This window comes from Burkholderia sp. YHN3-13 (assembly GCF_055810675.1).
The window spans coordinates 115034-171918 of record NZ_JBVVNQ010000009.1 but is presented as its reverse complement, the minus strand read 5'-3'; the positions used below and the strand labels follow the sequence as shown (position 1 = coordinate 171918).

The following is a 56885-nucleotide window of genomic DNA, read 5'->3' as shown; positions in this document are numbered from 1 at the left end:
ACGACGCGACCGTCACGATCGAGAACATCGAGCGGCACCTGCATCTCGGCACCAACCTGCACGACGCGATCCTCGAAGGCGCGGGCGAGATCGCGGTGCCCGCGTTCGTGTCGACGCTGTGCATCTGCATCGTGTTCGTGCCGATGTTCTTCCTGACGGGCGTCGCGCGCTTCCTGTTCGTGCCGCTCGCCGAAGCCGTCGTGTTCGCGATGCTCGCGTCGTACGTGCTGTCGCGCACGCTGGTGCCGACGCTCGCGATGCTGCTGTTCCGCCCGCAGCAGGCGGGCACCGGCCCCGACCATTCGACGTCGCGCTTCGCGCGCATCCATCACGCGTTCAATCGCGCGTTCGAGCGGCTGCGTGCGTGGTACATCGTGCTGCTGAGCATCCTGCTGGTGCGCCGCCGCTTCTACGTGATGTGCTTCCTCGGCTTCTGCGTGCTGTCGACGGGCCTGGTTTTCGTGCTCGGGCGCGACTTCTTCCCGAACGCCGATTCCGGCAACATCCGCCTGCACATGCGCGCGCCGACCGGCTACCGGATCGAGGAAACCGCGCGCCTCGCCGACCAGGTCGAGCGCGTGATCCGCGAAACCGTGCCGGCCGACGAGCTCGGCGCGATCGTCGACAACCTCGGCCTGCCGGTGAGCGGCATCAACCTGTCGTACAGCAACGCCGGCACGATCGGTACGCTCGACGGCGAGCTGCTGATCGCGCTGAAACCGGGCCACCGCGCGACCCAGCACTACGTGCAGACGCTGCGCACGCTGCTGCCCCAGCGCTTCCCGGGCGTCGAGTTCTTCTTCCAGCCGTCGGACATCATCACGCAGATCCTCAACTTCGGTCAGCCGGCCGCGATCGACGTGCAGGTGCTCGGCAACGATCTCGCGAGTAACATGACCATCGCGAGCAGCCTGATGAAAAAGTTCAGGCAAATCCCCGGCGCCGTCGACGTGCACGTGCTGCAACGCAACGACGAACCGACCCTGCTGGCCGACATGGATCGTACGCGCATGCAGCAGCTCAACCTCTCCGCGCAGAACGTCGCGCAGAACATGCTGATCTCGTTGTCCGGCAGTTCGCAGACGACGCCGTCGTTCTGGATCAACCCGCGCACCGGCGTGCAGTACCCGCTGCAGATCCAGACCCCGCAATACAGCATCTCGTCGGTCGACGACCTGCTCGGCACGCCGATCTCGGCGAGCGGCCGCACGGGCACGCCGCTGCAGTTGCTCGGCAACCTCGTGCAGGTGCGCAGCACCGCGAACCCGGCCGTGATCACGCACTACAACATCCGCCCCGCGATCGACGTGTACGTGAGCGTCGAGGGCCGCGACCTCGGCGCGGTCGCGGGCGAGATCGACCGCATCGTGGCGGATGCGCGCGCGACGCTGCCGCGCGGCACCGACCTGACGATGCGCGGCCAGATCGAGACGATGCGCACGTCGTATCTCGGCCTCGGCGCGGGCGTCGCGATGGCGATCGTGCTCGTCTACCTGCTGATCGTCGTCAACTTCCAGTCGTGGCTCGACCCGCTGATCATCATCAGCGCGATGCCGGCCGCGCTCGCCGGCATCGCGTGGATGCTGTTCATCACCGGCACGCACCTGAGCGTGCCCGCGCTGACCGGCGCGATCATGACGGTCGGCGTCGCGACCGCGAACAGCATCCTGGTCGTGTCGTTCGCGCGCCAGCGCCTCGCGGCCGGCGCGCCGCCGCTCACGGCCGCGCTGGAGGCCGGCGCGACGCGGATCCGGCCGGTGCTGATGACGGCGCTCGCGATGATCATCGGGATGGTGCCGATGGCGCTCGGTCTCGGCGAAGGCGCCGAGCAGAACGCGCCGCTCGGCCGCGCGGTGATCGGCGGACTGCTGTTCGCGACCGTTTCGACGTTGCTGTTCGTGCCGCTCGTGTTCGGCGGCGTGCATGCGCGGCTGGCCCGCCGCCGTGCGCGTCAGGCCGGACACTGACTTTCGTCCCCCCTACCCGGTTGAATTGGTTGAATTCATGGAAGAGAAACATCACAGCGCCGTCGGCATCCAGGTGGACGAACACGGCATGCATCTGCCGACGCGCACGTCGGTGTCGCGGCGCGGGCGCATCGTCCTGATCGTGATCGGCGTGCTGCTGGCCGCCGGCGCCGCGCGGACGATCGTCGTCAACGTGCTGAACGGCCACCGGCTCGACGCTGTCGCCGAGCAGAACACGCGCCAGTACGTGACCGTCGTGCACCCGGTCGACGCGGCCACCGGCGGCAAGCTGACGCTGCCCGGCACGCTGCGCGGCTTCGTCGAGGCGCCGATCTATGCGCGGGCGAGCGGCTACGTGCTGCGCTGGCAGGCCGACATCGGCACGCACGTGAAGCAGGGGCAAACGCTCGCCGAACTCGACACGCCCGAGTTGAACCAGGAACTCGCGCAGGCCACCGCGCAACGCCAGCAGGCGCAGGCCGCGCTCGCGCTCGCGAAGACGTCGTTCGACCGCGCGCAGCAGCTGCGCCAGCGCGATGCCGTGTCGCAGCAGGAACTCGACGACCGGCAAGGCGCGTTCAACCAGGGCACCGCGAACCTCGCCGCGGCCGATGCGAACATGCGCCGGCTCACCGAGCTGAAGGGTTTCCAGCGGATCGCCGCGCCGATCGACGGGATCGTCACGCAGCGCAACGTCGACGTCGGCGATCTCGTCAGTTCCGGCAACGCGGGCCGTGCGCTGTTCACGGTCGTGCAGGCCGACCGGCTGCGCCTGTACGTCCAGGTGCCGCAGGCCTACGCGCAGCAGGTGAAGGTCGGCCAGCACGTGAGCGTCGCGCAGGCCGAGCTGCCGGGCCGGACCTTCGACGGCACGATCACGCGCACGTCCGAGGCGATCGACGTCGCGACGCGCTCGCTGCAGATCGAGATCACGCTGCCGAACCCCGACGGGCGGCTGCTGCCCGGCGCGTACGTGCAGGCCACGCTGCCGATGACGCCGATCGGCCGCCTGCAGGTGCCGGCCAATACGCTGCTGTTCCGCGGCGAAGGCCCGACGGTCGCGACCGTCGATGCGAACGGCCAGGTCCACCTGAAGCAGGTGACGGTCGTGCGCACGATCGGCCAGACGCTCGAAGTCGACGGCCCGCTCACGCCGAACGACCGCCTCGTCGCGAACCCGAGCGACGCGCTCGCGAACGGCGACAAGGTCGTCGTGCAGGCACCGGCCGCGCAGCCCGCTTCTTCCGTCGCGGGAGCAAAGTCGTGATCGCGTTGCGCGCACGCATGCGGCCCGCGGCGCTCGCCGCCGTCGCGGCGGCAACCGTCCTCGCCGGCTGCACGGTCGGCCCCGACTACCAGCGCCCGGCCGTCGACACGCCGGCCGCATGGCGGCTCGACCCGGCCGACGCGTACTGGCACCCGGCCGCGCCGGCCCGCGCGCCGCTCGACCCCGCGTGGTGGACCGCGTTCGGCGATCCGCAACTCGACGCACTCGAAACCGACGCGCTGCGCAACAACCAGAACCTGAAGGCCGTGGCCGCGCGCTACGACCAGGCGAAAGCGACGCTCGCGTCGGTCGCGTCCGCGCAATATCCGGCCGTCGGCCTGACCGCGAGCGGCCAGCGCTTCAAGATCTCCGGCGACCGCCCGCAGACCAATTACGCGACGCAAAGCATGTCGACCGTGCAGAACGACGTCCAGGTCGGCGCGGCCGTCAGCTACGAACTCGACCTGTTCGGCCGCGTGCGGCGCAGCGTCGAATCGGCGCAGGCAACCACCGAGCAGGCGCGCGACGATTTCGCGAACGCGCGCCTCGTGCTGAGCGCCGATCTCGCGTCGAGCTATTTCGCGCTGCGCGAGCTCGATACCGAGATCGACGTCGTCAAGCGGTCGATCGACCTGCAGCAGAAGGCGCTCGACTACGTGAGCGCGCGCCACGACCTCGGCGCGGTGTCGGGTCTCGATCTGCTGCAGCAGCGCGCGCAGCTCGACGCGACGCGCACGCAGGCGCAGTTGCTGATCCAGCAGCGCGCGCAGGTCGAAACCGCGATCGCGACGCTGGTCGGCACGCCGGCCCCCGCCTTCTCGCTGCCCCCGCGCGTGGTGCCGATCAACGCGCCCGCGCTGCCGACCGGCATGCCGAGCGACCTGCTGCAGCGGCGGCCCGACGTCGCGTCGGCCGAGCGCGCGATGGCCGCCGCGAACGCGCAGATCGGCGTCGCGCGCGCCGCGTATTTCCCGCGCATCACGCTGTCGCCGGACATCGGCTGGGACGCGACGCGGTTCGCGGGCCTGTTCACCGTGCCGGCGCTGCTGTGGTCGGTCGGCGGGTCGCTCAGCCAGCCGCTGTTCGAAGGCGGCAGGCTGAAGGCCGGCGTCGATTTCGCGCAGGCCGGCTACGTCGCCGCGCAGGCCAGCTACCGGCAAACCGTGCTCACCGCGTTCCAGGAGGTGCAAAATGCGGTCACGGGCCTGTCGGTGCTCGCCGACGCCGCGCAGCAGGCATCGGCGGCCGTCGACGACGCGCGCAAGCTCGTGTCGCTCGCGCAGGACCGCTACGCGGGCGGCCTGACGCCGTTCATCGACGTGCTGACGGCCCAGCAGCAACTCCTGACGAGCGAGCGCCAGGCCGTGCAGATCCAGGGCCAGCGCGCGGCGCTCGTCGTGTTTCTCGCGAAGGCGCTCGGCGGCGGCTGGGACGGCGCCGCGCCGTCCGACGTCGCGGCCGCGGCCCCGCCGCGCGCCGCGAGCGTCGGCCCTCAACCCGATTAGGCGGACAACCCTATGAAAGTCCTGATCGTCGAAGACGAACCGAAAGTCGTCGAATACCTGAAGAGCGGCCTGACCGAGGAAGGCTGGGTCGTCGATACCGCGCTCGACGGCGAGGACGGCGCATGGAAAGCCGTCGAATTCGACTACGACGTGGTCGTGCTCGACGTGATGCTGCCGAAGCTCGACGGCTTCGGCGTGCTGCGCGCGCTGCGCACGCAGAAGCAGACGCCGGTCATCATGCTGACCGCGCGCGACCGCGTCGACGATCGCGTGCGCGGGCTGCGCGGCGGCGCCGACGACTACCTGACCAAGCCCTTCTCGTTTCTCGAGCTGATCGAACGGCTGCGCGCGCTGACGCGCCGCGCGCGTGTGCAGGAGTCGACGCTGATCTCGATCGGCGACCTGCGCGTCGACCTGATCGGCCGCCGCGCGACGCGCGACGGCACGCGGCTCGACCTGACCGCGCAGGAATTCCAGCTGCTCGGCGTGCTGGCCCGGCGCAGCGGCGAGGTGCTGTCGAAGACGACGATCGCCGAACTGGTGTGGGACGTGAACTTCGACAGCAACGCGAACGTCGTCGAGACGGCGATCAAGCGGCTGCGCGCGAAGCTCGACGGCCCGTTCGCGGACAAGCTGCTGCACACGATCCGCGGGATGGGCTACGTGCTCGAGGCGCGCGAGGACGGCGACACGGAGCGGCGGGCATGAAGCGCTCGATCATCCTGCGGCTCTCGGCGATGTTCGGCATCGTGTCGCTGCTCGTGTTCACGCTGGTCGGCTGCGGGTTGTTCGTGATGATGGAGCGCCAGCTGTTCGCCGAGTTGCGCGCGACGCTCGACACGCGCGCCAAGGTCGCCGCGATGATCGTGTCGCACGCGACCACGGCCGCGCGCGGCCGCCTGATGCAGGAAAAACTCGCCGATCTCGAACCGCCCGACGGTTCGACGCATTATCAGGTGGTCAGCGACAACCCCGCGTTCCGCTTCGGCAGCCCCGTCGACGGCGTGCCGCTCGACCCGCCGTTCGGCGCGTTCCAGCGCTACCAGCTCAACGACAGCAGCTACGCGGTGATGACCAAGACCGTCACGCTGCCCGGCGCCGACGAGCGGCCGACGCTGCAGCTGGTCGTCGCGACCTCGTGCGAACGCACGCAGCGGATGCTGCGCCGCTTCGGCTGGACGCTGGCCGCGCTGATCGCGACAGCGACCGTCATCACGCTGCTGCTGAGCCGCGCGGTCGCGCGCTTCGGGCTCGCGCCGCTCGACCGGCTGTCGCAGGACGCGGCGAGCGTGAGCGCGACGAACCGCCGCCAGCGGCTGCAGACCGACGCGCTGCCCACCGAGCTGCGCGATCTCGCGACATCGTTCAACGGCGCGCTCGAACGGATCCAGCAAACCTACGCGCGACTCGAGGCGTTCAACGCGGATGTCGCACACGAGCTGCGCACGCCGATCAGCATCCTGATCGGCCAGACCCAGGTCGCGCTGACGAGCCGTGACCGCTCGGTCGACCGGATGCGCCAGACGCTGCAGTCGAACCTCGAGGAATTCGAGCGGCTGCGCGTGATCATCAACGACATGCTGTTCCTGTCGCGCAGCGACCGCGGCGAACGCGCGGCCGATCTGAAGGACGTGTCGCTCGCCGACGAGGTGCGGCGCATGCTCGATTTCCTCGAGATCCCGCTCGACGAGGCGCAATTGCACGCCGAACTGCACGGCGATGCGCGCGCGGCCGTCGATCCGTCGCTGTTCCGCCGCGCGATGACGAACCTGCTGATCAACGCGATCCAGCATTCCGCGCCCGGCGCGACGTTACAAGTGACGATCACGCGGCGCGACACGCTCGTCGAGATGGCCGTGTCGAACCCCGGCGAGCCGATCGATCCGGTGCAGCGCTCGCACGTGTTCGAGCGCTTCTACCGGCTCGAGGAAGCACGCGCGAACAGCAAGGAGAACCACGGGCTCGGACTGTCGATCGTCAAGGCCGTGGCCGAGATGCACGGCGGCGGCGTGTTCGTCGCGTGCGCGGGCGGCGTCAATACGTTCGGCTTCTCGGTGTCGACGGAACCCTGCGCGGGCGGACCGCTGCGCGCGGGCGACGCAACCGGTGCAACCGGCGTGGTCGACTCCGCCGATTCGCGGCCGGCGCACGCGCCGCGGGCGCTGCACTGAAGTCGGCCGAGCCTGTCGACGTCCGGCCGCCGCGATCGGCGCTGGCCGGCCACGAACGCGGCCCGGGACGCATTACGCGCGCGGCTTGCCGCCCTGCTCGCGCCACGCCCGCGGCGACATCGCGAACCGCTCGCGAAACACGCGGCTGAAATGCGACATGTCGTTGAAGCCCCAGCGCAACGCGACGTCGGACACGCGCAGCGCCGCGCACTGCGGATTCGCGAGATCCTGCGCGCACCGTTCGAGCCGCAGGTTCCACACGTAACGCATCAGCGACGTCTCCTCGGCCTCGAACAGCTTGTTGATGTACCGCGACGAAATCCCGATCGACTGCTCGATCAGCATCGGGTTCAGCTCCGGGTCGTGCAGGTGCTCGAGCACATGCCGCTTCACGCGCGTCAGCGTCAACGCCTTCATCCTCGACTGCGCGAGGTCGTTGCGCTGCATGCCCCCCAGCGTCATCGCGATCAGCGAGATCGCGGTATCCGACAACTGCCGCATCTCGTCCTCGGTCACGCTGCGGATCTGCGACGACATCTGCTCGAGAAACGCACGCATGACGCTGCCGACGCCGTCCCCGGTTTGCGTCGGGCACGCCGTACGGTGCTCCATCCCGACGACGAGCTGGTTCAGGGTCGCGCGGGGAATGCTGACGACGATCTCGCGCCACGACTGGCCGAACTGCAGGTGGTGAGGCCGTGTCGCGTCGTAGATCGCGAAATCCCCGGGGTGCAGCGTGACGATCTTGCCGTCCTGCTCGACCGACTGGCTGCCCTCGAGCATCAAGACCCCGAAATACTTGTCCTCGTACTCGCTGCGCGCCTGGCGATAACGCCGGATCACGGCCTGCTCGCTCGCGTGGATTTCCGAAATTCGCATCTTTTCGCACTTGCGCTGCCGCACCCGGCCGAAGAAATCGGCTTTCTGCACGGCGGCGATCTGCACGTCCGCGAACAGGCGCAGAATCGTCTCGCGCCAGAATTCGATACGCTGGCTAACCGAGCCGTCGATCGGCACCTCGATGGCCGCGTTCGTCCGTTCGTCCAGCGGGCTGCCGGACGCCGGACCGGGCGCGTCGCCGCTTGCGGCGCGCGGGAGAGGACGCATCGTCATGATCGTGCCCTACAGGGGTTGGCAAACACGCAACCGATAGCGTGCCCGTTCAAAAGCGCCTTGTCTAATCGATGACCGCGCACGCCGCGCTGCCGGTCGAACCGGCACGCGGCGCGGCGGCCGCGCGCTACCGCGCCGGGCATGTCATGCGTACGTCGTCCGACGCCAGTCGGACGACTGTTCATACGCATACGCCACGCGGTAGAGCGTCGCTTCGTCGAAACGGCGCCCGACCAGTTGCAGCCCGATCGGCAGGTCGTCGGCGACCCCGCACGGCAGCGACATCGCCGGATGCCCGGACACGTCGAACGGCGCGGTATTCGCGAGCATCTCGAACGCCCGCGTCAGCGACTCGGACATCGCGCAACCGGGCGCCGGCAGCTTCGACGCGCGCATCGGCACGGTCGGCATCAGCAATACGTCATACGACTGCAGCGCCGCGTCGTAAGCCGATCGCAAGCGCCGCGCGAGGTTCTGGCTCTTCGCGTAGTAGCGCCCGCGATACCGGCTCGTGAAATATTCGCCGAGCAGCATCGTCACCTTCACGGTATCCGGCAACTCGTCGGCGCGCTCGCGCCAGCCCGCGTGGTGATCGATCATGCCGGTCACGTACAGGCCGCCCCAGTTGAAACCGTGGCTGTTGCCCTTCATCATCTGCTGCGTCGCCCCCTCGGCCGCGATCGGCAGCCAGATCGCGGTGCCGGCCGCATGCAGCGGCACCGACACTTCGTCGACGCGCGCGCCGAGCTTGTGCAACCGGTACGCGGCGGCCCGCACGGCCTCGTCGACCACGTTCTCCGAATTCGCGAGCCCGAACGCCTCGCGCAGGATGCCGATCCGCAGTCCCGCGATGCCGTCGCGGATCGCGCCGAGATAATCGGCGCGCGGCGGCAGCGCCCGCTGGCGCGGATCGAGCCCGTCGTCGCCCGCGATCACGTCGAGCAGCAGCGCGTTGTCGAGCACGTTGCCCGTCATCGGTCCCAGATGATCGACGGTCGCCTCGATCGGCATCGCGCCGGTATACGGCACGAGCCCGTGCGTCGGCTTCATCCCGTAGATGCCGCAATAGGCGGACGGGATCCGGACCGAGCCGCCCTGGTCGCCGCCGAGCGCCATGTCGACCTCGCCGCTCGCAACGAGCGCGCCGCTGCCCGACGACGAGCCGCCGGACGAGTGCCCTGCCTTGCGCGGATTGTGCACCGGCCCCGACGCGCTCGTGTGCGAGCCGCCGGAAAAGCAGTAGTACTCGCAGGTCGACTTGCCGGCGATCGTGCCGCCGGCGTCGAGCACCCGCGTGACGACGGTCGCATCGACGTCGGGCACGTAGCCCTCGAACGTGGTCGAGCCATTGCGCATCGGCACGCCGGCGACGCAGATGTTGTCTTTCACGACCACCGTCTTGCCGCGCAGCTTGCCGTCGGCGGCGCCGTGGATCGTGCTCTTGCGCGCCCACGCGCCGTAACGGTTCTCGTCGCCTTCCGGGCGGTAGCCGGGCGTGCGCGGATACGCGACGACGGGCAGATAGTCGGGCAGCGCGTCGATCGCATCGTAGGCGTCGAAGTTCGCCTGCAGCGCATCGTCGTAGTCGGCGAGTTGGCGGGAATCGAGATGAAAGCCGAAGCCGGCTGCAATATCGGACAGTTGTTCGCGAGTCGGGCGTTTGATGGCCATCGACGTTCTCCAGTTCGGTAAGCGGCACCGCCGGCCCCGGCGGTGCCGGCGGGATTCAGCGGGCGATGGCGACGGCGTCGCGCATCATCCCGGTGCGCGGATGGCAGTTCACGTATTCGTAGACCTGATGCTTCGCGTCGAAGACGGAAACCTCGTGATACAGCCGCAGTTTCGACAACCCGGTGACGACGCGGAAGAAGGTGACGAAGATCCGCAGGTGCGTCGGATGGGATTCGGCCCATCGTTCGAGGCGGTCGAGCGAGCGCCAGTGGCCGATGTTGTAGCTCTCGTCGAGCACGTTGCCGTCGAGATCGATCGAGCGCACGTAGCGGTTGCTGTAGCAGCCGACGTCCGTGCCGTTGTCGCGCAGGAAGTCCATTCCGCTGCGCAGCGTCGGCTCGATCTCCTCGAGATACAGCCGGCGCTCGTCGCGCTCGGCCGCGCGCCAGTCCTGGCCGGAGCGAATCAGCGCGATGTTGTCGTGCGCCAGCACGACCACGCGGCCGCCGCGGGCCGGATCGCCCTCGACGATGCGCAACTCGCCGTCCGCGCGCATCCAGTCCGTCTGCGAGATCGGGAACCGGTCGCGCATCGATCCCCAGTAACCGTGCTCCTCGATCTCGCCGCTGACGCCATCCATGATCGCGCCGACGCCGGGGAAATCGTTCGTGAATGCGTAGAGCGTCTCGAACTGCTCGGCGCGCGGCGCGACGATTTCCCGGAAGTAGCCGATGCCGTCCGCGAGGCGCGCGTCGGAGGTCCACCATTCGACGAGTGCCGGCGACGCGATCCAGCGCGCATACGCGGCCGGATCGCGCCAGTAGCCGACGGCGATCAGGTTCTCGTAACCCTGGTCGTCGGTGTGTTGCGTCAGATCGAAGTTGTTCGGGCCGTCCTGCACGCCGAAATCGGCGACGATCCGGCGCAACGCGGCCAGCGCCGCCGCGCGCTTGTCGGCGCCGCTGTATTGCACGCCGAAATAGCCCATCACGACCTGGCTCAGGTCTTCGGCGGCCCGGGCGACGTACATCGGGAACGGCGGCTGGTAGTCATCGGCGACGCGGCGCGACAGCGTCCGCGGGCAGACCAGGTGTTTGTCGATGGCGGATTCCATGCATGACCTCTCTGGAAAGGGAATCGGGTGTCGAGGTATCGACGTTGGGGACACGGAGCGACATGCACCGGGCGTATCCCGGCGCATGCGGCCGGTCAGAAGATGTGCGCGTAGCGCAGGCCCGCGAGCACACTGTTCTTCGGGCCGTTGCGCACGCTCAGGTCGGTGCCGAGCTGGATTTGCACCTGATCGGACTTCGTCACGAATTTCGCCGCGGTGAGCCGCAGGCGCGTCGTGCGAAGCGCGTCGTTGTTGTCCGCACCGTCGACGCTCGTTTCACCGCCCCAGAGCTGGGTGATGCCGACCGCGAGCGACGTGCCCGGATCGGGCATGTAACGCACCATCGCCTGTGCGCTGTAGCTCATTCGCTGATGCAGCGTCGCGCCGCTCGCGCCGTACGACGTGTTGTTGCCGTACCAGATCGCGTCGCCGACGAGATCGAGCGCCCACTGCGGCGAAAAGTGCTTGATGTAGGCCGCCTGGAAATCGAGCGACCAGCGGTTGGCGCCGAGATTGAGACCGCGGTTCTGGTCGTAGCTCCCGGTCGGCGCGTAGACGTAGACCGTCGCGGCGACGACGTCCTTCGCGTCGTTGAGGCGGAATTTCAACGGCGCGGTCAGGATCACGTCGCCGACACCGTTCGTACTGCCAAGCGCGCCGGCGTTGCCGAAGCTGCTGATGTGACCGAACGGCAGCAACACCTGCGGATCGATCGTGAGCCTGTCGGTGAGCTGGAACACGTGCAGCAGGCGGGCGATGCCGACATTCGACTGCAGGTCGAAATCCGACGTCCGGTGGCCGTTCGCGTAGTACGCGTTCGTCGCGGAATAGTTGTAGTACAGCACGCCGATCGTCGCGCCGGCCGGATACTGCTCGTAGTCGCCGGGATCGACCTCGACCGCGCCCGCGTAATGCGATGCGACGGCGATCAGCGACAAACCGATCCAGCGCGCGATTCGCTTCAGTTTCATTCTGTTGACGTTGTCCATCATGCTCCTCACCTGGTGGCGCAGACACCGCCACGCTCGACGCACGACGAACGGGAACCGTCGCCGGATGGTGGAATCGCGGGGTGCTGGCTGACTGTTGTTCCGCCGGTCCATCGGGGATGCCGGCGATTCGCGACATCGAACGGCCGTCGCTTGAGGATGAGAATAGGAAGGCAAAATCCGCAGTTCTGTTTTCCGGCGGAACAAGAAATTGGCTGTGGCGGACCTGCGCTTCCGATGTCATGCAGCGGTCGCAAAACGTGCGCTGGCTGCCACGGTTTTCGTGTCGGGTGCCCCGCCCATTGCCGCCCATTGCCGCCCATCGCCGTGCATCCGTGCGCGCCGGCCCCACGCCGCGCCACGGGGCCGTCTCAGCATAGTTTCCGATCCGTGCCGGCAAAGAACCGTGCTTTTTCTCTTCTTACCCTGCTCGTCGAGCGTGACCGACACCACGCGGCCCCCGCCAGGGCCGTCCCGACGCCGTGGCGGCGGTCAACCCGAACCACCACAAGGAGCCCCCACGATGAGTACGACCCCTTCCGCGGAAACGGTCTCGACGCCCGGCGAACGTGCCTGGGCGCTGTTTCGCGTGATGAAAGAGAAGAACCTGATTCCCGACGGCTATATCGAAGGCCTGACCGAGCTGATGTCCACAACCTGGGATCCGGCCAACGGCGCGCGCATCGTCGCGCGTGCGTGGGTCGACCCGGCGTTTCGCGAACTGCTGCTGAAGGACGGCACGGCCGCATGCGCGCAATTCGGCTACACCGGCCCGCAGGGCGAATACATCGTCGCGCTCGAAGACACGCCCACGCTGAAGAACGTGATCGTCTGCAGCCTGTGCTCATGCACGAACTGGCCGGTCCTCGGGCTGCCGCCCGAGTGGTACAAGGGCTTCGAATATCGTGCGCGACTCGTCCGCGAGGGCCGCACTGTGCTGCGCGAACTCGGCACCGACCTGCCCGACGACGTCGTCGTGAAGGTCTGGGATACGACCGCCGAGACCCGCTATCTCGTGCTGCCCGCGCGGCCGGCCGGCAGCGAGCAGATGAGCGAGGAACAACTGCGCACGCTCGTCACGAAGGACGTGCTGATCGGCGTGGCGCTGCCGCGCGCGCACTGACTCGCCCCCCGTTTCGCTTTCGTCCTTCATCTCGGAGATCACATATGGACGGCTTTCACGACCTCGGCGGCTTCCAGGGTTTCGGCCCGGTGCCGCATACGATCAACAGTCTGGGCTACAAGCCGGTCTTCAAGGAAGACTGGGAACATCTCGCGTACAGCCTGATGTTCGTCGGCGTGGACCAACTGAAAAAATTCAGCGTCGACGAGGTACGTCACGCGGTAGAACGCATCGATGTACGCCAGCATGTCGGCACGCGCTACTACGAGCGCTACGTGATCGCGACGGCGACATTGCTCGTCGAAACCGGCGTGCTCACGCAGGATGAACTCGACCGCGCGCTCGGTTCGCATTTCCGGCTCGCGAACCCGCCGACATCCGGCGGCCGCGCGGCTCCGCCCGACTCGACGCGGTTCGAGGTCGGCGAGCGTGTCGTCGTTCGCGACGAATACGTCAGCGGACACATCCGCGCGCCGGGCTACGTTCGCGGCAAGGAAGGCGTCGTGCTGCACCGGACGACCGAATCGTGGCCCTTCCCGGACGCGATCGGCCACGGCGACACCGGCGCCGCGCATCAGCCGACCTACCATGTCGAGTTCCGCGTGAAGGATCTGTGGGGCGACGCCGCCGACGACGGCTACGTCGTGGTCGACCTGTTCGAAGGCTACCTGGATCGCGCGTCCGGGCCGAGCGCATGACGACGCCGGGGACGCCAGGCGCGCCGGCCGCCCCCGGCCCGAGGATTCCGGTCACCGTGCTGTCCGGCTTCCTCGGCGCCGGGAAGACGACGTTGCTGAACCACATCCTGCGCAATCGCGCAGGACTGAAGGTCGCCGTGATCGTCAACGACATGAGCGAAGTGAACATCGACGCCGACGACGTGCGGCGCAACGTCGAGCTGCATCGAGGCGAGGACGAACTGGTCGAGATGAGCAACGGCTGCATCTGCTGCACGCTGCGCGCCGACCTGCTCGAGCAGATCAGCACGCTCGCGCGGCAGCGCCGCTTCGATTATCTGCTGATCGAATCGACCGGCATCTCGGAGCCGATGCCGGTCGCGGAGACGTTTGCGTTTCTCGATCGGGACGGTTTCAGCCTGAGCGAGCTGGCACGGCTGGACACGCTCGTCACGGTGGTCGACGGCGAGACGTTCGAGGACATGATCGCGTCGGCCGAACCGGTCGCGCACGACGCGGCGCTCGCGAACGACGGCCATTCCGGCCCGCCGCGCAAGCTGTCGGACCTGCTGCTCGAGCAAGTCGAATACGCGAACGTGATCCTCGTGAGCCGTCTCGACCGGATCGGCCATGCGGGTTTCGACCGGCTGCGCGCGATGCTTGCGTCGCTGAATCCGGCTGCGCGAATCCTGCCGATGCAGCACGGCAAGGTCGATCCGTCGGACGTGCTGGATACCCGGCGCTTCGATCTGCCGGCGCTGGTCGAATCGCCGGGATGGATGCAGCGCATGCAGATCGACGAACGCCCGTCGGAATCGGATGCGTACGGGATCGCGTCGTGGACCTATCGCGAACGTGCGCCGTTTCATCCGGCGCGCCTGCTCGCCTGGCTGCGTCGTCCGTGGGACAACGGCCGGCTGCTGCGCTGCAAGGGTTATGTCTGGGCTGCGCACCGGTATACCGACATCGCCATGCTCGTGCAGACGGGCGGCGCGTTCCAGTGGGGTTACGTCGGGCGATGGTGGCGATTCATCCCGCAGTCGGACTGGCCGCTCGACGACTATCGCCGCGACGGCGTGCTGAAGAAATGGGAGGAGCCGGCAGGGGATTGTCGGCAGGAAATCGTGTTCATCGGGCAGTCGGTCGATCACGACCGGTTGCGTCGCGAACTCGATGCGTGCCTGCTGACGGTCGAGGAAATCGACGCGGGCCCGGAATCGTGGCTGCGGCTTCCGGAAGCCGACGTGTTCGACGCGCTCGCGGCGGCCGCCCGTCCGTGACGTGAGACGCGATGCCTTCGGTTGCAACGCCTGCGTCCAACGACTTTCGAGCGCCGGTGAGCGCTGTGCCCGGTTCGGCGTTACCCGAATCCCGGCAGCCGCGCCGAGGGCAGTTTTCTTCAATACCGGCACGCGCGGCTTCTTTAGTCTCGATGCGACTTTGACATTCGCATGGAGGCAATCAATGAGCATGCTGGTTTCGATGGCCGCGTTCGCGCTGGCGTCCTCGATCACGCCCGGTCCCGTCAACATCGTCGCGCTCAGCGCGGGCGCGCGCCACGGTCTCGGCGCAAGCCTGCGGTATGCGGCCGGCGCGACGCTCGGCTTCGTCGCGCTGTTCCTGCTGATCGGCCTCGGGCTGCACGCCGCGCTCGCGCGCTGGCCGATGCTGACGACGGCCACGCAGTGGTCGGGAATCGCGTTCCTGCTCTACCTGGCGCTGCGGCTCGCGCTCGACGACGGCCGGCTGTCGGCCGACCCGGACGTGGCCGGCCCGTCGGCGGCGGCCGGCGCCGCGATGCAGTGGCTCAATCCGAAGGCATGGCTCGCGTGCGTGGCCGCGATGGGCGCGTACGCGGCCGATGGCGACCGTGCACAGGTCTGGCAATTCGCCGCGCTGTATCTGGTGATCTGCTTCGCGTCGATCGCCTGCTGGGCGTACGCGGGCGCGTCGCTGCGGCACCGGCTCGCGAACGCGCGGCGCATGCGCGTGTTCAACCGGTTGATGGCGCTGCTGCTCGCGGGCAGCGCGCTGTTCCTGCTCGACGTGTAGCCGCGCCGCCGGTCAGCGCATCGCGCTGCGGTACTGTCCGGGCGTCGCGGCCGCGATGCGCCGGAACGCGCGCTGGAAATGGGCCTGGTCGGCAAAACCGGCGTCGAGCGCGACTTCGGCGATCGGCCGGCCGCGGCGCAGCTCGGTACGGCCGTACTGGACACGGCGATCGATCAGGAACGCGTGCGGCGTCATCCCGTAGCGCGCGTTGAACGCGCGGATCAGGTACGACGGCGACAGGTCGGCGGCCGCGCAGATCGCATCGAGCGTCACGCCCTCGCGGCAATGTGCCGCGATGTAGTCGGCCGCGCGCGCGAGCTTGGCGTTGTCGTCGCCCGGCCGCGGGTCGGGCGGCTCGCGATCGAGCGCGCCGTGCAGTTGCGTGAAGAATTCGACCGCCGCGCTTTCCTTGCCGAGCGGATCGCCGGAAGGCGACACGAGCGTGCGATAGAAACCGCCAAATTGCGCGAACAGGTCACTCCGTTCCGTCAATTTCGGCGAAAACCCGCGAAAGTCGCCATTCGGATCACGGCCCAGCGCATGCTGCAGCCGCGTGAGCCACGGCACGTCGACATAGACCATCCGGTACGCCCACGCGTCGGGGCCGTACGGGTTGCACGCATGCACCTGTTCCGGATCGATGATGACGAGCACGCCGCGCCCGACGTGCGCGCGCGTCGCGCCGTTCACGTAGGTACTCGTGCCGCCGACGATCGCGCCCACCGAAAACGTGTCGTGCGTATGTTTCGCGTAACAGATCTCGCGGCCGTCGTCGACGGTGCGCGCTTCGATGAACGGCAGCGCCGCATCGCGCCAGAACGGCGACGGATCGATGGATCGGTTGGCGGTACGGCTCACGCGGCGGGCTCCCGGTTCGGACGGCGAACGCTCACCGTACAAGACTGTGCGGCGCCGCGCAACCTGTGCCCGCCTGCAGGATTCGCGGCGGCAAACAAAAACGAACGGGCTGCCGTCAAACGTGCATTGTGCCCACGGAAATTCCCGTGGGCACAACCCTGCCTCAGCCGACGCCTCGACACTGACGAAGACACGGCTCCCACATGCCCGCGCTTCGCCCGGTGTCGACACGCATTTCCCGTTGCTCCCGCGCTCGAGTCGAGCGGATGAGATCAGGCCGGAACGTAGATCTTCGGATCCCACCAGTAGTAGCCGAACAGTTCCTGCTTCTGCCCGCCGACGAGCTTGTAAAGCGCGAAGCAAACGCCGAAATACTCGGTGCCGCTGTTCCTGACCGACGAGTCGAAGGTCGCGAACGTGAGCTGCTTCTGCTTGGCCGGGAGGCCATTTCGGGTATGCGATTCCGGATCGGGTTCCACCGCACCGTTGCGGACGACCGTGTTGCAGTTGAACTGGTTGAACACCTGATCACCCTTGTAGTGCTTGATGTCGTAGATGATCACGGCGTCGTCGGAGTTGTCGTAGATCGACACGCCGGTGAACATGATGCGGTCACGCGGGTAGGCGGTGATTTCCAGGTCGGCCGTACCCTGCCCCTTGATGCCGCGCGCGCCGGTGCAAATCATGAACTGGCCATTGTGAGCGATGCCCGTCGGACTGCCCGGGTTCTGGCTCGGAGTCGGGTACGTTCTCTTGACCCATTCCGTGTCGATAACCACGATGATGTTGATGTCCTGCGCGCTTGATGCAAGGGTGACTTCGGAAGCCATGGTTAACCTCCAATCATTCAACGTTGGTAATTGAAATCCGACGACACGTCATTAGTGCGTCACGATCAATATCCTTATTTTGACCGGAACAATCAATTACAACCAATTACACGATAACGATCATTGCAACCCACATTCAATAATCCAATTTCCGGTAGCAGGAAAATCACAAAAATCAATTACAGCCAATTACACAAGTCGAAGCGCACCCGCGCCCTGCTCACAAACAATATCGCGCGAACACGTAATTGAAGGATCACACCATCCCCGCCAGCACGTTGATTCCACGACCTCGCCAGAACCACCTCCCGCCCCTAAATAAATAAAATACGCGCCACTAAAATAGATCCCCCATCAAACCTGACAGGTACAAATATGAATATAAATTGACGATACTGAAAGAGCGCATCGCCGATGCGCCATTCGCACCAAACGGGCAATTGACCTACCACGGAGGCATTCCAATGAAAGTCGACCTGGACAGCATCAACCTGGAAAAGACCGCTCAATTCATTCACGTTCTTGCGGTTATCGACACGCATTATGTCAAGGCACATTATCCCAACCCGAGCAGGAACGCATCCGCCCCGACGGCCATCACCAGCAATGCCGCGTTCATGCTCAGCAGCCGCCTGCCGGGCGTGAGCAGTTCGGAAGGAACGGGCACGCTGGGCCTGAAGCTGCAGGTTCACGACAGCGTATCCCTGATGGGGACTTCGCTATCCGACAACTCGGGCGATGCGGCGGTGATCTACGACGTGCGGCACTTCTCGGGGGATCGGGTCTTCAGCCGGTTTGCCGTGCACAACATCGTCGAGGCCGACGCACCGAGCGCCGCGGAGACGCCCGACGTCATCGCGATCTCGGCGCAATCCCAGGCGTTTCAAAGCCTCAATGCCGTAGCAGGTTCTTCCGGATCCGAGAACCTCGGTGCGTGTTTCGCACTTTATACGCGGGATCAAAACAAGAAGACGTTGTTCGGCTACTTCTTCTGGACCTGGCAAGCCACCGCCAGTTGAGGCAAGCGCCCCGGCCACTCGCTCCGAAGCCGGACGGAGGCGATCCAGCCGGCAAGTCTTGCACGGCGCCTGACCGGGCGCCGCCCCTTTCCGCGACAGAACCCGAATGGAGCACCACGTATGACAGCCGATCTTGGAAGCATCAATCTCGACCCGACCGCGCAGCAAATCGACATCCTGGCCGTAATCGACACGGAATACATCAAGACGAGGTACCCGAATCCGAGCAAGCAGCCCGGGGCACCGACCGCCATCGACCATCGCGCCGTACGCCTGCTTTACACCGGGGCACGCGGTGGGGCGATCGGAAATGGCGCCGCTGAATCACGTCTGACGCTGTTACCGGGCGACACCGTTTCACTCAGGGCGGTGTCCCTCTATGGGAACGCGGACGAGGCCGTGCTCGTTTATCAGGTTTCGCACCTCTTCGGCCAGCAGGTTTTCAACCAGTTCACGCAGGACTTCCTTGAAGTGACGGCCGTGCAGCTGAACCCTGAAACGTCCGACGGCCTGCCGCCGCTGAAGAAGTCGCACACTTTCGTCAGCATCGGTGCCAAGGCACGAACGAGCGGGATAGAAACGCTTGGCGCCTGCTTCGGACTCTATACGCTGGAACGAAGTACACAGGAGCTGGTGGGATACTACTGGTGGGACTGGTTCGTCATGTGCTCGTGATATTTGCCTGCCATTGGCGTGCTTCGCAAAGGCTGCGAGCAAGGGGCACGAGACGGACCGGCGGCATCCGCGACATCCGCCAGCGTCGGCTGTGGCGCCGATCCATCCGCACCGGATGCACACATGCCGCCATCGCAGCCCGCAAACGCGTCATTGGCGGGGTTCCCCGCGGGCGAAGCACGCGCGCGATCCCGGTCTCGCGCTCAGCCAACCTGAGCCGACCGGGATCGCGCGCACCCGCGACTCACGAACGGGCAGCGCTTCACGTCCGCATCCGGAGTGTATGCGTCAACGCCGCCGCCCCACGGGCGGGATGGCCTGTTGCTCGAAATTCTCCTAAGCTTTGAGTTTCGTCCGCCGCGGCACACGCGGCGGTTCCCGTTCACTCCTCTCCCGTCACGCTCATGCACATCGATCTGAAAGGCAAGACCGCGGTCGTCACCGCTTCCACCGCCGGCATCGGGCTCGCGATCGCCGAAGGGCTCGCGCGCGCCGGTGCGCGCGTCGTCGTCAACGGCCGCAGCGACGCGTCGGTGCAATCGGCGCTCGCGCAACTGCGCGCGGCAGTGCCCGGCGCAAGCTTCGAGGGCGTCGCCGCCGACCTGTCCGACGCAGCCGGCGTCGCGCGCATCACGCAGCACACGCCCGAGGCCGACATCCTCGTCAACAATGCGGGCATCTACGGCCTGAAGGCGTTCTTCGAGATCGACGACGCCGAGTGGGAACATTACTTCCAGATGAACGTGATGTCCGGCGTGCGGCTCGCACGGCATTACCTGAAGGGGATGATCGAACGCAATGCCGGGCGCGTCGTGTTCATTTCGTCGGAATCGGGCCTGAACATCCCGGTCGACATGATTCATTACGGGTTCACGAAAACCGCGCAACTGTCGATCGCGCGCGGCCTCGCGAAGCTCGCGGCCGGCACCAGCGTCACCGTCAATTCGGTCCTGCCGGGGCCGACGATGTCGGACGGCGTGCGCGCGATGCTGAAGGAAACGGCCGACGCATCCGGCCGCAGCGTCGACGACGTGGCCGTGGAGTTCGTGCGCAATCACCGCTCGAGCTCGATCATCCAGCGGCCCGCGACGCCCGAGGAAGTCGCGAACCTGGTGGTCTACGTGTGCTCGCCGCAGGCTTCGGCGACGACCGGCGCCGCGCTGCGTGTCGATGGCGGCGTGGTCGATACGATTGCGTAACGGCCGGCGCCCGCGGGCCGCCGCGCACTAGCGCGAAGCGGCCTTGCCCGGCTGGAGCGCGCCCTTGCGATCGGCGTCCATGCAGGTGTCGAAGCCGTACTGCGTGACGACGCCGGCCTTGTCGAACACGACGAAGTACGTCCGGTGATCGTTGCCGTGCTCGATGAAGTAGTTGTAGCAGACGCCGCTGCCGTTGCGGACCATCCAGACGCTGCGCGGGTTGCCGGCCGCGCGGACGACATCGGCGCGCGTCGCGCCGTGCCGCGACGCGGCCCGCGCGAGCGGCGTGCGCGAATACGAGAACGGCAGCCACGCGTCGAACCAGGCGCAACCGTGCAACATCAGGCAGCCTGCGGCCAGAGACAGCATCGCTGCGGGACGGGACATCGGAATCAATCGCATGCTTGGGAAAATCTGCTGCGCCATGCCGGCGTGATCGAAAGCCCCATGCTACTCGACCTTTGGGTCCGGATCGAAAAGAAATGTAGAGATCTTTATACGAACCCCTGCAGGTCATGCCCGCGCGCAAGCCCGGTCGTTGCGGCCCGCGCATGCTTGTACGCGCATCGAACCCGCCGCGCCGATGCGTCAAATCGGCACAACGTCGCGCATCGTCACGCGATCCACTCGGCCCACAGCATCGTCAGCACCGTCATCAGCGCGGGGCCGACGAACAGCCCGATCAGGCCGAACGTCTCGGCGCCGCCGAGGATGCCGAACAGCACCAGCAGGAACGGCAGCCGCGTCGAGCCGCCGATCAGCACCGGCCGCACGAAATGCTCGGCGACGAACACGACGACGAAACCGAGCACGGCCACCACGACGGCCCACACCGTCGCACCCTGCACGAACAACCAGAGCGCCGCGCCGCAGAACACGATCGGCGCGCAGAACGGCAGCATCGCGGCAATCGCCGTGACGAGGCCGAGCAGCGCCGCGTGCGGGACGCCGGCCAACGCATACGCGATGCCGAGCAGCGCACCCTCGCCGAGCCCGACGACGACGAGCCCCGTCACGGTGCCGTACACGGCCTTGACCATTCGGTCGATCAGTTCCGCGCCGTTGTGCCCGAACGCGCGCCGCGCGCCCTGCAGCAATGCGCCCGACAGCTTGTGGCCCGCGCGCAGGATCACGAACAGCGTGACGAGCATGAAGCCGAATTCGAGCAGCACATGCGCGACCTTCGTGCCGAACTGCCGCCCGTACGCGAGGAATTTCTCGCTGCTGACGCCGTGCATCGCGCTGGCCGCATGCAGCGGATGGCCGAGATTGGCCTGCCACCATTCGGTGATCTGCGCCGAGCCGTAAGGCAGCCGGCTGACGACGTCCGGCAACGGAATGCCGCTGTCCTGGACCGACTTCAACCACTCGCGCAGGTCGTGCGCCTGCCCGATCGCCTGGATGGTCGCGACAGCGACCGGCAGCACGACGAGCAACGAGATCGCGGCCGTGATGACGGTCGCGATCAGCGTAGGCCGGTCACGGAACAGCCGATGCGATTCGAAGCGTTTGAGCAGCGGCCACATCGCGATGGCGATCACGCAGGCCCATGCGATGGCGGGAATGAAGTCGCGGATGATCCACAGCGCGAGCACCAGCAGCGCCGCATACAGCAGGACGCGGGCAATCTGCTGCGCGCGCGGCCGTGCGGCGGAATCGGGAGACGACGGGACATGTGCGCCCATGGCACCTCTGTCGAAATGAAAAATGGCGGTTCGCGCAGGCAACCGGCCTGCATGAACCGCCATTCTATCCATCGGCGCCGGATCGGCGACGCGCAATATGCGCGCGCCGTGTCGTGAAGGCGGCTCAGGCCGCCTTGTCGGCGATCCGGTAACGCTCGAGCCAGTGCGCGTATGGCGCGGGCAGCGTCCACGACGGACGCTCGACGCCGAGCTGCTTGGCCGCGTAGTACGGCCAGTGCGGATCGGCCAGATGCGCGCGGCCGACCATCACGAGATCGAGCTGCGCGTCGGCCACCACGCGGTTCGCCAGTTGCGGCGTGTCGATCCCCCATGCGGACGACACCGGCAGCCCGACCTCGCGGCGCACGCGCTCGGCGATCGGCGCGAGGAACGCCGGGCCCCATGGAATCTGCGCGGCGGGTGTCGAGAAGCCGACCGACACGCTCAGCATGTCGAGCCCTTCCCGCTTCATCCGCTGCGTGAGCGCGATCGACTCGGCGAGCGTCTCTTCGTCACGGCCGTCGTATTCGATCACGCCAAGGCGCGCGGTCAACGGCAGGTGCTCGGGCCAGACCTTGCGCACGGCCGCGAGCGTGTCGACGAGGAAGCGGCCGCGATTCTCCGCCGAGCCGCCATATTCGTCGGTACGGTGGTTCGAATGCACCGAGAAGAAGCTCTGGCCCAGGTAACCGTGCGCGAAGTGCAGTTCGAGCCACTCGAAGCCGAGATCGCGCGCACGCTTCGCCGATGCGACGAAATCGGCCTGCACGCGGGCGATATCGTCGTGCGTCATTTCACGCGGCACTTTCGGCAGGTGCGCGCCGAACGGCACGGCCGACGGTGCGATGGTCTGCCAGCCGCGCGGATCGCCGTCGGCGATATGGTCGTCGCCTTCCCACGGACGGTTCGCGCTCGCCTTGCGGCCCGCATGCGCGATCTGGATGCCGGGTACCGAGCCAGCCGCCTTGATCGCCGCGACGGACGGCGCGAACGCTTCGGCCTGCGCATCGTTCCACAGCCCCGCGCAGCCCGGCGTGATGCGCCCTTCCGGCGACACGGCCGTCGCCTCCGCGATCACGAGACCCGCGCCGCCGCGCGCGATGCCGGCCAGATGCACGTGATGCCAGTCGTTGACGACGCCGTCTTCGGCGACGTACTGGCACATCGGCGGCACCGCGATACGGTTGCGCAGCGTGACATCCTTGAGTTTGAACGGTTCGAACAGGGCAGACATCCACGACTCCTTTGCTTGGTTCTGCAAAACGACAGGGAACGCGCCGCGCGATGCGCACGGCGGAACGATACGGGCCGTCGGCGGGCCGGCCGTGCCCGGCGACGAAACGGGAACGGCGCCGGGCCGGCCGGCGCCATGCGGTCAGCGGCGGCCGAGCTTGGCGAGCAATGCCTCGGCAGCGGGCGCCGACGACGCGGGGTTCTGCCCCGTGATCAGCAGCCCGTCGGTGACGACGTGCGGCGCCCAGTCGGCGCTGCGCTCGAATTCCGCGCCGTTGGTCTTCAGCATGTCCTCGACGAGGAACGGCACGACTTCCGTCAGCCCGACGGCCGCTTCCTCGCTGTTGGTGAAACCCGTCGCGCGCTTGCCGCGCACCACCGATTCGCCGGTCTGCGGGTTCTTCACGTGGCGCAGCACGCCCGGCGCGTGGCAGACGGCCGCGACCGGCTTGCCGGCGGCGAGCGCGTGCTCGATCAGGCCGATCGAATGCAGATCCTCGGCGAGATCCCACAGCGGGCCGTGGCCGCCCGGGTAGAACACGGCGTCGTAGTCGTCCACCGACACGTCGGTCAGCTTGTGCGTCGACGCGAGCTGCGCCTTGGCTGCCGCATCGGCGTCGAAGCGGCGCGTGGCGTCGGTCTGCGCGGACGGATCGCTGCTTTTCGGGTCGAGCGGCGGTTGGCCGCCCTTCGGCGATGCGAGCGTCAGTTCGACGCCCGCATCCTTGAACGCGTAGTACGGCGCGGCCAGTTCCTCGAGCCAGAAGCCGGTCTTCTTGCCGGTGTCGCCGAGCGTGTCGTGCGAGGTCAGGACAACCAGAATCTTCATGATCGGACACTCCTTCGAAAATGAACGGGGGAACAGGGCCGCGCAACCGGCGATGGCCGGTCGGCGCGGTACGCCTGTCGGTTAGTCAGCGCTGGCGCGTCATCGTGCGATCGATCGCGCCGAATACCACGCCTCTATTAGACCAGTCGTCTAGAAATGGGCCAAATAAAACGACGGCGTCTCGCCGCATGGACAGCATCGCAGCACGAAATGGCATTTTCGCGTCCGTGTCGTCCACGCCCGAATACGTCGTCGCATTCATGAGGACGGATGATAGGCCGGATTAGACCGGTCGTCTAGAAAAACGGGCATTCACCCCTGCCGCCGTCATGGCCTTTCCATCACGCCCGATGCCGGACCCGGCCCGGCAACGCGCGCGGGGCCGATCGCGCCCCGCACCGTTCCCGCGCCGGCTAGCCGCGCACCGGGCCGTCGGTGTCGCCGGCCTCGATGACCGGCGCCTCGAGCCGATGCTCGTGCACGCCGTCGCCCAGCAGCCGCAGCATGAGTTCCGCCAGCGCGCGCCCCGACGCATGCCCGGTCGGCTGCACGACGGCCGTCACGCGATACGGATGCGTGATGTCCGGCGGCACGCCGTCATAAACGATCAGCGACATGTCCGCGCCCAGGCGCAACCCGCTGTCCGCGAGCACACGGAACGCGCCGCCGCCCGCGATGTTGTTGTCGACGAGCAGCGCCGTCGGCCGCTCGTCTCGCGCGAGCAATGCCCGCATGGCCTGCCACCCGCCATCGTGCGTGAACGGGCACTCGACGAGCAGCGCCGGATCGGGTTCGATGCCCGCTTCGCGCAACGCCGACAGAAAACCGGCGCGCCGCTGTGCGGCGAAATTCAGCACCAGCGGCGCGCTGATCATCGCGATGCGCCGATGCCCGAAGGCGATCAGCCTGCGCACCGCATCGCGCGCGCCGGCCTCGTTGTCGAAATCGAACCACGCGTACGGTTCGGTCGCCTGCGTGCGGCCGTACGCGACGTACGGAAACGCGCTCGATTGCAGGTACGCGATGCGCGGATCGTCGACGAGCGTGCGCGCGACGATCAGCCCGTCGACCAGTTTGCCGTCGACGATCCGCCGATAGGTCTCCAGCTCCGCGTTCGGTCGCGCGGACGCGATGATGAAATCGAGATTGCGCTCGGCGAGCCGCTCGGTCATGCCCGCGACGACCTCGCCGAAACGCGGATCGCCAAGATCGCCCGCACCGAACGGATAAACGATTCCGATCATGTCCGCTCGACCGGTCGCCAGCCGGCGCGCGGTCGGATCGGCCACGTAGCCCATTTCCCGCGCCGCCCGCGCGACGCGTTCGCGGGTTGCCTCGCTGACGTCGTCGTAACCGTTCAACGCGCGGCTGACCGTCGTGCGCGACAGCCCGAGCGCATCCGATAGCGCCTTCAGATTCACCTTCACCGTCGTTCCTCGCCCTTCATGCGCCGCACGGCATGCCGATTGGCGGCAATTGTTTCCTGTCGGTAGTGATTACCGTCAAATAATTATCTTTTGACGTCCAAACCGGTTTGAAATAGCATCCAAACCGGTTTGGACATCGATGCCCACTCAGCCGTTCACTTTCACCTTCCCAGGAAACGACGACGAGATGACATACTTTCCCTTTTTCCGCCCGGCGACGACCCGGCGTTTGCTGCTCGCTGGCGGCGCACTCGCCGCCTTCGCGTCCGTCGCGCACGCGCAGTCCGGCGGCACGGGCGCGCCCATGCCCACGCCTCACTCCCAGCAAGCCTACGATCCCGAAGGCAACTTCACGATGCGCTGGACGCGCGCGGACATCCGCCAGATCGTCGCGCAATCGCACACCGCCGGCGCCGACCGGAACTCGCTGCCGCAAGCGCTGACGATGCCGGACATCCCGCAGGATTTCCCGCTGATCAACTCGAACGTGTGGGTGTGGGACACCTGGCCGCTGGCCGACCTGCGCGCCAACCAGCTCAGCTACAAGGGCTGGGAGGTGATCTTTTCGCTCACCGCCGATCCGCACGCGGGCTACACGTTCGACGACCGTCACGTCCATGCGCGCATCAGCTTCTTCTACCGCCGCGCGGGCATCCCCGCGTCGCAGCGCCCCGCGAACGGCGGCTGGACCTGGGGCGGCCACTTGTTCCCGGACGGCGCAAGCGCCAGGGTGTTCGGCACCGCGCCGATGACCAACAACGCCGAATGGTCGGGCTCGGCTCGCCTCACGCACGGCGACAACGTCAGCCTCTACTACACCGCGACGTCGTTCAACCGCTCGGCGCCCGGCGGCGCCGACATCACGCCGCCGCAGGCGATCATCACGCGCACCGACGGCCACATCCATGCCGACGACAAGCACGTGTGGTTCAGCGGCTTCGACGATCACAAGGCGCTGCTGGAGCCGGACGGCAAGTACTACCAGACCGGCCAGCAGAACACCTACTTCTCGTTCCGCGATCCGTTCGTGTTCACCGACCCCGCGCATCCGGGCAAGACCTACATGGTCTTCGAAGGCAACACGGGCGGCCCGCGCGGCGCACGCACCTGTACCGACGCCGACCTGGGCTACGCGGCGAACGATCCGTACAAGGAGGATCTCAACGCGGTGATGAATTCGGGCGCAGTGTATCAAAAGGCCAATGTCGGCCTCGCGATCGCCACGAACCCGCAACTGACCGAGTGGAAGTTCCTGCCGCCTATCCTGTCGGCGAACTGCGTCGACGACCAGACCGAGCGGCCGCAGATCTACCTGAAGGACGGCAAGTACTACCTGTTCACGATCAGTCACCGCACGACGATGGCGGCCGGCGTCGACGGCCCGGACGGCGTGTACGGCTTCGTCGGCAACGGGATCCGCAGCGACTTCCTGCCGCTGAACGGCGGCAGCGGGCTCGTGCTCGGCAACCCGACCGACTTCTCCGCGCCGGCCGGTGCGCCGTATTCGCAGGATCCGAACCAGAACCCGCGCGAATTCCAGTCGTATTCGCACTACGTGATGCCGGGCGGGCTCGTCGAGTCGTTCATCGATGCGATCGGCCCGCGCCGCGGCGGCACGCTCGCGCCGACGGTGAAAGTGCGCATCAACGGCACGTCGACGGCGGTCGACCGCGCCTACGGAAGCGGCGGGCTCGGCGGCTACGGCGACATCCCCGCGAACCTGCCGGCAACCGGGGCCGGCCACAACGACGGCAGCAGCCAGGTCAATTAGGATAACCAACCATAAAGAAAGCCGGTAAAGCCCGGGGTCGAGGAGGCGCATATCGCGCGTGTCGCGTGTGCGCCTCCCTTTTTTTTCGAACACACGCGCGTGCCGCCGTCGAACGCGGCATGCGCCCCTTGCCCGCTTCGCCCGACGAAGCACGGTACCGCGCATGAATTCGACGTCTTTCCGCCTTACCTTCCGGATCGCCCGGTTGCTGCTCGCCTGCCTGGCGTGCTCGCAGGTCGCCGCCGCCCCGTGCGACGCACCGGCCGGCCAGGGCACGCCGCAATGGCGGCCCGCGCTTCACTACACGCCGCAGCGCAACTGGATGAACGATCCGAACGGGCTCGTCTACGACAACGGTCGTTATCACCTGTTCTATCAATACAATCCGCTCGGCAACGACTGGGGCAACATGTCGTGGGGCCATGCGACGAGCACCGATCTCGTCCACTGGCGCGAAGAGCCGGTCGCGATGCGCGCGAACGCATCGGAGGAAATCTTCTCCGGCTCGATCGTCGCCGACACGCTGAACACGTCCGGTCTCGGCAAACCGGGCCGCACGCCGCTCGTCGCGCTGTATACGAGCGTCTACAAGCCCGGCTCGGGTCACGCACCGGGCGTCCAGGCCCAGTCGCTCGCGTACAGCCTCGACCAAGGCACGACCTGGCAGCCGTATGCGCACAACCCGGTGCTCACGCTCGATCCGGAATCGAAGGAATTTCGCGACCCGAAAGTGTCGTGGTATGCGCCGGGCGGCTACTGGCTGATGACGACGGTCGTCGCCGACGCGCACGTCGTGAAGCTCTATCGCTCCGACGACCTGATCCACTGGAATTTCCTGAGCGACTTCACGCGGCCGGGCGTGCCGCACGACGGCGCGCTGTGGGAAATGCCGGACCTCGTGCCGCTGCCGCTCGACGACGATCCGCAACGCATCAGGTGGGTCATGATCGTCAACGTCAACCCGTGGTCGATCGCGGGCGGTTCCGGGGCGATGTATTTCGTCGGCGATTTCGACGGCCGCACGTTCGTGCCCGACCACATTGCGCCCGCCGGCTCCGATCCCGCGCAATTCCGCTGGGTCGATCACGGCGCGGACTTCTACGCGGCCGGCACGTTCTCGGGCGCGCCCGGCGCGCGGCCCGTCGCGATCGCGTGGATGAGCAACTGGGATTACGCGGCGAAAGCGCCGACTGCGCCGTGGCGCGGCGCGACCACCCTGCCGCGCGAACTGTCGCTGAAGACGATCGACGGCGAACCGACGCTCTTCGTCACGCCGGCGGCCGCATTCGATGCGTGGGCGGACAGCCGGCCCGTCGTGCACGCAGGCGACCTCACGGTCGACTCTGCGACGCGCGTGCTGCCGGCCGCGACGCGCGGCGTGGTCCAGCGCATCACGGTGACGATGGCGCCGCGGCAAGCGGCGCGCGCCGGCCTGATCGTCCGGGGTTCCGCAGACGGGTCGACCGGCACCCGGATCGTCTACGACACGGCGAAACGCACGCTGACGCTCGACCGTTCCCGCTCGGGCGAAACGCATTTCGCCGACAAGTTCAGCCGCGAACACATCGTGGACCTGCCGCTCGAGCGCGGCCAAGTGCGGCTCGAGATCGTCGTCGATCGCGGCTCGGTCGAAGTGTTCGCGAACGGCGGCCGCGTGGCGCTGACCGACCTGGTCTTTCCGCCGCTCGATGCGGACCGCGTCGCCGTGTTCGCCGAGCACGGCCGCGCGACATTCTCCGGGCTCACGGTGACGCAGCTCGAAGCCGGCGCCTGCGCCGCCCGCTAGGCGCGGTTCGCCTGCTCCGTCCCGCGCGTGGCGGGGCCGTCCGCCCGGGCGCCGCGGCGCCCGGCGAACGGCCTTCGTCGGTGTCGCGGATCAGAGCAGGCCCATCCCGCCCGACGCGATGATTTCCGCGCCGACGATGAACGCCGATTCCGCCGCGCTCAGGTGCAGCACCGTCGACGCGATTTCTTCCGGCGTACCGAAACGACCGACCGGGACGAGGCCCTTGATCTTGTCGGCCGTCTCGTCGAGCGTCGCCGCATCGAGCCCGAGCTTGCCGTACAGCGGCGTCTGCACCGGTCCCGGGCTGACGACGTTCACGCGCACGCCGTGCGGCAACAGTTCCGTCGACAGCGTCTTCGCGAACGAATTGACGGCCGCCTTGCTCGCCGCGTACACCGACGAGCCGGGCATCCCGATGTGCGCGTTGATCGAACCGTTGATCACGATCGACGCGCCGCGGTTCAGCAGCGGCACCAGCGACTGGATCTGGAAATACGCGCCCTTCACGTTGGTGTTGAACACGAGGTCCCACATGGCCTCGTCGCTGTCGGCGAACGGCGCGAGCTTCGCGACGCCCGCGTTGATGAACACGGCGTCGAGCCGGGCGCCCGCCGTCGCGATCGCGTCGGCCAGCGCGCGCGCCGACGCGACGCTGCCGGCCTCGTTGCGGATCGCCAGCGCGCCTTCGCCGAGCGATTGCCGGGCGGCTTCCAGCGTCTGGGCGTCGCGCCCGGTGATGATGACCCGCGCGCCTTCGGCCGCGAATGCCTTGGCGGCCGCCAGGCCGATGCCGCTGTTGCCGCCCGTGACGAGGACCGTTTTTCCTTCGAAGCGTTGCATGATGTTCTCCTGTGAACCGGTGAGTTGACCGTGAACACAGGATGCGCCCGGCGTGCGGCCTTGCCGTACGACGGGCGCGACGAACATGTTCGAAAACATCGAACATGTTTGGGCGGCCGCTTCAGCCGACGACGTCGATCCCGTCGAGCAGCCGCTGCGCAAGGCGCGGCTCGCGCAGTTGCTCGAGCCACCATTGCAGCGCGCGGCCGTCGCGTTCGCCATGCCACGCCACGTACAGCAGGTTCGGCTCGCGCGGATCGGCCGTCTGTTTCTCGACCAGTTCGCCGCGCGCAAGCAGCGACGTGACACGCCGGCGCGGCACCCAGCCGACCCCGAGCGCGTCGCGCTGCGCGAGGATCTTCGCGCGCATCGACGGCACCGCGAGCACGGGCTGGCCGCCGAGCAGCCCGTACGCACGGCCGGCCGCGCGCCGCGACGAATCGGCGACGACGACCGCGCGATGTGCGCCGATCGCGTCGCGCGTCAGCACGCCGCCCGCGGCGGCCAGCGGATGGCGCGGCGACACCGCGAACACCCATTCCATCGCGCCGAGCTCGAACCATTTGAAGCCGGGAATCGCCGGCGGCTCGTTGGTCGCGCCGACCACCAGGTCCGCGCGGCCGTCGCGCAACGCTTCCCAGGTGCCGCCGAGCACTTCGTGCGTGAAGCGCAGCGACACGCCGGAATCGAGCGCGTCGAACGCGCGGACGACCGGCAGCAGCGTGTCGAACTCCAGCACCTCGTCGCTGACGATCCACAGCCGGTCCTCCCAGCCGCTCGCGATCTGCCGGACGCGCTGCGTGAGCCGCGCGACGTCCAGCGCCAGCCGTGCCGCCTCGTCGGCCAGCACCTGTCCGGCCGGCGTGAGCTGCAGCCGGTAGCCGCGCCGGTCGAACAGCAGCGCGTCGAACCGCGTTTCGAGCTGGCGCGCCGCGTGCGACACCGTCGACGGCGCCTTGCCGAGCCGCGCGGCCGCACGCGACAGGCTGCCGGTGGCACGGATCGCGTCGAGCAGCGCCAGTTCGTCTTCGGACAGCATGAGGTCGCTCCAGGGGTAAGGGTGTCGTGGATCGTAAGGCAGCGGCGGCCTGCGGTCCAATCGCGCGATGCGGGGGGCGCTCGCACCGGCACGCTGCCGATCCGTCCGCCGACTTCCGGTATCCTGATCGGCATTGAATCGTCACGATCGAGGTAACCACTGCGATGGACATCGCGATCCGCATCGAAGGCCGTCACGACCTGACGGGGCAGATCTTCCGGCAGCTGCGCACGGCGATCGTCGACGGGCGCCTCGAAGGCGGCGCGCGGCTGCCGTCGACGCGCGATCTCGCGAAACAGCTCGGCGTGTCGCGCAAGACGACGCTCGACGCGTTCGAGCGCCTCGTCGCCGAGGGCTACCTGACTACGCGCGCGGGCGACGGCACGTTCGTCGCGGACGGCCTCGCGCGCGTGCCGCACGCGGCGGCGATGCCGGCGCCGTCGATCGTCGACGCCACGCCGCGTGTCGATGCGGTCGACGCCCGCGCGCTGTGGAACGACCTGCCCGACGCGCTCGCGATGCCCGCGCCGCAGGATGCGCCGGGCTTCGACTTCCGCGGCGGCGTGACCGACAAGACGCTGTTCCCGTTCGACGCATGGCGGCGCTGCCTGCATCATGCGCTGCGCCAGCAGGCACGCGGCCGCGGCCAGTATCACGACCCGGCCGGAGACCCGCAGCTGCGCGGCGCGATCGCGCGCTACGTCGCGTTCAGCCGCGCGGTCGCGTGCGGCTGGGACGACGTGCTCGTCACGCACGGCGCGCAACAGGCGCTCGACCTGCTCGCGCGTGTCGTCGTGCGGCCTGGCGACGTGGTCGCGGTCGAGGATCCCGGTTATCCGCCCGCGCGCGCCGCGTTCGCATCGCTCGGCGCGACCGTGATCGGCGTACCGGTCGACGCGCACGGCCTCGTCACCGGCCGCCTGCCCGACGAAGCCCGGCTCGTCTACGTGACGCCGTCGCACCAGTTCCCGCTCGGGATGCCGATGACGCTGGAACGGCGCATCGCGCTGCTCGAATGGGCGCAGCGCCGCCGCGCGGTGATCATCGAGGACGACTACGACGGCGAATTCCGCTTCGAGGGCCGGCCGGTCGAATCGCTGAAGAGCCTCGACCGCACGGGCCTCGTCGCGTACGTCGGCACGTTCTCGAAGACGATCTTTCCCGAACTGCGGATCGGCTACGCGATTCCGCCGCGCGCGCTGCGCGGCGCGCTGGCCAAGGCGAAGCAGATCGTCGACTGGCACACCTGCACGCTGACGCAGGCGGCGCTCGCGCGCTTCATGCTCGAAGGCGATTTCGCCCGGCACCTGAAGCGCGTGCAGAAGCACTACGACGCGCGACGCAAGATGCTGATCGCGCATCTGCGCGGCGAACTCGCGCCGTGGTTCGACGCGATCGTGCCGACCGCCGGCATCCACCTCGCCGCGCACCTTAAGCCGGGCCTCGATGAAGCGGCACTGGTCCGCGCGGCGCGTGCGCAGGACATCGGCCTGTACGGAATCTCGGCGTTTCACGTCGGCGTGCCGGTGCGCGCGGGGCTGCTGTTCGGCTATGGCGGGATCGACGCGCTGCGCATCGACACGGCGCTCGCGAAACTGGCCGGGCTGCTCGGCGCGGGCGGGGCCGGCGGACCATCACTGGTTACCTGAATTTCCACGGAATTGGCTATTCAAGCAGGCCAGTCGGTTTCGTAAAGTGGGTCCTGTCGCGCCGCCCCGGCGCCACCCACCGAAAAGGACCTGCCATGCAACCGCGCCTGAACTTCTATACCGCCAGCCCGAACGCCATCAAGGTGATGCGCAACGCCGAGGACTTCATCGCGAAGAGCTCGATCGAGAAGCCGCTCGCCGAACTCGTCCGCCTGCGCGCGTCGCAGATCAACGGCTGTGCATTCTGTGTCGACATGCACACGACCGACGCGCGCAAGGGCGGCGAAACCGACCGCCGTCTCGCGACCGTCGTCGTGTGGCGCGAAACGCCGTTCTTCACCGAGCGCGAACGCGCGGCGCTGGAATGGACCGAGGCGCTGACGCTGGTGGCCGACAACCACGTGCCGGACGCCGTCTGGGAAGCCGTCAAGCCGCACTTCACCGACGAGGAACTGTTCGACCTGTCGATGCTGATCGCGACGATCAACACGTGGAACCGCTTCGCGATCGCGTTCCGCAAGATGCCCGAGTAAGGAACCGGCAATGACCCGCTCCCCGCTCCCTCGCACCGTTCTGGGCGCCGCGCTCGTGCTCGGCGCCGCGCTGCCGGCCGCCGCCTTCGCGCACGATGCCGGCGACAGCGTTCATGCGATCATGCAGCAGGCCGTGCCCGAAGCGCCCGGCAAGCGCGTCGTCGTCGCGACCGTCGACTATGCGCCCGGCCAGGCGTCCGCCCCACACCGGCACCTCGGCTCGGTGTTTGCCGTCGTGTCGAAAGGCGAAGTGCTGTCGCAGGTGAACGACGGCCCGCTGCGCCGCTACCGCGCCGGCGAGGGCTGGTACGAGGCACCCGGCTCGCGCCACCCGGTGTCGCGCAACGCAAGCGCGACCGAGCCCGCGCAGCTCGTCGTGTTCGGCCTGACCGGCGAGCACGAACCGCTGAAGTCGCCGATCGATCGGTAACCCCTTGGCGGGGCGCGTGCGCTACCGCTGGCGCGCGCCCGCTCGCCCTTTTCCCCGTTAACTGCTCCCTACATGCCACCGGCGGCGCACTGCGTGCCGCGACGTGGCACCCCGCGCGTCCGTGGCCGGATTCGACGCGCGCCTGATCGAGATCAAGGGCGGCGAAAACCCTTTCTTGAAATTAACTAACTCATCAATTAGCGTCGATTTCATGAACGCGAAAGCCACCGTCGCCAGGCCGCGCGGGCGCCGCCCGTCGGTGGACGATTTCGACCTGCGCGGCCATATGCTCGACGTCGCGATCGCGTTGTTCGCCGAGCGCGGCATCGCCGCGACGACGGTCGCGCAGATCGCGGCGGCCGCCGGCGTCACGTCGGCGATGGTCCACTACTACTTCACGAACCGCGAGCAGTTGCTCGACGCGATCGTCGAGGAGCGGCTCGCGCAGGTCATCGCGTTCGTGTGGCGGCCGACCGAACCGCGGATCGAGAACGATCCGTTCGCGCTCGTCGCCGAACTCGTCGACCGCTTCTTCGACGTCACGCACCGCATGCCGTGGCTGCCGTCGATCTGGCTGCGCGAGATCGTCCACGAAGGCGGGTTGCTGCGCGAGCGGATGGTCCGGCGCATCCCGCTCGACCATATCGGCGGCTTCGCCGAACGCATTCGCGCCGCGCAGCAGGCCGGCACGCTGAATCCCGCGCTCGAACCGGCGTTCCTGTTCCACTCGATCATCGCGCTCGTGATGCTGCCGCTCGCCACCGCGAAGCTGTGGCACAGCGCGCGCGGCCTGCCGCCGATCGACCGCGACACGTTGCACCGGCACGTGCGCGCGCTGCTCGGCTCGGGCATGCAGCCGCCCGCGGCCGCGCCGCGCGCACGCGGCCCGTCGCCGCGGAGGCCGTCGTGAACGCGACCCGCTCGCGCCTGCCGGCGCTGGCCGCCGCGATCGCGCTGCTCGCCGGCTGCGAACGCTCGACGGGTAGCGGCACGACCTACCAGGGTTATGTCGAAGGCGAATTCGTGTACCTGTCGTCGTCGCAGTCGGGCACGCTCACGCAACTGGCGGTCGAGCGGGGTCAGGCCGTCGCCGCCGGCACGCCGGCGTTCTCGCTCGAAGCCGTCAGCGAAACGGCCGCGCTGCGCCAGGCGCAGCATCAGCTCGAGGCCGCACGCGCGCAGCTGGCCGACCTGCAGACCGGCAAGCGTCCGCCGGAAATCGCCGTCACGCAGGCGCAGCTCGCGCAGGCCAGCGCACAAGCTGCGCGGGCCGCCGCGCAACTCGCGCGCGACGAACGCCAGTACGCGGCCGGCGGCCTGTCGAAGCAGCAACTCGACGATTCGCGCACGGCCGCGCAGACGACGGCCGCGCAGATGCGCGAGCTGCAAAAGCAGGTCGACGTCGCGCGCCTGCCGGGCCGCGCGCAACAGGTCGCCGCGCAAGCCGCACAGGTCGACGCCGCGCAGGCGGCCGTGGCCGAAGCGCAATGGAAGCTCGACCAGAAGCGCGTTGCCGCGCCGGGCGCCGGACGCGTGTACGACACGCTGTACCGCGTCGGCGAATGGGTGCAGGCCGGCAACCCGGTCGTGCAGATGTTGCCGCCGCAGAACCTGAAGGTGCGCTTCTTCGTGCCGGAAGCGGCCATCGCCTCGCTCGCGCCGGGGCACACGGTCGCGATCCATTGCGACGGCTGCGCGGCCGACGTGCCCGCGCGCATCACCTATGTGTCGAGCGAGGCCGAATACACGCCGCCCGTGATCTACAGCAACGAGAGCCGCACGAAACTCGTGTTCATGATCGAGGCGCGCCCCGCCGCCGCCGATGCGCCGAAGCTGCATCCGGGCCAGCCCGTCGCCGTGAGCGTGCGATGAACGCGCCGCCCGCCCCGTACGCGATCGACGTCGACCGGTTGAACAAGCGGTTCGGCGACAAGCACGTCGTGAGGGACGTGTCGCTGCGCGTCGCGCGCGGCGAGATCTTCGGTTTTCTCGGACCGAACGGCAGCGGCAAGACGACGTCGATCCGAATGATGTGCGGATTGCTCACGCCGGATGCGGGCAGCGGAACCTGCCTCGGCTACGACATCGTGCGCGACAGCGCGCAGATCAAGCGGCGCGTCGGCTACATGACGCAGCGCTTCTCGTACTGGGAAGACCTGTCGATCCGCGAGAACCTCGACTTCGTCGCCCGCGTGTACGGGATGCGCGACCGCAAGGCGGCCGTCGCGCGCGCGCTCGACGGGCTCGGCCTCGCGAGCCGCGCCGACCAGCTCACGGGCGCGCTGTCGGGCGGCTGGAAGCAGCGCCTCGCGCTGGCCGCGTGCATGCTGCACGAGCCCGAGCTGCTGCTGCTCGACGAGCCGACCGCCGGCGTCGACCCGGCCGCGCGCCGCGATTTCTGGGAGGAGCTGCACCGGCTCGCCGCGCGCGGGATCTCGGTGCTCGTCAGCACGCACTACATGGACGAGGCCGAGCGCTGCCACAAGCTCGCGTACATCGCGTACGGCGAACTGCTCGCGCAAGGCACGTCGGCCGAGATCGTCGCATCGCAAGGGCTTGCGACCCGCGCGATCGCCGGCGAGCACCTGACCGAATTGTCCGCGCGGCTGCGCACGATGCCGGGCGTCGACCAGACGGTCGTGTTCGGCTCGGCGCTGCACGTGAGCGGCCGCGACCGCGCGCGGCTCGACGCGACGCTCGAACAGGTCGCCCGCGATACGCCGCTGCAGGTCGTGCCGATCGACACCGGGCTCGAGGACGTGTTCATCTACATGATGGGCCGCGCGTCCGCGCCGCCCGGCCGGGTGTCGCCATGAACGCGTGGGCGGGCCTGCGTGAATCGTTCTCGGTCGCGCGCTGGTGGAGCATCGTGCTGAAGGAGTTCCTGCAGCTGCGCCGCGATCGCGTGACCTTCGCGATGATCGTCGGCGTGCCGATCATCCAGCTCGCGCTGTTCGGCTTCGCGATCAACACCGATCCGAAGCACCTGCCGACCGCCGTGATCGTCGCCGACGGCAGCCCGTTCGCGCGCAGCTTCATCGCCGCGATGCGCAATTCCGCGTACTTCGACATCGTCGACACCTTGCCCGACGAGGCGGCCGGCCGCCGTGCGCTCGCACGCGGCGACGTGCAGTTCGTGCTGAGCGTGCCGGCCGATTTCTCGCGGCGGCTGCTGCGCGGCGAGCGCCCGGCGCTGCTGGTCGAGGCGGACGCGACCGACCCCGTCGCCACGGCGTCGGCGATCGGCGCGCTGCCGGGCCTCGTGCAACCGGTCGCCAACAAGGACCTGACGGGGCCGCTCGCGCACCTGAACGGCCGCCCGGCCGCGTTCGACGTCGTGCTGCACCGGCTGTACAACCCGGAAGGCATCACGCAGTACAACGTCGTGCCGGGCCTGATGGGCGTGATCCTGACGATGACGATGGTGATGATGACGGGTCTCGCGATCACGCGCGAACGCGAGCGCGGCACGATGGAGAACCTGCTCGCGACGCCCGTGCGGCCGCTCGAGGTGATGACGGGCAAGATCGTCCCGTACGTGCTGATCGGGCTGATCCAGGTGTCGATCATCGTCGCCGCGTCGCGCTTCGTGTTCGACGTGCCGTTCGTCGGCGGCGTGTTCGCGCTGTACCTGTCGGCACTGCTGTTCATCGCCGCGAACCTGACGGTCGGCATCACGCTGTCGTCGCTCGCGCAGAACCAGTTGCAGGCGATGCAGCTCGCGGTGTTCTACTTCCTGCCGAACATCCTGCTGTCGGGTTTCATGTTCCCGTTCGCCGGCATGCCGAAGTGGGCGCAGGTCATCGGCAACCTGCTGCCGCTCACCTACTTCAACCGCCTCGTGCGCGGCATCCTGCTGAAAGGCAACGGCTGGGCCGACCTGTGGCCGTCCGTGTGGCCGGTCGCGCTGTTCACCGTCGTCGTGATGGGCGTCGCGCTGCGCTTCTACCGGCGCACGCTCGATTAGGCGGCATGCGATGACACCGGCCCCGCATCGCCCCTTCCGCACTGCCGCCGGCTGCGCATTGGCCGCCGCGGCGCTGCTCGTCGCCGGATGCGCGGTCGGGCCGGACTTCCGCCCGCCCGCCGCACCGGCCGCGCGGCAGTACACGCGCGGCGAGCTGCCCGCGACGACGGCCGCCGCCAGGGGCCCGGCCGGCGACGCGCAGATTTTCTCGTCGGCCGACCACACGCCGCGGCGCTGGTGGACACGGTTCGGCTCCGAACCGTTGAACCGGCTCGTCGACACCGCGTGGCAAAACAGTCCGACGCTCGCCGAAGCCCGCGCGCGGCTCGACGAAGCGCGGCAGAACCATGCGGCCGAAGCCGGCGCGACGATGCTGCCGCATGTCGACGCGAACCTGTCCGCCACGCGCGAGCAAGTCGATACCACCGCGTTCGGGCTGCCGGCCAACGTGCCGAACCCCGGGCCGTTTACGCTGTACGACGCGTCGGTCAGCGTGTCGTACGTGCTCGATGTGTTCGGCGGCAACCGGCGCGCGCTCGAAGCACTGCGTGCGCAGGTCGACTATCAGGCCTACACGCTCGACGCCGCACGGCTGACGCTTGCGGGCAACGTCGTCGCCACCGCGATCCTGCGCGCCTCGCTCGCGCAACAGGTCGCGCTCACGCGGCAGCTCGTCGACGCGCAGGCGCGGCAGTTGCGCATCGTCGAAGCGCGTTATGCGGCAGGCGGCGTGTCGCAAGCCGACGTGCACGCGCAACGCGCGCTGCTCGCGCAGACGCAGGCGTCGCTGCCGCCGCTCGCGGCCCGCCTCGGGCAGGCCGGCCACCGGCTCGCGATCCTGCTCGGCGCGGCGCCATCGGATGCCGTGCTGCCCGAACTCGCGCTCGATGCGCTGGCGCTGCCGCGCGCGCTGCCCGTCGCGCTGCCTTCGACGCTCGCCCGCGAACGGCCCGACATCCGCGCGGCGGAAGCCGTGCTGCATCAGGCGAGCGCGAACGTCGGCGTGGCCACCGCGAACCTGTATCCGCGTTTCTCGATTTCGGCGGGAATCGGTTCGGAGCGCACGCGCATCGCGGATATCGTCGGCGGGCTCAATGTATGGAATGTCGGCCTCGGTCTCACGCAGCCGCTTTTCCACGGCGGCGAACTGCGCGCGAGAAAGCGCGCGGCGGAGGCGGCCTACGACGCGGCATTCGCGAGTTATCGGGAAACCGTGTTGCTGGCGCTTCAACAGGTGGCCGACGCGATGCGCGCGGTCGAACACGATGCGGCCGCCTTGCAGGCGCGGGACACGGCCGCACGGGAAGCGGCCGCCACCCATGCGATTGCCGGCGACCGCTACGCGGCGGGCGGGATCGGCACGTTCGAGCTGCTCGATGCACAGCGGCAGGCGCTGCAGACGGCGCTCGACCGCACGCGCGCGCAGGCCGACCGGCTGGCCGATACGGCGGCGCTGTTCCAGGCGCTGGCGGGGAACTGGACGGACGAGACGGTGAAATGAACGAGACGGCAGCACCCATGAAAAAACCGGCCCGAAGGCCGGTTTTTTCGTACCGCATGCCGCAAGCGGCGCTCGCGCGCCGCGCGACATCAGAAGCGGTGGATCAGGCCGACGCCGACGCCGATCTGGTTCTGCTTCGAACCTGCGCCCACGCCGTCGCCGATCGACGTCGTGGCCACCTGGACGCCGCCAGTCTTGCTCAGCGTGTTGCCGCTGGCGTGCTGGTAAGCCTCAACCGCGTACAGGCCCGTGCGCTTCGACAGGCTGTAGTACTGCGACAGCGTGACCTGGTGGTACTTGGCCGAGCTCGTGATGCCGTTCGACTGCGTTGCCGCCGTGTACGAGTAGCCCGCCGCGAAATCCCACTGAGCCGCTGCCTTCCAGTGCAGCACGGCGCCAGCCGTGTTGAAGATCGCCGTGTTGCGGAACGACGAACCGACGCCCGGCGTGTACTGGACGTTCGAGTACGACGCCGAAATGTCCCATGCCGGCGTGAACTGGTAGCCCGCCGTCACGGCGACACGTTGCTGCGATTGCGCGGTCGCGTAGCCGTTGTTGATCGACGAGACTGCCGGCTGGTTGCCGTCGCCCGTTGCCGTCAGGCCGTTCTGGACCGTCGAGTTCGCGCCCCACGCGCCGCCACCCAGCGTCGCGTTGTTGACCTTCTGGTAGCCGACCGCGATGCCTGCCGGGCCGTTCAGGTACTGGATCGCCGCGCTCCACGTCGAGCCGCGGTTCGTCGCGCCTGCCACGCCGCCGAACGAGTACGAACCGCCGACCGTGAAGCCGTAGAACTTCGGCGACATGTAGACGAGCGAGTTGTTCGCGCGGTAGCTGGTATCCAGCGAATCGATATCGCCCGGGTGCGCGCCGTAATAGCCGGTCAGCCAGGTCGTCGGGCTGTACGGCGACAGCAGCGTGTAGTACGCGGTGTACTGGCGGCCGGCCGTCAGCGTACCGTACGTGGCGTTGGTCATCCCGACCCATGCCTGACGCGTGAAGATGCCGTTGGTCCACTGCGACGAGCCGTTAGCCGTGTTGACGCCGGCTTCCAACTGGAAAATCGCCTTCGTGCCGCCGCCGAGATCTTCGCTGCCCTTCAGGCCGAAGCGGCTGCCTGCCCACACGCCGGTGGACATTTGCACCTTCGAGTGACCACCCGAGACCGCGCCGGTGCTCGACGAGTTGTTCTGCCAAGCGATACCGTTGTCGACGATACCGTACAGGGTCACGCTGCTCTGGGCGTGGGCGGCGGTAGCGGCTGCAAGGCCCACTGCCGTCATGGCGAAAGCGACGCGCTTTTTCATTGATTCTCCGTCCTCAAAGAATGATTTCTTTTCTGGTGTGGTTTTATGACTGACACATGTGCGAGTACATGCCGACGCGATTCTGACGGATTACCAATCGTTTCCCAACATGTGCAGTCGGTCATCGTATGATCGACGCAACGCGCGGGTTCACCAAGCGGTTACATAACACCTGAAAACGCTTACGCGGTGGGCCTTTCCGGCATTTCCCGGTGAAAACCCTAGCTTTACATTTTTACTGGTGCAACACGACCGTCCGATGTTGTCAGACGCCTTCGGCAAAAAATCATCTTACAAATGCGCGATCGCAGCTGACGCCGCGATTCACGCCGCCGCGCAGGATCGCTGACGTTCATGACACCCATGTTTCGCGAAACGAAATCATGAAAACGTTTCAGTTCGTGTGGGGAAAATCGGACAGGACGGGCCCGGCGAACGCGGGCCGAAGGGGATGCCGGCGCGCCGCGCCGGCGCGTGTCAGCGTGATGCCGGGCCGGCGAGCCGCGCGGCCACCGCGTCCGCCAGCGCGGTCGTGCGCGCCCGGATCGCCGCGTTCGAGCCGACCAGCGCGAGCGACGACGCCATGATCCGGTAGATGCGCTTTCTCGGCACCTTGGCCGGCTTCGCCGGATCGAGCCAGGCATCGTGGCCGGCCAGCAGCTCGAGCGTTTCGAGGCCGATCATGATCGGCCACAGGCACGCGAGCCGCAGCCGCACGAAACGGCGCGGGATCGCGAGTGTGTACCGGCACGCGTCGCGATACTGGTCGAGCGTCACGCGCAACAGGTCGACCAGCACGCCGCGCGCGCGCGCCGACGCGTCCGGTTGCATCAGGTCGGCCACGCCGAGCCCGTGCGCGCCCAGCACGTCGTCCGGCAGATAGCAGCGGCCGATGCGCAGGTCCTTCGCGCAGTCGCGCAGGATGTTGGTCATCTGCAGCGCCTTGCCGAACCGGATGCCCTTTCCGCGCATGTCCGGCAGGTCCCAGCCGCGCGCGGCGCGCGTGTGCGCGCCCGTCATGTCGGTCCAGAACTCGCCGACGCAGCCGGCGACGAGGTACGTGTAGCGGTCGAGCGCGTCGCGCGTCGGCAGCGACGCGACCTGCCCCGACTGCTCGTCGGGGAACGTGCGCAGATCGAATTCCATCCCCGACGTGAGCGTCGCGACGACCTTGCGGATCGACGCGCGATCCGCATCCGGCTGCGCGCGCAACAGCGCGAGCATCGGCGCCATCGAGCCGAGCAGCACATGCTCGTGCGAATCGGTCTGCATCCGCGTCACGTCCTCGAGCGCGCGCGACAACGCCACGCCGTCGCCGAGGCGCTCGATCTCGTCGCGCAGGCCGGTCAGCAGCGCCGCACGACGATCGGGCGCAACGAGCGCGGTGTCGGCGATCGTGTCGGCCGCGCGCGCGAGCAGGTACGCGAGGCCGACCGGGTCGCGCATGCCGTCGGGCAGCACGCGCAGCGTCAGGTAGAAGGAGCGGGAAACGTTCTTCAGCAGGTCGCCGAGCAGGAAGGCGGAATCGGTTCGAGTCGTCATGGGTCGGGGAAAATCGGCCGGCGCGGGCCCCGGACGCCCACGGGCGCCGGGCGCCCGCGCCGGCCGCGAGTCGCCGCATCGTCGCGTCAGGCGGGCGTCCGCCCCGGCGCGGCGATGCAAAATTCCCGCAAGTTTAGTGCATCCGGCGCGCGGGCCGCCGGCGGCGGCCGGATCGCGGCGCCCGCCAGGCCATCGTCGACGCCCCCGCCACGCGCATCGCGACCTGAAAAAGCAGAATGGAAAGGTCGAAGTAATACATATGTAATTATTCGGTGCGACGATCGCGCACCGTTCGATCCCGTGCGGCACGGCCCCCTGCCGCGCCGACGGACCGACCGCCCCTTTTCCGACTCCCGTTTCGAAGGTTCATCGACATGCTCTTCAAGCGCCCGACCTCTCCGCGCTACGTCCCGTTCGCCTGTGCCGCCGCGTTCCTGCTCGCCGCGTGCGGCGGCGACGATCTGACGCGCGATCCCGCCCAGCCGATTTCCGCGAAGGTCCAGGTGGTCGGCCATCGCGGCGCGAGCGCGCTGCGCCCCGAACACACGCTGGCGTCGTACCGCAAGGCGATCGAGGACGGCGCGGACGTGATCGAGCCCGACCTCGTGTCGACGCGCGACGGCGTGCTCGTCGCGCGCCACGAGAACGAGATCTCGGGCACGACGAACGTGTCCGCGCTGCCGCAGTTCGCGAGCCGCAAGGCGACCAAGACGATCGACGGCGCGCAGCTGACCGGCTGGTTCACCGAGGATTTCACGCTCGCCGAACTGAAGACGCTGCGCGCACGCGAGCGCATTCCGCAGGTGCGCCCCGCGAACACCGCGTACAACGACCAGTTCGAAATCCCGACGTTCGACGAGATCGTCGCGCTCGCGAAGCAGATGTCCGCGCAGACCGGCCGCACGATCCACCTGTATCCGGAAACCAAGCATCCCACCTACTTCCAGTCGATCAACCTGTCGCTCGAGGACCGTCTCGTCGACGCGCTGCTGAAGGATACCTATACGTCGCGCACGGCGACCGTCTACATCCAGTCGTTCGAGGTCGCGAACCTGAAGACGATCCGCAACCGGATCAAGTCGACCCAGCCGAACTGGAAGCTCGTGCAGCTGATGGACGAAGCCGGCCAGCGCCCGTACGACTTCGTGAAGGCGAACGACAAGCGCACCTACGGCGACCTGTCGACGCGCGACGGCATGCGCGAGATCGCAACCTATGCGAACGGCGTGGGGCCGTACAAGACGTCGATCATCGCGGTCGCCGCGGACGGCACGCTGCAGCAGCCGACACCGTACGTGCGCGACGCGCACGAGGCCGGCCTCGTCGTGCATCCGTACACGTTCCGCCCGGAGAACAACTTCCTGCCCGCGTCGCTGAAGGATGGCGGCACGCCGGCCACGCGCAACACGGCGGGCTCGGTGCGCGAGATCCAGGCGTACCTGCGCGCGGGTATCGACGGCTTCTTCACCGACGATCCGGCCGTCGGCCGCACGGCCGTCGATACGTTCAAGCGCTGACACGCGCGAACCGGGCGCGGCGCGCCCGGTCGCACCGTATCGGTCAGATCACGTTGAAGTGGTGCGTGCCGTCCCGCTTCAACTGGTCGACCAGCCCGTATTCCCAGTCGAGATACGCCTGCATCGCGGCGGCCGCATTGTCGGTGCCTTCGTACGGGCGCCGGTAGCGGTCGACGCGCGGCGACGCGAGACGCGTCTCGCCGCTTTCGAGCGGCAGTCCGGCGTCGATCCACGCGGCCGTGCCGCCGGTCAGCACCGAGATGCCGGCCGACGCCGGCAGCAGCGCACGCGCATCGTCCGCCGCGAACCGCGCCAGCAGGCTCGATCCGCACGTGAACACATAGCGCTTCGCCGGCGGGATCGCGGCAAGCGCGTCACGCAACTGCGCACGCACGGCGAACCACGCGCCCGGAACATGGCGCTTCACGTAATTCGCGCTGGCCGTCACGTCGACGATCGCGAGTTCGCCGGGCGCCGCTTCCTTCAGCCAGCCCGCGAGCGTCGCGGGCGACACCTCGGTCGCGGGCGGCGTCGCCGGCACGTCGCGCGGCGGCTGGCCGCGCTCGCCGAACGCCGCCGCGCCGGCCGGTTCCACGACGCGCACGTCCCAGCCCATCTGCGCGAGCCACGACGCGGTCATGTCCGCGCGCACGCCGTCGTCGTCGGCGAGCACGATCCGCGCGCCGCGCACGGCCGCGTGATGATCGGTCTCCTGCACGAGCTGGCCGCCCGGCGTGCTCAGGAAGCCCGGCAGGTGGCCGGCCTCGTATTCCTCCGGCGTGCGCACGTCGAAGCGGTACAGCGTGCGGCCCGGCTCGTCGAGCGCCGCGACGTCGGCCAGCGCGATCCGCGGCACGCCGGCGCGTTCGGCCACCGCCCGGGCGGCCTGGCGCGCTTGCGCGCGCTGCGTCGCGTCGATCTCGTCCGGAAAGCGGCGCGCCGCGCCATGCTCGAGCGTCTGGCCGGCCAGCGTCCAGCCGATCGTGCCGTTGCGCAGTGCCGCGACCGGATTCGGCAGCCCCGCGTTGACGAGCGACTGCGTGCCGATGATGCTGCGCGTGCGGCCCGCGCAGTTGACGATCACCTGCGTCGCCGGATCCGGCGCGAGCGCGCGCACGCGCAGCACGAGCTCCGCGCCCGGCACGCTCGTCGACGTCGGGATGGTCATCGTCTGGTATTCGTCGAACCGGCGCGCGTCGACGATCACGACGTCGGCCTTCGCATCGATCAGCGCCTGCACCTCCTGCGCCGAAAGCGACGGCGTATGACGCTCGGCCTCGACCCATTCGCCGAACGACTTGCTCGGCACGTTCACGTCGATGAACTGTTCGCCGCCCGCGGCCAGCCAGCCGGCGAGACCGCCGTCGAGCAACCGCACGTCGGTGTAGCCGAGCTGCGCGAGCTTCTCGGCCGCGCGCGGCGCGAGATCCTCGCCGCCCGCTTCGCCGAACACGACGATCGGCGTGTCGCGGCGCGGAATCCGCGTCCACGCGTCGAGTTCGAGTTTCGACAGCGGAAAATTGGCGGCCCACAGCGGATGGCCCCGCGCGTACGGATCTTCCTCGCGTACGTCGATCAGCGCGAGCTCGTCGCGGGCCAGCAGCCGCGCGCGCACCTCCTGGTACGACGCGACGGGAAAACGGGAAAGGGAATCGGCGGATTGCGTCACGATGTCTCTGAAAACGTTAAAGTCGGTGAAAAAAGCGAAACGGGTCGATTCTGGTGCTGCCGGCGCATGCTCGCAACGGGCCGCGCCGACGGGCTCCGCGTCAGGCATTCGAATAGCCCGACACGAAAGGCTTCACGGTGCCGTCGTCCAGGAACACGGCACGCTCGACCTTGCCGATGTTCGCGCCGTACACGTGGATGCTGATCGACACGCGATCGGCGAACGCGTTGGTCACGCGATGCACGTCGCCGATGCGCGGCGACACGGCTTCGACCTCGCCCGGCGCCAGCCGCACGGCGTCGCCGGCCGGCACCGGCTTGCCTGCCGCGTCGAACCGGTAAGGCTGCGAGAACTCGCCGCCGCGCAGCATCCCGATCAGCCCCCACACCGTGTGGTTGTGGATCGGCGTCGTCTGGCCGGGCCCCCACACGAAGCTGACGACCGAGAACCGCTCGTCCGGGTCGAGATGCAGCAGGTATTGCCGATAGCGCTCGGGATCGGGCTGCGCGAACGCGTCGGGCAACCAGTCGTCGTGTTCGACGAGCGCGGCGAGCAGCGCGCCGCCCTCGTCGAGAATGCGCGCCTCGTTCGCGCCGGACGCGAGCAGCGTGCCCAGACCGTCGACGAACGGACGCAGCGGCGTCTGCTGCAACGAAAGCGTACTCATCGGACGTCTCCTCGAATATGATGCCGAATATGATGGATCGTCATGATGCACCCGAAAGACCATGCAGAACAAACATGAAAATTAGCGATATCGATGCTTTTGCAGCGGTCGTCCGCTGCCAGACCCTGAGCCAGGCCGCGGCCGAGCTCGGGATGACGCAGCCCGCGATCACGCGGCGCGTCCAGAATCTCGAGGAAGCGCTCGGCGTGACCCTGCTCGACCGCAATACGAAGCCGCCGCGCCCGACCGACATCGGCCAGCGGGTCTTCGAGCAGTGTCGCGCGATCCTGCGCGAGGTCGATGCGCTGCGCGAGCTGACGGCCGGCGAGCAGCCGCCCGCCGGCGAATTCCGGATCGGGCTCACGCAGGGACTCGGCGAACTGATGCTGCCCGTCCTGATCGCCGAACTCGCCGCGCAGTGGCCGGCGCTCGCGACCCAGGTCGCGACGGCCTGGGGCGGCGCGCTCGTCGAGCGCGTCGCGCGCCGCGAACTCGACGCGGCGCTCGTGTTCCTCGCACGCGAGATGGTGCTGCCGGCGCACGTCGAGGGTGAACGGCTGCTGGCCACGCGGCTCGTCGCGGTCGGCCGCAAGGGCGACTGGCCGCGCCGCAGCTACCGGCTCGCCGATTGCCACGCGCGCGGCTGGGTGCTCAATCCCGACGGCTGCGGCTTTCGCGCGGGGCTGCGGCGCGCGCTCGACGCGCAGGGCCTGCCGATGCCGGTCACGCTCGACGCCTACGGCCGCGACCTGCAACTGCAGAGCGTCGCGAACGGCTTCGGTATCGGGCTGATGCCGCTGCCGCTCGTCGAAGGCAGCCCGTTGCGCGACGCGCTCGACATCGTGCCGCTCGCCGATTTCAAGCCGCAGATCGATCTGTGGCTGCTGCGCCGGCACGATGCGGCCCGCTTCGACGCGCCGCTCGCGGCCGTTGCCGCGCATGCGCGCACGGCGTTCGCGGTACCCGAGCAGTCGCACGGCAAGGCCGCTTGACCGGACGGGGCGGCGCCTGCTGCGCGCCGCCCGGCTTCCCTGCGCGGCAACCCTGCCGCGCTCACGCATCGGGTCGACCGCGTTCGGCGTCGTCGCGTGGCGCTGCGCCCGCCCCGGCCGTCGTGTCGCTCGCGCTCGCCGCGTCGAGCGCTGCCCGCCCCGCCGCCACCGCGATCGCGTCGTCCTGCGGCGTATGCACGCGGCTGCACAGCACGTCGCGATAGTGGCGTTCGAGCGGATTGGCGCGGCTCAGCCCATGATTGCCCGACAGCTTCAACGCCTGCTCGACCGTGCGGATCGCGTGCTCGGTCACGGTTCGCTTGACGAGGCCGCTCGTCGTGACCGACGGCGCATTGCCCGCATCGGTGCGCGCGACGAGATCGTCGAGCAGCACGCGGTTCGTGTGCAGCCAGCCCTCGATTTCGCCGACCGCTTCCTGCACGCGCGGCAACGTCGCGAGCGGCGCACCGAGCCCGCTCGGCGCACGCGTCGTCGCGAATTCGACCAGCCAGTCGCGCGACGCCCGCGCGACCGCGTCGTACAGGCTGCCGAGCAGCACGACCATCCACGCCTGCTGGTCGGCCTGCGCGTCGGCATCCGCATGGGTCGCGGCCGACACGGCCCACTCTCCCGGTGCACGCACGTCGACCGCGTGATCGGCCGGCAGCCGCACGTCGTCGAAGACGACTTCGTGGCTGCCCGATGCGCGCAAGCCGAGGTGGTTCCAGCTTTCGATCACGCGGATGCGCTCGCCATCGGCGTCACGGTCGCGCGGCACGAGGAACACGCCGACGCGCGGCTCCCGTTCGTCGGTGCGCGCCCACACGGCCAGCCAGCGCAGTGCCGGAATGCCGGTGCTGTAGAGCTTGTGGCCGGACAGCCGCCAGCCGTCGCCGTCGCGGCGCGCGATCGTGGCCGGCAGCCCGCCGCGCGACGGCGATCCGAGCGCCGGCTCGACGCGCAGCGCGTTGATCAGCGCGCCGTGCGCAACCGCGCTGTCGAACACCGCGCGCCGCACCGGGGCCGGCCAGCGGTTGTCGGCGCGGCCGAGCGCGCGATGCTGCAGATAGGTCATCGTCAGCACCAGCGCGGTCGCCGGATCGGCCCGCGCGACGGCGGCCACGATCCGGCTCGCCTGCGCGAGCGTCGCACCGGCGCCGCCATGCTCGCGCGGCACGACCTGCGCGATCAGCCCCGCGCGATGCAGCCGCGCGAAGTTCTCGTGCGGAAAACGGCCGTCGGCGTCGTTGCGGGCCGCATCGGCGGCCAGGTCGGGCGCGAGGCGGTCGAGCAGCGCGGCGACGCGTGCGTCGTTCGCATCATCGGCCGGGTCGGCAGGCAGGAGACGCAGCGCAGGCTGCGGGGACGGCGAGGAAGCGGCAAGGCTGGCGGACATCGAGACGGATTCCCTGGGGAGTGCAAACACGGCGCCAACGCGCGCCCGATCATTCACGAGCCCACAGCGTATGCGTAACGCAATCCGGCCCAAACCATGCAAATCTGATATTCAAATCGGGATTGATTATTTCCGTTCCGCATGATCCCGGCGTTAACCTGCGCTCCATTCCTGCCCGGCCGTGCGCCGGGACATCCCCGCACCGGAGACCCAGATGAGCGTCGAATTCATCGGCATGATCCAGAGCCAGAAGCAATCGGAAATCCACCCGGCGTCCGGCCCCGTGGTCGATCCCGACTACGTGCGCGACTTCGCGCGCGCCCACGAAACGGCCGGCTTCGACCGGATCCTCGTGCCGCATCATTCGACCGGCCCGTCGGCGACGCTGACGATCGCGTTCGCCGCGGCCGCGACCGAGCGCATCCACTTCATGCTCGCGCATCGTCCGGGCTTCACCGCGCCGACGCTCGCCGCGCGGCAGATCGCGACGCTCGACCAGTTCAGCCGCGGCCGGCTCGCCGTGCACTTCATCTCCGGCGGCTCGGACAGCGAGCAGCAGCGCGACGGCGATTTCCTCGACCATGACGCGCGTTATGCACGCACCGACGAATACCTCGGCATCCTGCGGCGGATCTGGACCGAAGCGCAGCCGTTCGATCACGACGGCGCGCACTACCGGTTCACGCAGGGTTTTTCGGAAGTGAAGCCGTTCCAGCAGCCGCATGTGCCGATCTACTTCGGCGGCGCGTCGGAAGCCGCGCTCGCGGTGGCCGGCAAGCACGCGGACGTCTATGCGCTGTGGGGCGAGTCGCTCGACCAGGTGCGCGACCTGACCACCCGCGTGCGCGCCGAAGCCGCGAAGCACGGCCGGCAGGTGCGCTTCTCGGTGTCGTTCCGCCCGATCCTCGCCGCGACCGAAGACGAAGCGTGGGCGCGCGCGCACCGCATCCTCGACGAAACGCGCCGCCTGCGCGAAGCGGCCGGCCTCGGCGCCGGCGGCCCGCAGCAGAGTGAAGGCGCGCGCCGCCTGCTTGCCGCGGCCGATCGCGGCTCGCGCGTCGACAAGCGGCTGTGGACCGAGATCGCGAAGCTCACCGGCGCGCGCTCGAACTCGACGGCGCTCGTCGGCACACCCGAGCAGGTCGCCGATGCGCTGCTCGACTACTACGACCTCGGCGTGACGACCTTCCTGATCCGCGGCTTCGACCCGCTGGAAGACGCGATCGACTACGGCCGCGAACTGATTCCGCGCGTGCGCGGCGCCGTCGCCGCCCGCGACGCCGCACGTCGCGCCGCCTGAGCCCAACGGAGCGATACCTCATCATGTCCGCCGTCCTGTCCTCGCCCGTGCGCACCGCATCGGGCCTCGAACTCGCCGAAGCGCCGCGCCAGCATTTCTGGTTCGACCCGACCGCGCCGCGCATCGACGTCGCCGCCGAGCGCCGCCACCGGCAGGAGCGGCTCGCGGCCGCGTTCCGCCTGTTCGCGCGCTTCGGTTTCGCGTCGGGCCTCGCCGGCCACATCACCGCGCGCGATCCGGAGTTGCCCGATCACTTCTGGGTGAACCCGCTCGGCGTGCATTTCTCGCAGATCAAGGTGTCCGACCTGCTGCTCGTGAATGCCCGCGGCGAGACCGCGATCGGCACGCGGCCGCTGAACAAGGCCGCATTCGCGATCCATGCGGCGATCCACGAAGCCCATCCGCACGTCGTCGCCGCGGCGCACACGCACTCGACCTACGGCAAGGCGTGGTCGACACTCGGCCGTCCGCTCGATCCGCTCACGCAGGACGCATGCGTGTTCTACGAGGATCACGCGCTGTTCGACGATTTCACGGGGATGGTCGTCGATACCAGCGAAGGCGCACGGATCGCCGATGCGCTCGCGAAACCGGACGGCAGCACGCACAAGGGCGTGATCCTGAAGAACCACGGGATCCTGACGGCCGGCCCGACGGTCGAGGCCGCCGCATGGTGGTACATCGCGCTCGACAACGTCGCGCACACGCAGTTGCTGGCGGAAGCGGCCGGCACGCCGCAGCCGATCGATCACGCCACCGCGCGCCACACGCACGGCCAGATCGGCGGCCCCGACGGTGCGCTGCATGCGTTCGACAGCCTGTTCGCGCGCGTCCTCGCCGACGAACCCGACCTGCTCGACTGAGCGCCTTTCCGCAAGACCGGAGACCAGACGATGACCCACACCACCGCACCCGCGCCCGCCGGCGCGCACGACGACAAACGCCGCCGGCTGCTGCGCGCGGCCGGCGCCGCCGCGCTCGCCGCGCCGGCGATCACGCTCGGCCGCAAGGCATGGTCCGCGCCGCCGCTGAAGAAGCTCACGTTCGCGTGGAACCAGAACGCGTTCTGCCTGACGCCGATCGTCGTCGCGCAGGAGCGCGGCTTCTTCGAGAAAAACGGCCTGAAGGTCGAGCTGATCAACTACAGCGGCTCGACCGACCAGCTGCTCGAATCGATCGCGACCGGCAAGGCCGATGCGGCGGTCGGGATGATCCACCGCTGGCTCAAGCCGCTCGAAGCCGGCTTCGACGTGAAGATCATCGGCAGTTCGCACGGCGGTTGCGTGCGGCTGCTCGGCGCGAAGGCGGCCGGCGTCACGACGCTGCAGGCGCTGAAGGGCAAGACGGTCGGCGTCAGCGATCTGGCCGCGCCCGGCAAGCACTTCTTCTCGATCCTGCTCGCGAAGAACGGGATCGATCCCGAGCGCGACATCACGTGGCGGCAGTATCCGGCCGACCTGCTCGGCGTCGCGGTCGACAAGGGCGAGATTCACGCGATCGCCGACGGCGACCCGAACCTCTATCTGCTCGAGAAGCGCAGCAACGGCGCGTACACGGAACTCGCGACGAACCTGTCCGGCGAATACGCGCGCAAGGTGTGCTGCGTGATCGGCGCGCGCGGCGATCTCGTCCGCAACGACCGGCCGTCGGCCGCCGCACTCGCGCGCTCGATCGTGCAGGCCACCGAATACACGCACGACAACCCGAACGAAGCCGCGAAGGTGTTCGCGAAATACTCGCCGAAGATCGACCCCGAGGATCTGCGCAAGCTGTACGCGACGCTCACCTATACGCATCACCCGACCAACGTCGACCTGCAGCAGGAGATCGCGTTCTATGCGGACGACTTCCGCCGCATCAGCGTGCTGAAGAAGAGCACGGACCCGCAGCGCTTCGCGCAGCAGGTCTACGCCAACGTACTGGGGTAACGCGATGTCGACGATCGAACACGCTTCCGCCACCCGCACTGCGCCGGCACCTGCCGGCGGCAGTGCCGCCCCGTCCGCGCGCGTCGCCTGCACGGCCTGCGAAGCCACGCAGGCCGACGAAGCGCGCCGCGCTCGCCTCTGGCCGACCGGGATCGTCGCCGCATTCGCGTGGGCCGCGCTCGGCGCGCTCACGCAACTGTGGCCGAACCGCATCGTCGGCTTCAGCGACTGGGCGTACACCGACACGTTCGGCACGGCCGCGTGGACGATCGCCGCACTGCTGCTGGCCGCCGCGACGCTCGGCCATCTCGTCCCCGCCACGCGCACGCGGCTCGCCCGCGTACGCCCGGCCGGGCCGTGGCTCGTCGCGTTGCCGCTCGTGCTCGCCGCGTGGGAGATCGTCACCGCGAAAACCGGCTGGCTGCCGACGCCGTTCTTCGCGCCGCCGCAGGCGCTGATCGAGGTCTACGTCGACGACTGGCCGCGACTCGCGGGCAGCGCCGGCAATACGCTGAGGCTGCTCGCGCTCGGGTTTGCGTACGGCGTCGCGGTCGGCTTCGCGGTGGGCGTGTCGATCGGCTGGTCGCGCCGGATCGGCTACTGGGTGCATCCGGTGCTGCGCGTGCTCGGCCCCGTGCCGGCCACCGCGCTGCTGCCCCTCACGTTCTACTTCTTCCCGTCGAGCTATTCGGCCGCCGCGTTCCTGATCGCGCTCGCCACCGGCTTCCCGGTCGCGGTGCTCACGTGGTCGGGCGTCGCGAGCGTCAACAAGCAGTACTACGACGTCGCGCGCACGCTCGGCGCGAACGCGCGCTTCCTCGTGCTGCGCGTCGCGATTCCGGCCGCGCTGCCGCACGTGTTCGTCGGCATCTTCATGGGGCTGAGCGCGTCGTTCACGGTGCTGGTCGTCGCGGAAATGATGGGCGTGAAGTCGGGGCTCGGCTGGTACCTGAGCTGGGCGCAGGGCTGGGCGTCGTACGTGAACATGTATGCGGCGCTGATCGTGATGGCGCTGCTGTTTTCCGGGCTGATCGCGCTGCTGTTCGCGGTGCGCGACCGTGTGCTCGCGTGGCAGAAAGGAACCGTCAAATGGTAAGCGCCGCCGTGCTGGACTCCCCCGTTGCCGCCGCACCCGCCGTCACCGCGCCACGCGGCGCGCGCATCGACATTCGCCGCGTGAGCCATGCGTTCGACGGGCCCGGCGGTGCGCTGCCGGTGCTCGACGACGTCACGCTGTCGGTCGCGGCCGGCGAATTCGTCGCGCTGCTCGGCCCGAGCGGTTGCGGAAAATCGACGCTGCTGCGCCTCGTCGCGGGGCTCGACGCGGCACGGCAAGGCGGCATCGCGCAGGACGGCGTGCCGATCGAGCGCCCCGATCCGTCGCGCATCGTCGTGTTCCAGGACCCGACGCTGTACCCGTGGCGGCGCGTGCGCGCGAACGTCGCACTCGGCCTCGAAGCGCGCGGCGTGGCGCGCACCGCGCAGCATCGCGTCGACGATGCGCTCGCGCGCGTCGGGCTGCAGGACTTCGCGAACGTGTTCCCGCATCAGCTGTCCGGCGGGATGGCGCAGCGCGTCGCGCTCGCCCGCGCGCTCGTCAACGATCCGCGCCTGCTGATTCTCGACGAGCCGCTCGGCAAGCTCGATTCGCTGACGCGGCTCACGATGCAGGCCGAGCTGACCGCGCTGTGGCAACGCGACGGTTTCTCCGCGCTGCTCGTCACGCACGACGTCGAGGAAGCGCTGTTCCTCGCGCAGCGCGTGATCGTGTTCGGTCCCCGCCCGGCACGGATCGTCGCCGAATTGCATGTCGACCTGCCCTACCCGCGCCATCGCGGCGACCCGCACCTCGCCGAATTGCGCCACGACGCGCTGCGGCATCTCGGACTCGACGCGAGCTGGTAGATGCCGGGGGCCGTTCGACGTCCGGTCGCTGCCCGGCTCTGGCGCGTGCGATGAACGCACCGCTCTTCTCCGACTCGGCGATCGCGTTCCTGCAACTGCTGTATCGCGCGCAAATCGCGCTGGCACGTGTGCTGCACGCGCTCGGCCTGACGGCGGACGCGGACGGTCAGGCCGCGTGGCCATGGGCGCACCGTATCGCGCTCGAAACGCTGCGCATCGATGCCGGACTGACGCGGCAACTCGCGTTCGCGTGCGCAGCGACGGCACTGGCGGTCGTGCTCGCGTGCATCGCGCTCGTTTCGCGCAGGCGGCGTGTCGCCTCCGCGCTCGCCGCGCTGGCCGTCGCGTGGTTCGCGCCGTGGCCGCCTTCGTCGCTGTGGCTCGCGCCGGCCGTGCCGACGAGCTTCCAGCGCGATCCCGCGCCGTTTTCCGTATCGAGCGTGATGCGCGGCGCGCACCTGTATGCGCAACACTGCGCCGCGTGCCATGGCGCGGACGGCCGTGGCGAAGGGCCGCTCGCGGCCACGCTCGCGCACTGGCCGCCGACCTTTGCCGGCACGCTGCTCGCGCGGCGCCTCGACGGCGAACTGTTCTGGCGCGTGCGGCACGGCACACGCGACGAGCACGGCGCGTCGACGATGCCCGGGTTCGCCGCGACACTCGGCCCGCAGGACACGTGGGCCGTGCTCGACTACCTGAAGGCGCTGGCCGCGGGCAGCGGCGCGCAGGCGGAAGGCGCATGGCCAGTGCCCGTCCCGCTGCCGGCGCTCGACGTGCGCTGCGGCGACGCCGCGCCGCAACCGCTCGATCGCTGGCGCGAAGGCCAGCGCGTGCGGATCGTCGCGCTCGCGTCGGGCGCGCCGCCGCCGCCGGAAGACGCGCGCTGGCAAACCTTGCTCGTCACCGAACGCGGCGCGTCCGTCGCGGCGCCCTCGATCGGCACGCGCGCGAACTGCGTCGCGACGACGCCCGATACGTGGCGCGCGTTCGCCACGATTGCCGGCATCGCGCCCGATGCGCTCGGCGGCACGCAACTGCTCGCCGATCGCCGAGGCTGGCTGCGGGCGCGCGCGTTGCCGGGCAGCGCCGGCTGGTCGGATGCCGACCTGCTGTGCCGCTCGAGTGCGGCGGCACGACCGACCGTGCCGGCCGCCGGCGGCGACGCGCTGACCGCCCTGCTGCTGCGCGTCGACACCGAACCCGTGCGCGACGTGCAGGCCGGGCTCCCGCATTGAATCCCTGAACCCGTTCTTCCAACCGAACTCCACGATGAATCCGACCCGACGCCATTTCCTCGCACAGGCGAGCGCCCTCGCCACGATCGCCGCGGCGCCTGCCGCACTGCGCGCGCAATCGGGCGCACGGCCGCTGCTGCGCGCCGGCGACCAGAAAGGCGGGCTGCGCGCGCTGCTCGAAGCGGCCGGCGAACTGAACGGCCTCGCGTACGACATCGCGTGGACCGAATTCCCGGCCGCCGCGCCGCTCGCCGAAGCCCTGAACGCGGCGGCCGTCGACTGCGGCCCGATCGGCGACGCGCCGGTGATCTTCGCGCTCGCGTCGGGCGCCCGCATCAAGGTGATCGGCGCGAACCGTTCCGATCCGTACGGCACGGCCGTGCTCGTGCAACCCGACGCGGCGCTGAAAGGCGCGGCCGACCTGAAGGGCAAGCGCATCGGCACCACGCGCGGCTCGATCGGCCATTTCGTCACGCTGAAGGCGCTCGACGCGGCCGGCCTGCCGCCCGATGCGGTATCGTTCCGCTTCCTGCCGCCGGCCGACACGATGCTGGCGCTCGCCACCGGTTCGATCGACGCATGGGCGACCTGGGAGCCCTACACGGCGCTCGCCGAGACGAGCGGCCGCGCACGCGTGCTGGTCAACGGCCGCGGGCTGTGGTCGGGCCTCAGCTATCTCGCGGCGACCGACGCGGCGATCGCGTCGAAGCGCGACGTGCTGCACGATTTCCTGCGGCGCGTCGTGCGCGCGCAGACGTGGTCGTACCGGCACGTCGACGCGTATTCGGCGGCGCTCGCGCGCATCATCGGCATTCCGCCGGCCGCCGCGAAGCTGCAGTTCGAGCGCCGCAACACGCGCTGGCTGCCGATCGACGCGACGGTGATCGCCGAACAGCAGCGCACGGCCGACTTCTACCTGAAGGCCGGGCTGCTGCGCCAGCCGCTCGACGTGCGCACGACGTTCGATACGGGCTTTCCGCTCGCCTGAACGGCCGCGCGGCAGCGTGCAACGGCCCAAACGGCTTCGGCACGATCTGGCACAATCGCGATTCGACCATCCCGCGTTCAGCCAGCGTCATGCCAGCCATCACCGAACTCTTCGTCTATCCGATCAAATCCTGCGCCGGCATCGCGCTGACGCGTGCGCAACTGCTCGAAACGGGCCTCGCGTACGACCGCCACTGGCTGATCACCGATCCCGACGGACAGATGATCACGCAGCGCACGCACCCGCGCCTCGCGCTGATCCGCACGGCATTCGACAACGACGCGCTCGTGCTGAACGCGCCGGGCATGCCGGAAATCCGCACGCCGCTCGACGGCGACGCATCGCCCGCGACGCCCGGGATGGCGGCGACCGTCTGGCGCGACACCGTCGACGCGATCGACACGGGCGCCGACACGGCCGCGTGGCTCACCGAATACCTCGGTACGCCGACGAAGCTCGCGCGCTTCGGGCCCGACGCGCGCCGCGGCTGCAACCGCAAATGGACCGGCGAGATCGAAACGCACACGCAGTTCGCGGACGGCTATCCGCTGCTCGTGATCGGGCAGTCGTCGCTCGACGACCTGAACGCGCGGCTCGCCGCGAAAGGCGCGCCGGCGATTCCGATGAACCGCTTCCGCCCGAACATCGTCGTGTCGGATCTCGACGCGTACGAGGAGGATTTCGTCGAACACCTCGACGCCGACGGCGACACGCCGGTGCGGCTGCGCCTCGTAAAGCTGTGCACGCGCTGCCCGATGCCGACGATCGACCAGGCCACCGGCGCGCCCGACCCCGCCTGGCCGCACGAGCCGACCGACACGCTGCAGACCTATCGCGCGAACCCGAACCACGACGACGCGCTGACGTTCGGCATCAATGCGATCGTCGTCGAAGGCGCCGGTGCGTGGCTCGAAATCGGCCAGCCGGTCGAAGCGGAGATCGGGTTCGGCGACTGAGCCGGACCACCGCCCTTTCCCGTCCCGCGTTCTCACGCGCGATCACGCGGCGCGCGGCACCGCCTCGGTCGCCGCCGCCGGTAGCCGGATCGTCACGATCAGTCCGCCGCCGGCCGCATCGGCCAGCGTCACGCTGCCCTGATGCACGCGTGCGATCTCCCGCACGATCGACAACCCGAGCCCCGTTCCCTCGACCGTCTGCGTCTTGCTGCCGCGATGGAAACGCTCGAACACCGCGTCGCGCTCGTCCGCCGGGATGCCCGGCCCGTTGTCGATCACGTCGAGCCGCGCGTGCTCGCCGTCGCGCGACACGCGCACCGTGATCACCGCGTGGTCGCCCGCATAGCGGATCGCGTTGTCGATCAGGTTGCCGACCATCTCGCCGAGCAGATCGGGCTGCCCGAGCACGTCGACATCGGCCTCGTGCTCGAAGCCGAGATCGATGTCGCGCGCCCGGGCGACCGGCGACCAGTCGAGCGTCACGCTGCGCGCGAGCCGGTGCAGTTCGACCGGCTTGTGCGCGACCGCATGGCCGCTGTCCGAATCGAGCCGCGACAGCGACA

General features: G+C 68.8%; 51 protein-coding genes and 1 pseudogene (2 of these 52 running past the window's edge). 32 read left to right on the top strand and 20 right to left on the bottom strand.

Annotated elements, in window-relative coordinates; all coding sequences use genetic code 11:
• The 5 genes in view from AC0KUR_RS21235 to AC0KUR_RS21215 are tightly spaced (at most 37 nt apart) and all read left to right on the top strand, a layout consistent with a single transcriptional unit that may run on beyond the window.
• Window positions 1-1967 carry the 3' portion of an efflux RND transporter permease subunit gene (locus tag AC0KUR_RS21235; RefSeq protein ID WP_473376390.1) on the top strand. Its footprint begins 1201 nt before the window's first position, so 1967 of the gene's 3168 nt are visible here — the last part of the coding sequence; its start codon lies off the left edge, out of view; its stop codon occupies window positions 1965-1967.
• 37 nt (window positions 1968-2004) lie between these two features.
• Entirely contained in the window at window positions 2005-3234 is a 1230-nt protein-coding gene (locus AC0KUR_RS21230) for an efflux RND transporter periplasmic adaptor subunit (RefSeq protein ID WP_059556485.1), read from the top strand.
• A gap of 17 nt (window positions 3235-3251) precedes the next feature.
• Window positions 3252-4739: an efflux transporter outer membrane subunit gene (locus AC0KUR_RS21225; protein ID WP_156444729.1), complete on the top strand. Its 1488-nt coding sequence runs from the start codon at window positions 3252-3254 to the stop codon at window positions 4737-4739.
• A gap of 12 nt (window positions 4740-4751) precedes the next feature.
• On the top strand, window positions 4752-5447 hold the full coding sequence (locus tag AC0KUR_RS21220) for a heavy metal response regulator transcription factor (RefSeq protein ID WP_034191481.1): 696 nt from the start codon (window positions 4752-4754) through the stop codon (window positions 5445-5447).
• Window positions 5444-6910 carry a heavy metal sensor histidine kinase gene (locus tag AC0KUR_RS21215; protein ID WP_034191482.1) on the top strand — a complete coding sequence of 489 codons (1467 nt, stop codon included), beginning with the start codon at window positions 5444-5446 and terminating at the stop codon, window positions 6908-6910. The genes AC0KUR_RS21220 and AC0KUR_RS21215 overlap by 4 nt, the downstream gene beginning before the upstream one ends.
• 72 nt (window positions 6911-6982) lie before the next feature.
• Here the strand turns inward: AC0KUR_RS21215 and AC0KUR_RS21210 are convergent, their stop codons facing one another.
• The 4 genes from AC0KUR_RS21210 to AC0KUR_RS21195 form a co-directional block, all read right to left on the bottom strand.
• Window positions 6983-8023, bottom strand: a complete 1041-nt coding sequence (locus AC0KUR_RS21210; protein ID WP_319001333.1) for an AraC-like ligand-binding domain-containing protein — start codon at window positions 8021-8023, stop codon at window positions 6983-6985.
• A 144-nt stretch (window positions 8024-8167) separates the two neighbouring features.
• The gene (locus AC0KUR_RS21205) at window positions 8168-9694 is read right to left on the bottom strand and encodes an amidase (RefSeq protein ID WP_034191484.1); all 1527 of its coding nucleotides are present in this window, start codon (window positions 9692-9694) and stop codon (window positions 8168-8170) included.
• Window positions 9695-9749: 55 nt separating this feature from the next.
• Window positions 9750-10808, bottom strand: a complete 1059-nt coding sequence (oxdA, locus tag AC0KUR_RS21200; RefSeq protein WP_473376389.1) for an aliphatic aldoxime dehydratase — start codon at window positions 10806-10808, stop codon at window positions 9750-9752.
• 95 nt (window positions 10809-10903) lie between these two features.
• Window positions 10904-11800 carry a transporter gene (locus tag AC0KUR_RS21195; protein WP_034191486.1) on the bottom strand — a complete coding sequence of 299 codons (897 nt, stop codon included), beginning with the start codon at window positions 11798-11800 and terminating at the stop codon, window positions 10904-10906.
• A gap of 520 nt (window positions 11801-12320) precedes the next feature.
• Between AC0KUR_RS21195 and nthA the strand changes: the two genes are divergently transcribed.
• The 4 genes from nthA to AC0KUR_RS21175 all read left to right on the top strand — a co-directional run bounded on the left by nthA (window position 12321) and on the right by AC0KUR_RS21175 (window position 15649).
• Window positions 12321-12920, top strand: coding sequence for a nitrile hydratase subunit alpha (gene nthA, locus AC0KUR_RS21190; RefSeq protein WP_473376388.1), 600 nt, complete (start codon window positions 12321-12323; stop codon window positions 12918-12920).
• A 44-nt stretch (window positions 12921-12964) separates the two neighbouring features.
• The gene (gene nthB, locus AC0KUR_RS21185; protein WP_034191488.1) at window positions 12965-13618 is read left to right on the top strand and encodes a nitrile hydratase subunit beta; all 654 of its coding nucleotides are present in this window, start codon (window positions 12965-12967) and stop codon (window positions 13616-13618) included.
• Window positions 13615-14877, top strand: a complete 1263-nt coding sequence (locus AC0KUR_RS21180; protein WP_175027976.1) for a GTP-binding protein — start codon at window positions 13615-13617, stop codon at window positions 14875-14877. Before nthB ends, AC0KUR_RS21180 begins: the two co-directional genes overlap by 4 nt.
• A gap of 184 nt (window positions 14878-15061) precedes the next feature.
• Complete coding sequence (locus AC0KUR_RS21175) at window positions 15062-15649, top strand: LysE family translocator (RefSeq protein WP_049031615.1); 588 nt, start codon at window positions 15062-15064, stop codon at window positions 15647-15649.
• A gap of 12 nt (window positions 15650-15661) precedes the next feature.
• Here the strand turns inward: AC0KUR_RS21175 and AC0KUR_RS21170 are convergent, their stop codons facing one another.
• The 3 genes and pseudogenes from AC0KUR_RS21170 to AC0KUR_RS21160 form a co-directional block, all read right to left on the bottom strand.
• Window positions 15662-16507 carry an AraC family transcriptional regulator gene (locus tag AC0KUR_RS21170; protein ID WP_473376387.1) on the bottom strand — a complete coding sequence of 282 codons (846 nt, stop codon included), beginning with the start codon at window positions 16505-16507 and terminating at the stop codon, window positions 15662-15664.
• A gap of 272 nt (window positions 16508-16779) precedes the next feature.
• Window positions 16780-17337 carry an inclusion body family protein gene (locus AC0KUR_RS21165; protein WP_034191491.1) on the bottom strand — a complete coding sequence of 186 codons (558 nt, stop codon included), beginning with the start codon at window positions 17335-17337 and terminating at the stop codon, window positions 16780-16782.
• A 256-nt stretch (window positions 17338-17593) separates the two neighbouring features.
• Window positions 17594-17662, bottom strand: a pseudogene (locus AC0KUR_RS21160) (hypothetical protein); the annotation flags it as partial.
• Between the two features lie 61 nt (window positions 17663-17723).
• On the opposite strand from AC0KUR_RS21160, the gene AC0KUR_RS21155 reads away from it, so the two are divergent.
• The 3 genes from AC0KUR_RS21155 to AC0KUR_RS21145 all read left to right on the top strand — a co-directional run bounded on the left by AC0KUR_RS21155 (window position 17724) and on the right by AC0KUR_RS21145 (window position 20230).
• Entirely contained in the window at window positions 17724-18356 is a 633-nt protein-coding gene (locus AC0KUR_RS21155) for an AidA/PixA family protein (RefSeq protein WP_473376386.1), read from the top strand.
• A 120-nt stretch (window positions 18357-18476) separates the two neighbouring features.
• Complete coding sequence (locus AC0KUR_RS21150; RefSeq protein ID WP_034191493.1) at window positions 18477-19031, top strand: inclusion body family protein; 555 nt, start codon at window positions 18477-18479, stop codon at window positions 19029-19031.
• 404 nt (window positions 19032-19435) lie between these two features.
• A complete protein-coding gene (locus AC0KUR_RS21145) occupies window positions 19436-20230 on the top strand; it encodes an SDR family NAD(P)-dependent oxidoreductase (RefSeq protein WP_049029691.1) in 795 nt (264 codons plus the stop codon).
• Window positions 20231-20257: 27 nt separating this feature from the next.
• On the opposite strand, the gene AC0KUR_RS21140 is transcribed toward AC0KUR_RS21145, so the two are convergent.
• The 5 genes from AC0KUR_RS21140 to AC0KUR_RS21120 form a co-directional block, all read right to left on the bottom strand.
• Entirely contained in the window at window positions 20258-20632 is a 375-nt protein-coding gene (locus AC0KUR_RS21140; protein ID WP_034191495.1) for a hypothetical protein, read from the bottom strand.
• A gap of 212 nt (window positions 20633-20844) precedes the next feature.
• Entirely contained in the window at window positions 20845-21915 is a 1071-nt protein-coding gene (locus tag AC0KUR_RS21135) for an AI-2E family transporter (RefSeq protein WP_473376385.1), read from the bottom strand.
• Window positions 21916-22039: 124 nt separating this feature from the next.
• Window positions 22040-23149: an NADH:flavin oxidoreductase/NADH oxidase gene (locus AC0KUR_RS21130; RefSeq protein ID WP_124608385.1), complete on the bottom strand. Its 1110-nt coding sequence runs from the start codon at window positions 23147-23149 to the stop codon at window positions 22040-22042.
• A gap of 141 nt (window positions 23150-23290) precedes the next feature.
• Window positions 23291-23977, bottom strand: a complete 687-nt coding sequence (locus AC0KUR_RS21125; protein WP_034191498.1) for a type 1 glutamine amidotransferase domain-containing protein — start codon at window positions 23975-23977, stop codon at window positions 23291-23293.
• Between the two features lie 413 nt (window positions 23978-24390).
• Window positions 24391-25404, bottom strand: coding sequence for a substrate-binding domain-containing protein (locus tag AC0KUR_RS21120; protein WP_473376384.1), 1014 nt, complete (start codon window positions 25402-25404; stop codon window positions 24391-24393).
• Window positions 25405-25591: 187 nt separating this feature from the next.
• On the opposite strand from AC0KUR_RS21120, the gene AC0KUR_RS21115 reads away from it, so the two are divergent.
• Both AC0KUR_RS21115 and AC0KUR_RS21110 read left to right on the top strand, forming a co-directional pair.
• Window positions 25592-27175 (top strand): glycoside hydrolase family 68 protein, encoded by a 1584-nt coding sequence (locus AC0KUR_RS21115; protein WP_473376383.1) that lies wholly within the window; start codon window positions 25592-25594, stop codon window positions 27173-27175.
• Window positions 27176-27338: 163 nt separating this feature from the next.
• Entirely contained in the window at window positions 27339-28961 is a 1623-nt protein-coding gene (locus AC0KUR_RS21110; protein WP_059556474.1) for a glycoside hydrolase family 32 protein, read from the top strand.
• Window positions 28962-29051: 90 nt separating this feature from the next.
• On the opposite strand, the gene AC0KUR_RS21105 is transcribed toward AC0KUR_RS21110, so the two are convergent.
• Complete coding sequence (locus AC0KUR_RS21105; protein ID WP_059556704.1) at window positions 29052-29801, bottom strand: SDR family oxidoreductase; 750 nt, start codon at window positions 29799-29801, stop codon at window positions 29052-29054.
• 121 nt (window positions 29802-29922) lie between these two features.
• Window positions 29923-30840 (bottom strand): LysR family transcriptional regulator, encoded by a 918-nt coding sequence (locus tag AC0KUR_RS21100; RefSeq protein ID WP_034191502.1) that lies wholly within the window; start codon window positions 30838-30840, stop codon window positions 29923-29925.
• A 164-nt stretch (window positions 30841-31004) separates the two neighbouring features.
• Between AC0KUR_RS21100 and pdxR the strand changes: the two genes are divergently transcribed.
• From pdxR to AC0KUR_RS21060, 8 genes are all read left to right on the top strand, one after another.
• Complete coding sequence (gene pdxR, locus AC0KUR_RS21095) at window positions 31005-32489, top strand: MocR-like pyridoxine biosynthesis transcription factor PdxR (protein ID WP_059556472.1); 1485 nt, start codon at window positions 31005-31007, stop codon at window positions 32487-32489.
• 95 nt (window positions 32490-32584) lie between these two features.
• On the top strand, window positions 32585-33022 hold the full coding sequence (locus AC0KUR_RS21090; protein ID WP_049032701.1) for a carboxymuconolactone decarboxylase family protein: 438 nt from the start codon (window positions 32585-32587) through the stop codon (window positions 33020-33022).
• A gap of 10 nt (window positions 33023-33032) precedes the next feature.
• Complete coding sequence (locus AC0KUR_RS21085) at window positions 33033-33452, top strand: cupin domain-containing protein (RefSeq protein ID WP_473376382.1); 420 nt, start codon at window positions 33033-33035, stop codon at window positions 33450-33452.
• A 211-nt stretch (window positions 33453-33663) separates the two neighbouring features.
• Window positions 33664-34362: a TetR/AcrR family transcriptional regulator gene (locus tag AC0KUR_RS21080; protein WP_034191506.1), complete on the top strand. Its 699-nt coding sequence runs from the start codon at window positions 33664-33666 to the stop codon at window positions 34360-34362.
• A complete protein-coding gene (locus AC0KUR_RS21075; RefSeq protein ID WP_124669367.1) occupies window positions 34359-35324 on the top strand; it encodes an HlyD family secretion protein in 966 nt (321 codons plus the stop codon). The genes AC0KUR_RS21080 and AC0KUR_RS21075 overlap by 4 nt, the downstream gene beginning before the upstream one ends.
• Window positions 35321-36268: an ABC transporter ATP-binding protein gene (locus AC0KUR_RS21070; protein ID WP_473376381.1), complete on the top strand. Its 948-nt coding sequence runs from the start codon at window positions 35321-35323 to the stop codon at window positions 36266-36268. Before AC0KUR_RS21075 ends, AC0KUR_RS21070 begins: the two co-directional genes overlap by 4 nt.
• Entirely contained in the window at window positions 36265-37419 is a 1155-nt protein-coding gene (locus AC0KUR_RS21065; RefSeq protein WP_059556470.1) for an ABC transporter permease, read from the top strand. The genes AC0KUR_RS21070 and AC0KUR_RS21065 overlap by 4 nt, the downstream gene beginning before the upstream one ends.
• A gap of 10 nt (window positions 37420-37429) precedes the next feature.
• The gene (locus AC0KUR_RS21060) at window positions 37430-38920 is read left to right on the top strand and encodes an efflux transporter outer membrane subunit (protein WP_473376380.1); all 1491 of its coding nucleotides are present in this window, start codon (window positions 37430-37432) and stop codon (window positions 38918-38920) included.
• 89 nt (window positions 38921-39009) lie between these two features.
• Here AC0KUR_RS21060 and AC0KUR_RS21055 read toward each other — a convergent pair whose 3' ends face one another.
• Together AC0KUR_RS21055 and AC0KUR_RS21050 are read right to left on the bottom strand one after the other, a co-directional pair.
• A complete protein-coding gene (locus AC0KUR_RS21055) occupies window positions 39010-40227 on the bottom strand; it encodes a porin (protein ID WP_049034896.1) in 1218 nt (405 codons plus the stop codon).
• A gap of 477 nt (window positions 40228-40704) precedes the next feature.
• On the bottom strand, window positions 40705-41769 hold the full coding sequence (locus tag AC0KUR_RS21050) for a phytoene/squalene synthase family protein (protein ID WP_226227568.1): 1065 nt from the start codon (window positions 41767-41769) through the stop codon (window positions 40705-40707).
• Between the two features lie 374 nt (window positions 41770-42143).
• Between AC0KUR_RS21050 and AC0KUR_RS21045 the strand changes: the two genes are divergently transcribed.
• Window positions 42144-43286, top strand: a complete 1143-nt coding sequence (locus tag AC0KUR_RS21045) for a glycerophosphodiester phosphodiesterase (protein WP_175029364.1) — start codon at window positions 42144-42146, stop codon at window positions 43284-43286.
• A gap of 43 nt (window positions 43287-43329) precedes the next feature.
• On the opposite strand, the gene AC0KUR_RS21040 is transcribed toward AC0KUR_RS21045, so the two are convergent.
• Entirely contained in the window at window positions 43330-44955 is a 1626-nt protein-coding gene (locus AC0KUR_RS21040) for a rhodanese-related sulfurtransferase (RefSeq protein ID WP_226193908.1), read from the bottom strand.
• Between the two features lie 100 nt (window positions 44956-45055).
• Window positions 45056-45622 carry a cysteine dioxygenase family protein gene (locus AC0KUR_RS21035; RefSeq protein WP_034191515.1) on the bottom strand — a complete coding sequence of 189 codons (567 nt, stop codon included), beginning with the start codon at window positions 45620-45622 and terminating at the stop codon, window positions 45056-45058.
• A 17-nt stretch (window positions 45623-45639) separates the two neighbouring features.
• Here AC0KUR_RS21035 and AC0KUR_RS21030 point away from each other — a divergent pair, with 17 nt between their 5' ends.
• The gene (locus AC0KUR_RS21030; protein WP_175028662.1) at window positions 45640-46614 is read left to right on the top strand and encodes a LysR family transcriptional regulator; all 975 of its coding nucleotides are present in this window, start codon (window positions 45640-45642) and stop codon (window positions 46612-46614) included.
• 61 nt (window positions 46615-46675) lie between these two features.
• On the opposite strand, the gene AC0KUR_RS21025 is transcribed toward AC0KUR_RS21030, so the two are convergent.
• Window positions 46676-48010 carry an acyl-CoA dehydrogenase family protein gene (locus AC0KUR_RS21025; protein WP_175028661.1) on the bottom strand — a complete coding sequence of 445 codons (1335 nt, stop codon included), beginning with the start codon at window positions 48008-48010 and terminating at the stop codon, window positions 46676-46678.
• 214 nt (window positions 48011-48224) lie between these two features.
• On the opposite strand from AC0KUR_RS21025, the gene AC0KUR_RS21020 reads away from it, so the two are divergent.
• From AC0KUR_RS21020 to AC0KUR_RS20985, 8 genes are all read left to right on the top strand, one after another.
• Complete coding sequence (locus AC0KUR_RS21020) at window positions 48225-49310, top strand: LLM class flavin-dependent oxidoreductase (RefSeq protein WP_049032552.1); 1086 nt, start codon at window positions 48225-48227, stop codon at window positions 49308-49310.
• Between the two features lie 23 nt (window positions 49311-49333).
• Window positions 49334-50173, top strand: a complete 840-nt coding sequence (locus AC0KUR_RS21015) for a class II aldolase/adducin family protein (RefSeq protein ID WP_124608397.1) — start codon at window positions 49334-49336, stop codon at window positions 50171-50173.
• Window positions 50174-50203: 30 nt separating this feature from the next.
• Window positions 50204-51238: an ABC transporter substrate-binding protein gene (locus AC0KUR_RS21010; RefSeq protein WP_034191520.1), complete on the top strand. Its 1035-nt coding sequence runs from the start codon at window positions 50204-50206 to the stop codon at window positions 51236-51238.
• Window positions 51239-51242: 4 nt separating this feature from the next.
• Window positions 51243-52334: an ABC transporter permease gene (locus AC0KUR_RS21005; RefSeq protein WP_473376379.1), complete on the top strand. Its 1092-nt coding sequence runs from the start codon at window positions 51243-51245 to the stop codon at window positions 52332-52334.
• Window positions 52328-53143, top strand: a complete 816-nt coding sequence (locus AC0KUR_RS21000) for an ABC transporter ATP-binding protein (protein ID WP_473376378.1) — start codon at window positions 52328-52330, stop codon at window positions 53141-53143. Before AC0KUR_RS21005 ends, AC0KUR_RS21000 begins: the two co-directional genes overlap by 7 nt.
• Window positions 53144-53193: 50 nt before the next feature.
• Complete coding sequence (locus AC0KUR_RS20995; protein ID WP_473376377.1) at window positions 53194-54378, top strand: c-type cytochrome; 1185 nt, start codon at window positions 53194-53196, stop codon at window positions 54376-54378.
• 34 nt (window positions 54379-54412) lie between these two features.
• Window positions 54413-55366: an ABC transporter substrate-binding protein gene (locus AC0KUR_RS20990; protein WP_034191524.1), complete on the top strand. Its 954-nt coding sequence runs from the start codon at window positions 54413-54415 to the stop codon at window positions 55364-55366.
• Window positions 55367-55455: 89 nt separating this feature from the next.
• A complete protein-coding gene (locus AC0KUR_RS20985; RefSeq protein WP_049029624.1) occupies window positions 55456-56322 on the top strand; it encodes an MOSC domain-containing protein in 867 nt (288 codons plus the stop codon).
• Window positions 56323-56364: 42 nt separating this feature from the next.
• Here the strand turns inward: AC0KUR_RS20985 and AC0KUR_RS20980 are convergent, their stop codons facing one another.
• Window positions 56365-56885: the final stretch of a sensor histidine kinase gene (locus AC0KUR_RS20980; RefSeq protein ID WP_069705316.1), read on the bottom strand. The gene runs 901 nt beyond the window's last position; only the last 521 of its 1422 coding nucleotides appear in the window; the start codon falls outside the window, past its right edge — the gene reads right to left on this strand; its stop codon occupies window positions 56365-56367.

What these genes read in the sequence shown, in the direction of transcription:
- AC0KUR_RS21215 (WP_034191482.1), top strand. Translation starts at nt 5,444, where the DNA reads ATGAAGCGCTCGATCATCCTGCGGCTCTCGGCGATGTTCGGCATCGTG.
- AC0KUR_RS21195 (WP_034191486.1), bottom strand. Translation starts at nt 11,800, where the DNA reads ATGATGGACAACGTCAACAGAATGAAACTGAAGCGAATCGCGCGCTGG.
- AC0KUR_RS20990 (WP_034191524.1), top strand. Translation starts at nt 54,413, where the DNA reads ATGAATCCGACCCGACGCCATTTCCTCGCACAGGCGAGCGCCCTCGCC.
- AC0KUR_RS21105 (WP_059556704.1), bottom strand. Translation starts at nt 29,801, where the DNA reads ATGCAACGCTTCGAAGGAAAAACGGTCCTCGTCACGGGCGGCAACAGC.
- AC0KUR_RS21060 (WP_473376380.1), top strand. Translation starts at nt 37,430, where the DNA reads ATGACACCGGCCCCGCATCGCCCCTTCCGCACTGCCGCCGGCTGCGCA.
- AC0KUR_RS20995 (WP_473376377.1), top strand. Translation starts at nt 53,194, where the DNA reads ATGAACGCACCGCTCTTCTCCGACTCGGCGATCGCGTTCCTGCAACTG.
- AC0KUR_RS21080 (WP_034191506.1), top strand. Translation starts at nt 33,664, where the DNA reads ATGAACGCGAAAGCCACCGTCGCCAGGCCGCGCGGGCGCCGCCCGTCG.
- AC0KUR_RS21010 (WP_034191520.1), top strand. Translation starts at nt 50,204, where the DNA reads ATGACCCACACCACCGCACCCGCGCCCGCCGGCGCGCACGACGACAAA.
- oxdA (WP_473376389.1), bottom strand. Translation starts at nt 10,808, where the DNA reads ATGGAATCCGCCATCGACAAACACCTGGTCTGCCCGCGGACGCTGTCG.
- AC0KUR_RS21135 (WP_473376385.1), bottom strand. Translation starts at nt 21,915, where the DNA reads ATGGGCGCACATGTCCCGTCGTCTCCCGATTCCGCCGCACGGCCGCGC.
- nthA (WP_473376388.1), top strand. Translation starts at nt 12,321, where the DNA reads ATGAGTACGACCCCTTCCGCGGAAACGGTCTCGACGCCCGGCGAACGT.
- AC0KUR_RS21165 (WP_034191491.1), bottom strand. Translation starts at nt 17,337, where the DNA reads ATGGCTTCCGAAGTCACCCTTGCATCAAGCGCGCAGGACATCAACATC.
- AC0KUR_RS21110 (WP_059556474.1), top strand. Translation starts at nt 27,339, where the DNA reads ATGAATTCGACGTCTTTCCGCCTTACCTTCCGGATCGCCCGGTTGCTG.
- AC0KUR_RS21055 (WP_049034896.1), bottom strand. Translation starts at nt 40,227, where the DNA reads ATGAAAAAGCGCGTCGCTTTCGCCATGACGGCAGTGGGCCTTGCAGCC.
- AC0KUR_RS21140 (WP_034191495.1), bottom strand. Translation starts at nt 20,632, where the DNA reads ATGCGATTGATTCCGATGTCCCGTCCCGCAGCGATGCTGTCTCTGGCC.
- AC0KUR_RS21130 (WP_124608385.1), bottom strand. Translation starts at nt 23,149, where the DNA reads ATGTCTGCCCTGTTCGAACCGTTCAAACTCAAGGATGTCACGCTGCGC.
- AC0KUR_RS21145 (WP_049029691.1), top strand. Translation starts at nt 19,436, where the DNA reads ATGCACATCGATCTGAAAGGCAAGACCGCGGTCGTCACCGCTTCCACC.
- AC0KUR_RS21070 (WP_473376381.1), top strand. Translation starts at nt 35,321, where the DNA reads ATGAACGCGCCGCCCGCCCCGTACGCGATCGACGTCGACCGGTTGAAC.
- AC0KUR_RS20985 (WP_049029624.1), top strand. Translation starts at nt 55,456, where the DNA reads ATGCCAGCCATCACCGAACTCTTCGTCTATCCGATCAAATCCTGCGCC.
- AC0KUR_RS21015 (WP_124608397.1), top strand. Translation starts at nt 49,334, where the DNA reads ATGTCCGCCGTCCTGTCCTCGCCCGTGCGCACCGCATCGGGCCTCGAA.
- AC0KUR_RS21005 (WP_473376379.1), top strand. Translation starts at nt 51,243, where the DNA reads ATGTCGACGATCGAACACGCTTCCGCCACCCGCACTGCGCCGGCACCT.
- AC0KUR_RS21030 (WP_175028662.1), top strand. Translation starts at nt 45,640, where the DNA reads ATGATGCCGAATATGATGGATCGTCATGATGCACCCGAAAGACCATGC.
- nthB (WP_034191488.1), top strand. Translation starts at nt 12,965, where the DNA reads ATGGACGGCTTTCACGACCTCGGCGGCTTCCAGGGTTTCGGCCCGGTG.
- AC0KUR_RS21175 (WP_049031615.1), top strand. Translation starts at nt 15,062, where the DNA reads ATGAGCATGCTGGTTTCGATGGCCGCGTTCGCGCTGGCGTCCTCGATC.
- AC0KUR_RS21220 (WP_034191481.1), top strand. Translation starts at nt 4,752, where the DNA reads ATGAAAGTCCTGATCGTCGAAGACGAACCGAAAGTCGTCGAATACCTG.
- AC0KUR_RS21065 (WP_059556470.1), top strand. Translation starts at nt 36,265, where the DNA reads ATGAACGCGTGGGCGGGCCTGCGTGAATCGTTCTCGGTCGCGCGCTGG.
- AC0KUR_RS21025 (WP_175028661.1), bottom strand. Translation starts at nt 48,010, where the DNA reads ATGTCCGCCAGCCTTGCCGCTTCCTCGCCGTCCCCGCAGCCTGCGCTG.
- AC0KUR_RS21085 (WP_473376382.1), top strand. Translation starts at nt 33,033, where the DNA reads ATGACCCGCTCCCCGCTCCCTCGCACCGTTCTGGGCGCCGCGCTCGTG.
- AC0KUR_RS21000 (WP_473376378.1), top strand. Translation starts at nt 52,328, where the DNA reads ATGGTAAGCGCCGCCGTGCTGGACTCCCCCGTTGCCGCCGCACCCGCC.
- AC0KUR_RS21210 (WP_319001333.1), bottom strand. Translation starts at nt 8,023, where the DNA reads ATGACGATGCGTCCTCTCCCGCGCGCCGCAAGCGGCGACGCGCCCGGT.
- AC0KUR_RS21020 (WP_049032552.1), top strand. Translation starts at nt 48,225, where the DNA reads ATGAGCGTCGAATTCATCGGCATGATCCAGAGCCAGAAGCAATCGGAA.
- AC0KUR_RS21100 (WP_034191502.1), bottom strand. Translation starts at nt 30,840, where the DNA reads ATGCTGTCCGAAGACGAACTGGCGCTGCTCGACGCGATCCGTGCCACC.
- AC0KUR_RS21035 (WP_034191515.1), bottom strand. Translation starts at nt 45,622, where the DNA reads ATGAGTACGCTTTCGTTGCAGCAGACGCCGCTGCGTCCGTTCGTCGAC.
- AC0KUR_RS21045 (WP_175029364.1), top strand. Translation starts at nt 42,144, where the DNA reads ATGCTCTTCAAGCGCCCGACCTCTCCGCGCTACGTCCCGTTCGCCTGT.
- AC0KUR_RS21205 (WP_034191484.1), bottom strand. Translation starts at nt 9,694, where the DNA reads ATGGCCATCAAACGCCCGACTCGCGAACAACTGTCCGATATTGCAGCC.
- AC0KUR_RS21050 (WP_226227568.1), bottom strand. Translation starts at nt 41,769, where the DNA reads ATGACGACTCGAACCGATTCCGCCTTCCTGCTCGGCGACCTGCTGAAG.
- AC0KUR_RS21150 (WP_034191493.1), top strand. Translation starts at nt 18,477, where the DNA reads ATGACAGCCGATCTTGGAAGCATCAATCTCGACCCGACCGCGCAGCAA.
- AC0KUR_RS21225 (WP_156444729.1), top strand. Translation starts at nt 3,252, where the DNA reads ATGCGGCCCGCGGCGCTCGCCGCCGTCGCGGCGGCAACCGTCCTCGCC.
- AC0KUR_RS21090 (WP_049032701.1), top strand. Translation starts at nt 32,585, where the DNA reads ATGCAACCGCGCCTGAACTTCTATACCGCCAGCCCGAACGCCATCAAG.
- AC0KUR_RS21115 (WP_473376383.1), top strand. Translation starts at nt 25,592, where the DNA reads ATGACATACTTTCCCTTTTTCCGCCCGGCGACGACCCGGCGTTTGCTG.
- AC0KUR_RS21230 (WP_059556485.1), top strand. Translation starts at nt 2,005, where the DNA reads ATGGAAGAGAAACATCACAGCGCCGTCGGCATCCAGGTGGACGAACAC.
- AC0KUR_RS21125 (WP_034191498.1), bottom strand. Translation starts at nt 23,977, where the DNA reads ATGAAGATTCTGGTTGTCCTGACCTCGCACGACACGCTCGGCGACACC.
- AC0KUR_RS21180 (WP_175027976.1), top strand. Translation starts at nt 13,615, where the DNA reads ATGACGACGCCGGGGACGCCAGGCGCGCCGGCCGCCCCCGGCCCGAGG.
- pdxR (WP_059556472.1), top strand. Translation starts at nt 31,005, where the DNA reads ATGGACATCGCGATCCGCATCGAAGGCCGTCACGACCTGACGGGGCAG.